46 protein-coding genes and 3 pseudogenes (1 of these 49 running past the window's edge) are annotated in these 57,671 nt (G+C 43.5%); 20 read left to right on the top strand and 29 right to left on the bottom strand.

Annotated elements, in window-relative coordinates; translation table 11 throughout:
• Positions 1–1,565: the 5' portion of a CTP synthase gene (locus tag AZH43_RS16580; protein WP_067672115.1), read on the bottom strand. The gene continues 76 nt to the left of window position 1, outside the view; only the first 1,565 of its 1,641 coding nucleotides appear in the window; its start codon is at positions 1,563–1,565; its stop codon lies beyond the left edge, outside the window.
• Positions 1,566–1,791: 226 nt separating this feature from the next.
• Here AZH43_RS16580 and AZH43_RS16575 point away from each other — a divergent pair, with 226 nt between their 5' ends.
• On the top strand, positions 1,792–2,226 hold the full coding sequence (locus AZH43_RS16575; RefSeq protein WP_067672112.1) for an internalin: 435 nt from the start codon (positions 1,792–1,794) through the stop codon (positions 2,224–2,226).
• Between the two features lie 116 nt (positions 2,227–2,342).
• On the opposite strand, the gene AZH43_RS16570 is transcribed toward AZH43_RS16575, so the two are convergent.
• A complete protein-coding gene (locus tag AZH43_RS16570) occupies positions 2,343–3,233 on the bottom strand; it encodes a LysR family transcriptional regulator (RefSeq protein WP_067672109.1) in 891 nt (296 codons plus the stop codon).
• A gap of 116 nt (positions 3,234–3,349) precedes the next feature.
• Between AZH43_RS16570 and dkgB the strand changes: the two genes are divergently transcribed.
• Together dkgB and AZH43_RS16560 are read left to right on the top strand one after the other, a co-directional pair.
• Entirely contained in the window at positions 3,350–4,153 is an 804-nt protein-coding gene (gene dkgB / locus AZH43_RS16565; protein ID WP_067672106.1) for a 2,5-didehydrogluconate reductase DkgB, read from the top strand.
• A 7-nt stretch (positions 4,154–4,160) separates the two neighbouring features.
• Entirely contained in the window at positions 4,161–5,330 is a 1,170-nt protein-coding gene (locus AZH43_RS16560) for an MFS transporter (RefSeq protein WP_067672103.1), read from the top strand.
• 91 nt (positions 5,331–5,421) lie between these two features.
• Here the strand turns inward: AZH43_RS16560 and AZH43_RS16555 are convergent, their stop codons facing one another.
• The 3 genes from AZH43_RS16555 to AZH43_RS16545 form a co-directional block, all read right to left on the bottom strand.
• Entirely contained in the window at positions 5,422–6,519 is a 1,098-nt protein-coding gene (locus tag AZH43_RS16555) for a YheT family hydrolase (protein WP_067672100.1), read from the bottom strand.
• 100 nt (positions 6,520–6,619) lie between these two features.
• On the bottom strand, positions 6,620–7,027 hold the full coding sequence (locus tag AZH43_RS16550; protein ID WP_067672097.1) for a nuclear transport factor 2 family protein: 408 nt from the start codon (positions 7,025–7,027) through the stop codon (positions 6,620–6,622).
• A gap of 132 nt (positions 7,028–7,159) precedes the next feature.
• On the bottom strand, positions 7,160–9,184 hold the full coding sequence (locus tag AZH43_RS16545) for an NADPH-dependent 2,4-dienoyl-CoA reductase (protein ID WP_067672094.1): 2,025 nt from the start codon (positions 9,182–9,184) through the stop codon (positions 7,160–7,162).
• 169 nt (positions 9,185–9,353) lie between these two features.
• Here AZH43_RS16545 and AZH43_RS16540 point away from each other — a divergent pair, with 169 nt between their 5' ends.
• Positions 9,354–9,899, top strand: a complete 546-nt coding sequence (locus AZH43_RS16540; RefSeq protein ID WP_067672091.1) for a PadR family transcriptional regulator — start codon at positions 9,354–9,356, stop codon at positions 9,897–9,899.
• A gap of 38 nt (positions 9,900–9,937) precedes the next feature.
• The gene (locus AZH43_RS16535) at positions 9,938–10,855 is read left to right on the top strand and encodes an alpha/beta fold hydrolase (protein ID WP_067672088.1); all 918 of its coding nucleotides are present in this window, start codon (positions 9,938–9,940) and stop codon (positions 10,853–10,855) included.
• 32 nt (positions 10,856–10,887) lie between these two features.
• On the opposite strand, the gene AZH43_RS16530 is transcribed toward AZH43_RS16535, so the two are convergent.
• Complete coding sequence (locus AZH43_RS16530; protein ID WP_067672084.1) at positions 10,888–11,802, bottom strand: LysR family transcriptional regulator; 915 nt, start codon at positions 11,800–11,802, stop codon at positions 10,888–10,890.
• Positions 11,803–12,028: 226 nt separating this feature from the next.
• Here AZH43_RS16530 and AZH43_RS16525 point away from each other — a divergent pair, with 226 nt between their 5' ends.
• Complete coding sequence (locus tag AZH43_RS16525; protein WP_067672219.1) at positions 12,029–12,946, top strand: LysR substrate-binding domain-containing protein; 918 nt, start codon at positions 12,029–12,031, stop codon at positions 12,944–12,946.
• Between the two features lie 278 nt (positions 12,947–13,224).
• Here the strand turns inward: AZH43_RS16525 and map are convergent, their stop codons facing one another.
• Positions 13,225–14,019: a type I methionyl aminopeptidase gene (map, locus tag AZH43_RS16520; protein ID WP_067672081.1), complete on the bottom strand. Its 795-nt coding sequence runs from the start codon at positions 14,017–14,019 to the stop codon at positions 13,225–13,227.
• Between the two features lie 352 nt (positions 14,020–14,371).
• Here map and brnQ point away from each other — a divergent pair, with 352 nt between their 5' ends.
• Entirely contained in the window at positions 14,372–15,658 is a 1,287-nt protein-coding gene (brnQ, locus tag AZH43_RS16515) for a branched-chain amino acid transport system II carrier protein (RefSeq protein ID WP_067672078.1), read from the top strand.
• A 576-nt stretch (positions 15,659–16,234) separates the two neighbouring features.
• Positions 16,235–16,477 carry a hypothetical protein gene (locus tag AZH43_RS16510; RefSeq protein ID WP_067672075.1) on the top strand — a complete coding sequence of 81 codons (243 nt, stop codon included), beginning with the start codon at positions 16,235–16,237 and terminating at the stop codon, positions 16,475–16,477.
• Positions 16,478–16,843: 366 nt separating this feature from the next.
• Here the strand turns inward: AZH43_RS16510 and AZH43_RS16505 are convergent, their stop codons facing one another.
• Positions 16,844–17,308, bottom strand: a complete 465-nt coding sequence (locus tag AZH43_RS16505) for a hypothetical protein (RefSeq protein WP_067672072.1) — start codon at positions 17,306–17,308, stop codon at positions 16,844–16,846.
• A 145-nt stretch (positions 17,309–17,453) separates the two neighbouring features.
• Between AZH43_RS16505 and AZH43_RS16500 the strand changes: the two genes are divergently transcribed.
• Together AZH43_RS16500 and AZH43_RS16495 are read left to right on the top strand one after the other, a co-directional pair.
• On the top strand, positions 17,454–18,314 hold the full coding sequence (locus tag AZH43_RS16500) for an alpha/beta hydrolase family protein (protein ID WP_067672069.1): 861 nt from the start codon (positions 17,454–17,456) through the stop codon (positions 18,312–18,314).
• A 360-nt stretch (positions 18,315–18,674) separates the two neighbouring features.
• Positions 18,675–19,160 (top strand): Lrp/AsnC family transcriptional regulator, encoded by a 486-nt coding sequence (locus AZH43_RS16495; RefSeq protein ID WP_067672066.1) that lies wholly within the window; start codon positions 18,675–18,677, stop codon positions 19,158–19,160.
• 135 nt (positions 19,161–19,295) lie between these two features.
• Here AZH43_RS16495 and AZH43_RS16490 read toward each other — a convergent pair whose 3' ends face one another.
• The 8 genes from AZH43_RS16490 to AZH43_RS16455 form a co-directional block, all read right to left on the bottom strand.
• Entirely contained in the window at positions 19,296–21,434 is a 2,139-nt protein-coding gene (locus AZH43_RS16490; protein ID WP_067672216.1) for a TonB-dependent siderophore receptor, read from the bottom strand.
• 568 nt (positions 21,435–22,002) lie between these two features.
• Positions 22,003–22,830 (bottom strand): tetratricopeptide repeat protein, encoded by an 828-nt coding sequence (locus tag AZH43_RS16485; protein ID WP_067672063.1) that lies wholly within the window; start codon positions 22,828–22,830, stop codon positions 22,003–22,005.
• Between the two features lie 160 nt (positions 22,831–22,990).
• Positions 22,991–24,214 carry a sodium/glutamate symporter gene (gene gltS, locus AZH43_RS16480; protein WP_067672060.1) on the bottom strand — a complete coding sequence of 408 codons (1,224 nt, stop codon included), beginning with the start codon at positions 24,212–24,214 and terminating at the stop codon, positions 22,991–22,993.
• Between the two features lie 185 nt (positions 24,215–24,399).
• Entirely contained in the window at positions 24,400–24,615 is a 216-nt protein-coding gene (locus AZH43_RS16475) for a hypothetical protein (RefSeq protein ID WP_005009254.1), read from the bottom strand.
• Between the two features lie 166 nt (positions 24,616–24,781).
• On the bottom strand, positions 24,782–25,774 hold the full coding sequence (locus AZH43_RS16470) for a restriction endonuclease (protein ID WP_067672057.1): 993 nt from the start codon (positions 25,772–25,774) through the stop codon (positions 24,782–24,784).
• A 73-nt stretch (positions 25,775–25,847) separates the two neighbouring features.
• Positions 25,848–28,487, bottom strand: a complete 2,640-nt coding sequence (locus AZH43_RS16465) for a bifunctional aconitate hydratase 2/2-methylisocitrate dehydratase (protein ID WP_067672054.1) — start codon at positions 28,485–28,487, stop codon at positions 25,848–25,850.
• Positions 28,488–28,779: 292 nt separating this feature from the next.
• Positions 28,780–29,049, bottom strand: coding sequence for a hypothetical protein (locus AZH43_RS16460; protein ID WP_067672051.1), 270 nt, complete (start codon positions 29,047–29,049; stop codon positions 28,780–28,782).
• A gap of 145 nt (positions 29,050–29,194) precedes the next feature.
• Positions 29,195–29,554 carry a hypothetical protein gene (locus tag AZH43_RS16455; RefSeq protein WP_067672048.1) on the bottom strand — a complete coding sequence of 120 codons (360 nt, stop codon included), beginning with the start codon at positions 29,552–29,554 and terminating at the stop codon, positions 29,195–29,197.
• Positions 29,555–29,804: 250 nt separating this feature from the next.
• Here AZH43_RS16455 and xseA point away from each other — a divergent pair, with 250 nt between their 5' ends.
• Together xseA and xseB are read left to right on the top strand one after the other, a co-directional pair.
• On the top strand, positions 29,805–31,085 hold the full coding sequence (gene xseA, locus AZH43_RS16450) for an exodeoxyribonuclease VII large subunit (protein WP_067672044.1): 1,281 nt from the start codon (positions 29,805–29,807) through the stop codon (positions 31,083–31,085).
• A complete protein-coding gene (gene xseB / locus AZH43_RS16445) occupies positions 31,082–31,282 on the top strand; it encodes an exodeoxyribonuclease VII small subunit (RefSeq protein WP_067672040.1) in 201 nt (66 codons plus the stop codon). The genes xseA and xseB overlap by 4 nt, the downstream gene beginning before the upstream one ends.
• A gap of 74 nt (positions 31,283–31,356) precedes the next feature.
• On the opposite strand, the pseudogene AZH43_RS16440 reads toward xseB, so the two are convergent.
• Together AZH43_RS16440 and AZH43_RS16435 are read right to left on the bottom strand one after the other, a co-directional pair.
• Positions 31,357–35,881 (bottom strand): annotated as a pseudogene (locus AZH43_RS16440) (translocation/assembly module TamB domain-containing protein).
• 22 nt (positions 35,882–35,903) lie between these two features.
• Positions 35,904–38,648, bottom strand: a complete 2,745-nt coding sequence (locus AZH43_RS16435) for an autotransporter assembly complex protein TamA (RefSeq protein WP_067672037.1) — start codon at positions 38,646–38,648, stop codon at positions 35,904–35,906.
• Positions 38,649–38,827: 179 nt separating this feature from the next.
• On the opposite strand from AZH43_RS16435, the gene AZH43_RS16430 reads away from it, so the two are divergent.
• Positions 38,828–40,147: an MFS transporter gene (locus tag AZH43_RS16430; RefSeq protein ID WP_067672033.1), complete on the top strand. Its 1,320-nt coding sequence runs from the start codon at positions 38,828–38,830 to the stop codon at positions 40,145–40,147.
• 4 nt (positions 40,148–40,151) lie between these two features.
• The gene (coq7, locus tag AZH43_RS16425) at positions 40,152–40,787 is read left to right on the top strand and encodes a 2-polyprenyl-3-methyl-6-methoxy-1,4-benzoquinone monooxygenase (protein ID WP_067672030.1); all 636 of its coding nucleotides are present in this window, start codon (positions 40,152–40,154) and stop codon (positions 40,785–40,787) included.
• Between the two features lie 55 nt (positions 40,788–40,842).
• Here coq7 and AZH43_RS16420 read toward each other — a convergent pair whose 3' ends face one another.
• The 9 genes from AZH43_RS16420 to AZH43_RS16380 all read right to left on the bottom strand — a co-directional run bounded on the left by AZH43_RS16420 (position 40,843) and on the right by AZH43_RS16380 (position 50,130).
• Positions 40,843–41,682 carry an SDR family NAD(P)-dependent oxidoreductase gene (locus tag AZH43_RS16420; protein WP_067672027.1) on the bottom strand — a complete coding sequence of 280 codons (840 nt, stop codon included), beginning with the start codon at positions 41,680–41,682 and terminating at the stop codon, positions 40,843–40,845.
• Between the two features lie 262 nt (positions 41,683–41,944).
• Entirely contained in the window at positions 41,945–42,511 is a 567-nt protein-coding gene (locus AZH43_RS16415; RefSeq protein ID WP_227509839.1) for a DedA family protein, read from the bottom strand.
• Positions 42,512–42,795: 284 nt separating this feature from the next.
• Positions 42,796–43,230, bottom strand: a complete 435-nt coding sequence (locus AZH43_RS16410) for a 2-amino-4-hydroxy-6-hydroxymethyldihydropteridine diphosphokinase (protein WP_067672024.1) — start codon at positions 43,228–43,230, stop codon at positions 42,796–42,798.
• Positions 43,184–43,567, bottom strand: a complete 384-nt coding sequence (gene folB, locus AZH43_RS16405; protein ID WP_067672020.1) for a dihydroneopterin aldolase — start codon at positions 43,565–43,567, stop codon at positions 43,184–43,186. Before folB ends, AZH43_RS16410 begins: the two co-directional genes overlap by 47 nt.
• A 138-nt stretch (positions 43,568–43,705) precedes the next feature.
• On the bottom strand, positions 43,706–45,004 hold the full coding sequence (locus AZH43_RS16400; RefSeq protein ID WP_067672017.1) for an ABC1 kinase family protein: 1,299 nt from the start codon (positions 45,002–45,004) through the stop codon (positions 43,706–43,708).
• Positions 45,005–45,062: 58 nt separating this feature from the next.
• Complete coding sequence (locus AZH43_RS16395; protein WP_193786456.1) at positions 45,063–45,875, bottom strand: HesA/MoeB/ThiF family protein; 813 nt, start codon at positions 45,873–45,875, stop codon at positions 45,063–45,065.
• 225 nt (positions 45,876–46,100) lie between these two features.
• Positions 46,101–47,771: an AMP-binding protein gene (locus tag AZH43_RS16390; RefSeq protein ID WP_067672011.1), complete on the bottom strand. Its 1,671-nt coding sequence runs from the start codon at positions 47,769–47,771 to the stop codon at positions 46,101–46,103.
• A gap of 243 nt (positions 47,772–48,014) precedes the next feature.
• Complete coding sequence (locus AZH43_RS16385; RefSeq protein WP_067672008.1) at positions 48,015–49,151, bottom strand: acyl-CoA dehydrogenase family protein; 1,137 nt, start codon at positions 49,149–49,151, stop codon at positions 48,015–48,017.
• A 208-nt stretch (positions 49,152–49,359) separates the two neighbouring features.
• A complete protein-coding gene (locus AZH43_RS16380) occupies positions 49,360–50,130 on the bottom strand; it encodes an SDR family NAD(P)-dependent oxidoreductase (RefSeq protein WP_067672005.1) in 771 nt (256 codons plus the stop codon).
• A gap of 149 nt (positions 50,131–50,279) precedes the next feature.
• Between AZH43_RS16380 and AZH43_RS16375 the strand changes: the two genes are divergently transcribed.
• From AZH43_RS16375 to AZH43_RS16360, 4 genes and pseudogenes are all read left to right on the top strand, one after another.
• On the top strand, positions 50,280–51,308 hold the full coding sequence (locus tag AZH43_RS16375; protein ID WP_067672002.1) for an AraC family transcriptional regulator: 1,029 nt from the start codon (positions 50,280–50,282) through the stop codon (positions 51,306–51,308).
• A 234-nt stretch (positions 51,309–51,542) separates the two neighbouring features.
• Complete coding sequence (locus AZH43_RS16370; RefSeq protein ID WP_067671999.1) at positions 51,543–51,896, top strand: hypothetical protein; 354 nt, start codon at positions 51,543–51,545, stop codon at positions 51,894–51,896.
• Between the two features lie 321 nt (positions 51,897–52,217).
• Positions 52,218–53,177 (top strand): aliphatic sulfonate ABC transporter substrate-binding protein, encoded by a 960-nt coding sequence (locus AZH43_RS16365; protein ID WP_067671995.1) that lies wholly within the window; start codon positions 52,218–52,220, stop codon positions 53,175–53,177.
• Between the two features lie 150 nt (positions 53,178–53,327).
• Positions 53,328–54,023: pseudogene (locus AZH43_RS16360) on the top strand (ABC transporter permease); the annotation flags it as partial.
• 126 nt (positions 54,024–54,149) lie between these two features.
• Here AZH43_RS16360 and prmC read toward each other — a convergent pair.
• Positions 54,150–54,968: a peptide chain release factor N(5)-glutamine methyltransferase gene (prmC, locus tag AZH43_RS16355; RefSeq protein WP_067671989.1), complete on the bottom strand. Its 819-nt coding sequence runs from the start codon at positions 54,966–54,968 to the stop codon at positions 54,150–54,152.
• Positions 54,969–56,057 carry a peptide chain release factor 1 gene (gene prfA, locus AZH43_RS16350; RefSeq protein WP_067671985.1) on the bottom strand — a complete coding sequence of 363 codons (1,089 nt, stop codon included), beginning with the start codon at positions 56,055–56,057 and terminating at the stop codon, positions 54,969–54,971.
• Between the two features lie 554 nt (positions 56,058–56,611).
• Between prfA and AZH43_RS16345 the strand changes: the two genes are divergently transcribed.
• Positions 56,612–57,034 (top strand): glycine zipper domain-containing protein, encoded by a 423-nt coding sequence (locus tag AZH43_RS16345; protein WP_067671976.1) that lies wholly within the window; start codon positions 56,612–56,614, stop codon positions 57,032–57,034.
• A 261-nt stretch (positions 57,035–57,295) separates the two neighbouring features.
• Positions 57,296–57,671, top strand: a pseudogene (locus tag AZH43_RS16340) (hypothetical protein); the annotation flags it as partial.

Here is a 57,671-nt window from a genome sequence, read left to right as displayed (position 1 = left end):
CTTGTAAATTCCGGATGGAATTGTACAGCAATAAACCAAGGATGTTGAGGAATTTCAACTGTTTCTACTAAACGCTGAACTGGTGAATAACCAGAGATCTTCATGCCGTTTTCTTCAAGCACAGGGATATAGCGGTTATTCATTTCATAGCGGTGGCGGTGACGTTCGATAATTTCTTCATTACCATACACATCACAAGTTTTCGTTCCCGCAACCAATTCAGATTTTTGAGCGCCAAGGCGCATCGTGCCGCCCAGATCAGAATCTGCATTACGCTGCTGCACTTCACCGCGTTCATCCAGCCATTCGGTAATCAAGCCAATCAATGGCGACTTAGTCGAACGGTTAAATTCAGTCGAAGTTGCATCGGCAATACCCGCGACATTGCGCGCATATTCAATTACAGCCAGCTGCATGCCCAGACAAATACCTAGGAAAGGCACACCGTTTTCACGCGCAAAACGAATCGCTTTCATTTTGCCTTCGGTACCGCGCTCACCAAAACCGCCTGGAACCAAGATCGCATCTGCGTCTTTCAACACTTCTGCTTCATTTTGGCTTTCGAGCTCTTCAGCATTCACGTAATCGATTTGCACTTTAACCCGGTTTTGAATACCGGCGTGCAGCAACGCTTCGTTTACAGATTTATAGGCATCTGGAAGTTCTACGTATTTACCGACCATCGCAACACGTACAGTGTATTCAGGGTTCAGCAAAGCATCGACCACGTTATCCCAATCTGTCAGATCAGCTTCAGGAAGGCTGTCGTAACCAAAACGTTCACAGATTAAATCATCGACGTTTTGTTCATAGAACGTACGCGGAATTTGATAGATTGAACGGGCATCTTTACACACGACAACGGCACGCGCTTCTACGTTAGTAAATAACGCAATTTTACGGGTTGTGTCTGCATCAACATCATGCTCAGTACGGCAGATTAAAATATCCGGCTGAATACCAATAGAAAGCAATTCTTTTACAGAATGCTGCGTTGGTTTGGTTTTCAGCTCTGCAGCAGATTTAATATATGGAAGCAGCGTCAAGTGCATAAGCATTGTGCGCTTATGACCCAGCTCAACCATCAATTGACGCACAGATTCCATGAATGGGAGAGATTCGATGTCACCTACAGTACCGCCAATTTCAACAATCGCAACGTCATAGCCTTCACCTGCGCGAAGTACACGTTCTTTGATGTTGTCAGTAATATGCGGAATAACTTGAACAGTTCCGCCTAAATAGTCACCGCGGCGCTCTTTGTTTAAAACGTCTTGGTATACACGGCCAGAAGTGAAGTTATTTAACTTGGTCATTTTCGCACGACGCAAGAAACGTTCGTAATAACCCAAGTCTAAGTCAGTTTCGGCACCGTCCTCTGTGACAAAAACTTCACCGTGCTGGAATGGGCTCATTGTCCCTGGATCGACATTAATGTATGGATCCATTTTTACCATGGTTACTTTTAAACCACGGGCTTCTAAAAGTGCAGCAACTGAAGCAGCTGAAATACCTTTACCTAGTGATGAAACTACACCACCAGTAACGAAAATAAAATGGGTCATTGGGTTTCTCGTACAATCGAGCCTAAATAGGCCTGCAATGTTGCGCAATTTTACTTTACCTTGCACTAATAAAGCAAAGTCATTCCGCATCAATTCATAGAACAATAAGCAATTGGTTATTCTATCAGCAATTCCGATATAAAATTAGCTAAAATTTCGATGATTTTCATAATCTATTTTATGGTTATAATATAGATATCCGTTTAACGCTTAATTTTGTGCAACTATGAATAAAAAACTTTTAATTTGCGGTGCAATCGCGACTGCATTACTGATTACTGCCTGTGTGAAAAAAGAAGAGCCGAAGCAAGAAGAGCAAGAACAAGTTGATACTTCTGCTTCTGAAGCACAGCCAGCTGAACCGGCAAAATTTGAAAGTTTAGATTCTGCTGACACCCAGCCAATTGAACCGATTCCTGCGCATGAAGAAGTGATTCGTGAAGAAACTCCGAATACAACGACTGAAATCCGCCGTGAAGTGCGCAATGAAGAACCGGCGGCTCCTAAAGCAGAAACGCCTAAGCCAGCGCCTAAAGCAGAAGCGCCTAAGGCTGAAGACAAGCCAGCTCAGGCTGCACCAAAGCAGCACAGCGGCGCTCAAACTGAAGATGATGCAGTTGCTGCCGCTATTGCCGCTGCAACTCCTGCGCTTGATAACTAATTTTATTACCGATCAAGCATTTAAAAAGCCCGGTCATGCGACTGGGCTTTTTTTTACTTTATTTTTTACTCTAGATATTTTAAATATTGGCAATGATCGTCTTTTTAATGCAGCGGCTATAAATAAGGTTTTAGTTTTTCTGCTAAAAATTCAATAAATAAACGCACCCGCTTTGGCAAATGTTCCTGCAGGTAATATACAGCATGAATTTTTTGATAATGCAGCGTAATCTGATCTTCCAGCAAAGCACTTAAACGCCCTGCCTGTATATCTTCCTGCACCAAAAAGCGTGAAAGGCAAGTAATACCCACACCTTCCAAAGCCAGCTGCCTGACAGTTTCTCCATTGGATGCCTTGATTTTTGGCCGTGCCGTAAAAGGTTTTTGATTCATATGAATCGGCCATGTATTCAAGTGATGCGTTTGACTAAAGCCAATTAAGTTATGTTCCAGTAAATCTTCCGTCTGTGCAGGCCGCCCATTCTGCGCTAAATAATCAGGGCTTGCGACAATATACAAACGGCTTCTGCACAGCAGTTTGGCATGCAGTGTTGAATCAGTTAATTCTCCAAAACGGATCGCCACATCAGTCTGATGCTCCAATAAATCAATAACTTGATCATGATTATTCAGCTCAATCTCAACATTTGGATATTTGCGCATAAATTCATGCATTAAAGGCACAATCACATGCAGCACAAATGGCGTAGCTGAATCGACACGGATTAAGCCTGAAATGTCTTCATCCGCTTTAAGCAAAGAATCCTCTGCTTCGGCTAAATCATTTAAGATACTGCGCGCTTTACCTAAAAACAGCTGACCTTCCTGCGTCAGCTTCAATTTTCGTGTGGTCCTTTCCAGCAATGTAACATTCAGTTTTGCCTCTAACCGCTGTAAAGCCCGGCTGATTCCTGACGCTGTCTGTTCCAGCCGTTCGGCAGCCATAACAATAGAACCGCAATCGACAATAGTGACAAATGCCTGTAATTCTTCGATAGTAGATTTCACTATTCCCAGTATCCTTGATTTTTAGTCAATAATATTTTGCAAATTACTGCATTTTTTATCAATGATTTAATCTGCAAAATATAGCCATCTGTTCAATAATCGCTGAGCATCAAAAAATGATCGTTCCAAAATTTGGTATAGGCACTTTCCGCTTGACGGGTCAAACTGTCATCGATTCTGTCAAAAATGCGCTGGACGCAGGTTACCGCGCTGTAGATACGGCGCAAATTTATGGCAATGAAGCTGAAGTTGGGCAAGCCATTGCCGAAAGCGCAGTCCCTCGTTCGGAGCTGTTTTTAACCACAAAAATTTGGGTAGACCATTATGCTGCGGATAAATTAATTCCCAGCCTCAAAGAAAGCCTGAACAAACTGCGCACTGAGGCTGTAGATCTCACGTTAATTCACTGGCCGGCTCCTAAAATGGCTGTCGATATTCCAGTATTAATGCAAACGCTGCTGGAAGCTAAAAAACAAGGCTTAACCCAGCATATCGGTATTTCAAACTTCAATATTGCGCTGACACAGCAAGCTATTGACAGTATTGGCGCTGAGCATATTGCCGCTAACCAAATTGAACTTAGCCCTTATCTGCAAAATGAAAAACTGGCTTCATATTTAAAGGCTCAGAATATTGATATTACATCTTATATGACCCTAGCCTACGGTAAAGTGCTGAATGACCCTCTATTGAATGAAATTGCGGGACATCATCAAGCATCTGCTGCGCAAATTGCTTTGGCATGGGCGCTGCAAAAAGGCTACTCTGTCATTCCGTCATCTACTCAGCACGAACATCTGCAAGCCAACTTGAAAGCGCAAGATATTCAGCTGAATGCTGACGAGATGCAGGCCATTGCCGCTCTTGAACGCAATGGGCGTGAAGTGAACCCTGAAAATTTAGCGCCTGAATGGGATTGAGGCATCAATGAAAATCAACCTTCCCCTGCTCGCACTGGCTGTCGGCGCATTTGCCATTGGCACGACCGAATTTTCTCCTATGGGCTTCTTGCCCGAAATTGCGAACGATTTACAGGTTTCTATTGCGCAAGCCGGCCTGCTGATCAGCGCATATGCAGTAGGCGTCATGATTGGCGCCCCCTTAATGACACTATGGTTTTCTAGATATTCCAAAAGAAAAGCGCTGATTTTGCTGATGGCGATTTTCACTCTTGGCAATCTGCTTTCGGCGCTTGCGCCCAGCTATTTGGGACTCATTGGGTCCAGAATCATCACCAGCTTAAATCACGGGGCATTTTTTGGCTTAGGCTCAGTTGTTGCAGCCAGTGTTGTCCCTAAAGACAAACAAGCGTCTGCAGTTGCCATGATGTTTATGGGGCTGACGATTGCCAATATTGGCGGTGTTCCTTTAGCTACCTATGTTGGACAGCATGTCGGCTGGCGTACTTCATTTATCGCCATTTCCGTCTTAGGCATTGTGACCATGCTGGCACTTTGGAAAGCCTTGCCTCAAGGAGAGCCTTCAGCCAAGCCGAATGTAAAAGCTGAATTAAAAGTACTTACCCGCCTTCCTGTTGTTTTGGCTTTGCTGACCACAGTAATGAGTGCTGGCGCAATGTTCACGCTCTATACCTATATTGCCCCAAGCTTAAAAACATTCATGCAGGCTGGCCCTGAGTTAATCACATTCATGCTGGTCTTGATTGGAGTCGGTTTTTCTATAGGCAATCATTTAGGCGGCAAACTTGCAGATTATTCTCTAGAAAAGACACTGATCGGCTTTCTTACGCTGCTGATGATCATGATGCTGTTATTTCCACTATTAGCTCAAACTGCTGCAGGTGCCGCCATTGCACTGGTCATTTGGGGTGCAGCCGCTTTTGCTGTCGTTCCGCCGCTTCAAATGCGCGTAATGTCTTTAGCTCATGAGGCCCCAGGATTAGCATCATCGGTGAATATCGGCGCTTTTAATTTGGGTAATGCCGTTGGTGCGGCTGCAGGTGCCGCTGTACTGAATCTAGGTTGGAGCTATCAGGCGGTATCTTATTCAGGCGCTGCCTTAAGCGCTTTAGCCTTGGCGCTGGTCTTTTTACAGATGAAAGCCTTAGCGCCTCAGCAAGAAGAACAGCACTGCTAAAATGCAGTATATCCAAAGCAGATTTAACATCAAAAAACCCGGCAGTTTCTTTTAATGGCGGGCTTTTTGATCACAAATGATATGGAATACCTTAAGAACCGGATGCTTCCAGCAAAAAGAAATCTGCCGCCAAGCGAGACGACCAAGAGTGCGTTTCCTGCGTGCCTTCATAAAATCCGCAATGGCTGCCTTTTTTTGTGGTCACAACTGCCACACTGCGCATTTGTTGAATAATTTCTTTATACGGCTCAAAATTATGAATACTGCAAACAGGATCATCTTCAGAATTTAAGACCAATAATGGAATCTCGATTTGATCAAAAACGTAAATAGGATTCGTGGCCTGCGTATAACTGCCATAATCTGAATAGCCCGCCATTTCAAAATAGACCTGCTCAAAATCAAACAGTGTTTTAGACGCCAGCACCTGAGATAAGGATGCTGTGTTTTGCCACGTTGCCTGATAAGGCTCAATAAATTTCTGGAAAAGTTTCTTGGTCATCATTTTACTGTAAAAAGGATGTACATTTTTAAAGCCCAGCTCCGTGTTATAGCCAGGGCATAAAGCAAATGCCGCTTTAAATGGCGTATTGCCGCCTTGCTCCCCCAGATAGCGCACCAGCAGGCCCGTACCTGCAGAAGACCCCATACCGTAAAGCGGCGATGCCGGATATCTATCTTGAATATAAGCCAGCTGTTCCCGCAAATCATCTGTCGAACCAAATAAATTAATTTTGGGTACAGGCATAGGCAAGCCGGCATGGCCGCGGCGCAAGCACAGGGCAATACGCCAGCCCGTGTATTGATGCAGATCCCTCACCAGCTCCCGCATACTGTCAGGTGTTCCGGTAATTGTATGCATAATGACAATGGTCGGCGCATCGGGCGCGGCATCCAGCCCAAACCATGCAATACCGGTAATGCCGCCATCCTGCATGGTTAACTGATCGATTCGGTCATAACGCAGATGGACACTGCGTTTTTTAATCAAATCAAAATAAAGCAGATGCGCATGGGTATTGGACAGCCACGGCGTCGGGCGGTATTTCTGCTGAAGCTGAGGAAGCCTTTCAAAAATTCGTTTAAATTCACCTTGCGGATTAAAATAAAGCTTGGGCTGTTCTGCGCCAATTGCCCAGTCGAGCACAGATGAGGCTCGTTTGCTCACTTTATTTAATAAACTATTCATGAAACTGCCCTTTTAGCTAAATGACCAGCTTTGCACAGGCTAAACGGGTCATAATAATGAATTAAATCTGCGGATTATCAGCATTTCTGCATAGAGCGGATTACTTAGGCAGGAATGCCGCCATGCGCTGCCCCATCTGTGCAGCCAATGCTTCCAGACCGCTTTTCGGACGAATCATCACTTCAAAGTCAATGATTTGTCCCTGCGCATTAAATTGAATCATATCGATGCCTTTAAGCTTTTTTTCACCGACATTTGCAGAAAATTCCAATACTGCACTCTGCCCATCTTCAGTATAAAACTCGCGGTGGTAAGTGAAGTTCTCAAAAATCTGAATCACGTTCGTCAAAATAAAAGTCACAACCTGTTTCCCCGGATAAGGGTTATACGCCACAGGGGAACGGAAAACCACTTCATCTGCCAGCAATTCATCTAAAATACTCATATCACGGCTTTCCAGCATCTGATGCCATTTTTGAATAGATGATTTTGTTGTTTGCATTGTCATTTTATTTTTTCCTATCTCACAATTATCAAAATTCGCCCTTTTAGAAAGGGTTTTTAGAACAGAGCGCTTCATTCAGCGCTCCTCCCATCCAAAGCATGGCTCCTCCCTTTTTTAAGGGAGGAATTCATTGATTTAGATGACCGCAGCCAATTCCGCGCCTTGACGGATTGCGCGCTTCGCATCCAGCTCACCGGCTTCTTTCGCACCGCCAATGAGATGTACATTTTTACCGTCTGCTTTGAGCTGCTCATACATAGCAGTAAAAGACTCCTGACCTGCGCAGATAATGACGTTATCAACCTCAATTACTTTTGACTGATCATTCACGGTAATATGCAAACCTTGATCATCAATTTTGTCGTAGCTGGCGCCTGCAATCATTTTTACATCACGATGCTTTAGTCCAGTCCTGTGAATCCAGCCCGTGGTCTTGCCTAAGCTTGCGCCTACCGATTTTGCCTTACGCTGCAATAAATAAATTTCACGCTCTGACTGTTTTACAACAGGCGCTTTTAAACCGCCAACATGGGCATAAGAGGTATCAATTCCCCATTCATCATAGAATTTTTCCGGATTTAAACTGCCGCTTTCACCTTCATGGCTAAGATATTCCGCAGTATCGAAACCAATACCGCCCGCGCCAATAATCGCAACACGCTTGCCAACGGGCTTGCGCTCTTTCAGCACTTCCAAATAAGTCAGCACTTTAGGATGATCTATACCCTCTATCTGCAGCTGACGCGGCGTCACACCTGTCGCTACAACAATGTCATCAAAATCTGACTGCGACAATTCTTCATGCGTCACTGTGTGATTCAGCACCAGTTTAATGCGCGGCTGCAATTCAATTTTACGCTTGAAATAGCGCAACGTTTCATAGAACTCTTCTTTGCCTGGAATCGTTTTGGCAATATTGAACTGACCGCCAATTTGGTTGGCTGCATCATAAACAGTGACATTGTGCCCGCGGTCTGCCGCATAGGTCGCAAAGCTCAAGCCTGCTGGGCCAGCGCCAATCACAGCAATATTTTTCTCCCGCGCAGATTCTTTAAATAACAGCTCTGTTTCATGGCAAGCGCGCGGATTGACTAAACAGGTTGCAATTTTCATTGAGAAAATATGGTCTAAGCAGGCCTGATTGCAGCCGATGCAGGTATTGATCTCATCACTGCGGCCCTGTTCTGCTTTTTCTACAAAGAACGCATCCGCCAATAATGGACGCGCCATAGACACCATATCGGCATGGCCAGAAGCTAAAACATGTTCCGCCATTTCAGGCGTATTGATCCGGTTTGAAGTAATCAGCGGCACATTCACCAAGCCTTTGAGCTTCTGCGTTACCCATGTAAAAGCAGCCCGCGGCACTTTGGTCGCAATGGTTGGAATACGGGCTTCATGCCAGCCAATCCCTGTATTGATGATGGTTGCGCCGGCTTTTTCAATTTCTTGCGCCAGCTGTACTACCTCTTCAAATGTCGATCCGCCATCGACCAAATCCAGCATCGATAAACGGTAGATGATGATGAAGTTATCACCTGCTTCTGCACGGGTACGCTTCACAATTTCAATCGGAAAACGGATACGGTTTTCATAGCTGCCGCCCCATTCATCATCACGGTGATTGGTGCGGGCAGCAATAAATTCATTAATTAAATAGCCTTCTGAACCCATGATTTCCACACCGTCATAGCCTGCATATTGTGCTAGTTTGGCGCAGTTCACAAAGTCAGCGATCGTCTGTTCAACCTCTGCAGAGCTTAAAGCATGCGGTTTAACCGGGTTAATTGGCGCCTGAATTGCGGATGGCGCAACATTGTCCGGCTGATAAGAGTAACGGCCCGTGTGCAAAATCTGCAGTGCGATTTTCCCGCCCGCATCATGCACTGCCTGTGTAACTACTTTATGCTTATCTGCTTCTGCACGCGTATCCAGCTTATTGCCGCCAGCAAAGGTTAAGCCTGCATCATTCGGAGAAATACCGCCTGTCACAATTAAGCCCACACCGCCTTGAGCACGCTCTGCATAAAATGCAGCCATGCGCTCATAGCCCCCTGGCGCTTCCTCTAAGCCCACATGCATTGACCCCATCAATACACGATTTTTTAAAGTGGTAAAGCCCAAGTCCAATGGCGCAAGTAAATTTGGATAGTTCGACATATTTTCTCCTTAGCGTGCTTATTTGCTGGCTGTTTTCATGCTGACGGTGCAATTAATTTTTTGGCGCAATCATTAATGCAACTTGTTGCATACTTTTATATTCGAGATTTGATTTTTATGCAACATGTTGCATAATAAAACTTGTTAAAAAATATAAGCAGTTTTATTTATGTCTCTAGCGCATGTCTTATTGACCAGCCTGATCGAAAAACCCAGTACAGGTATAGAGCTGGCGCGGCGCTTTGACCGTTCTATGGGCTTTTTCTGGAATGCTACTCATCAGCAGATTTACAGAGAACTCAGCGCAATGCATCAAAAAGGCTGGATTTCACCGATAGAAGAAGTCGATGCGCAAAGCAGAAAAAAAACCTATCAGGTTGAATTATCTGGCCGTACAGAATTAACCAGCTGGATGGTGAAGCAAAGCCCGCCTGCTCAGCTGCGTGAGGAATTGATGGTTCGCCTGCGTGCCGAAGCTCAAATTGGCGGAAATACTGTTCTGCCTGAGCTGAAGCGCCATTTACAGCTTCATCAAGATAATTTAAAACTTTATCAGGCGATTTTTGCCAAAGACTTTGCACAGGCCGATACCCAAGACCGTACACTGTTTATTCATAAGCACATCCTGCAGTTGGGGATTGACTTAGAAATCGGCTGGATTCAGTGGCTGGAAAAACTCATTCCTGCATTAAAAGCCTTTGATGAACAGCATTAGTTAATCTGTTAAAACCACATAAAAAATAAGGAATGTTCATGGCTTATTACGGCATGCAAGACAAAGAGCAGCTTTTTGTCCGTGAGTATGGAACAGGCCAGCCAGTACTGGTTTTATCAGGACTAGGCATGCAAAGCTGGCAATGGTATCCATTTTTATACCGTTTCCGTAAAAGCCATAAATTTATTATTCCTGACTGGCGCGGTTTTGGCGGATCAGCGCAATGCAAAATCCCTGACATCGATGCCATTTCCAGCCATTGGCGCGATATTCAGAGCTTAGTCAATCAGCTGCCTCATGAAAAATACAGTGTCATTGCCTATTCCATGGGCGCGACCACGGCCATGCACGGTATGCAATATGGCAATTTTTCAGATCAGATTCACAGTTATCTGCATATCGACCAAACCCCAAAAATCCGCTCCAGCTCAGACTGGCCTTATGGGCTATTCGGCACACAAAATACGGCGTTCAACAATATTCTTGAAAGCATTGCCGCAGTTCTTGAACGCAATACAGATACGGCGTCAATTCAGCAATTGAGCAATGAAGACCGTGAACAGCTGCTGTGCAGCTGGCTCGCCTTTATAAACCTGCAAGCCAGCAGCAAAACAGCACCATTTTTAATCAAGCAGGCTTTAAAGCGACCCAAGCTGCAACCCTTCGTTTTACCTATGCAGCGTTTAGATTATTTAGCGTGGTATATCAACAACTACTTGCATCATCAGCAGGATTACCGTGAAGCCATTTTCAAGCTGAATGCGCCGGCAACTTTTTTCATTGGCGAGCAGTCCAAGCTTTATCCTGCCATAGGGCAAAAAATGATTGCCAATCGCTTAAACAATGCAACCGCTGTCATTTTTAAAAAATCCGGCCACACACCGCTGCTCAGTGAGCCGTTAAAATTCAGCAAAGAAATCGGCAGGTTCTTACAATGCGGCAGCACAGCTGACTGAAACTGCAGCATCACCTTACTGCGCAATCTAAATCAGAAAACACGGCGGTCGTATTCAATCGCTTCCAAATCATAAACTTGGTAAACACAGTCAAATAGAGGCCGTGTAAATTGCCCTTCATCATCATTGCGCACAATTAAATAAATTGGACTGACCGCAGCGCTGTCCGCCAAAGCCAAGTAGTTTACATGCCTGAACTGCATCATTTTGACCGATTCAGGCACAATGCAAATACCTTCACCTGCAGCCACCATGCCCAGCGACTGCTGCATTCCATCCAGCACCGTAAAGCGCTTCGGCTCTATGCCGAATTCTAAAAACAAAGATTTAATTTGCGCCGCATAGCCCAGTCCAGATTGTGACGGATAGGTAAATATCTGCTCATCTTTCAGCTGCATCAATGAAATTGGCTGCGCGCTGTTCGCCAAGGCATGGCTGGTATGAACAGCAGCCATCAGCCTTTCTTCCCGCAGCATCACCCGTTTTACCGCCTGATCTGATATTCGAATTCGGCCAAAACAGGCATCTACACGCCCTTCCTTTAAAGCTTGAATCTGATCTATTCCATTTAGCTCGACCAGCTTTATATTAAGGTGCTGATGCTGCTGACGGAACAGATACACAATTCTAGGCAGCAAGCCGCACATTAAAGAACTGCTGTAGCCGATATGGATTGTGCGTTCAGTCATACCTGCACGCTGTGTAATCAGCTTGATTTCTTCTGCATTGGACAGCAGTTTCAGCGCATGCTGATAAAAAAAACGGCCAATGGGGGTAGTCCGAAGCGGGCGGCTGCCGCGTTCAAACAGCGCTGCCCCCAGCTCTTGTTCTAAATTCTGAATTTGACGGCTTAGAGGCGGCTGGGCCATAAATAATTTTTCTGCAGCCTTGGTAAAGCTTTGTTCTTCTACGACTGCAACAAAATAGCGTAAATGTCTTAATTCCATGATACGTCCTCATGGTTTATGGCTTGCACTGAGCCGCTTAAGTCACTGCAATAACTGCAAAACGAATTTAAGCGCCGGATTGTGAGCCCATGCTACGGATATTCCACACAATTCCAAGGCGACTTTAGTCGTGAAAAAAGCTTATGAATTGAATAACAAATATGATTTGACAATTTGCAACGATAGTTTTTAATTCCCTTATATTGTTTCAAAAATGGAATATGAAATGCTCAGTGATTTGGATGATTTTTATTGTTTCGCGCAAGTGGTCGAACACGGCGGATTCAGCGCGGCCGAACGCGCAACGGACATCCCGAAGTCCAAGCTGAGCAGGCGCGTTTTCAATTTAGAAGAACGCTTAGGTGTCCGCTTAATTCAGCGCAGCTCACGCCACTTTGCTGTGACTGACATTGGCATGAACATTTACCGCCACGCTCAAGTCATGATGAACGCCGCACAAGCTGCGCATGATTTGGTTGATCATTTAAGTACAAAACCGCGCGGCGTGATTAAAATCAGCCTGCCGGTTTCTATTGCACAAAATGAAATTGCCAAAATTCTGCCTAAATTTCTCAAAATGTACCCTGAAATTAAAGTGCAGATGATGGTGACCAACCGACGAGTCGACATCATTAATGAAGGTTTCGATCTCGCTTTACGGGTGCGCGACAATTTAGATGATGATCCAAACTTAGTGATCCGCCAGTTTGAGACCATTGAGCAGCATCTTTTTGCCAGTCAAGCTTATCTCAATCAATATGGCGATTTAAAACAGCCTGAAGATTTAGCGCAGCATCATATTCTAAGCATGGCGGATGAGCATTTGGATCAACATATTGTCGTACATGATGATCAGCAGCATCAGAAAAAAATTCGGGTCAATCCGGTCATTATGGGTTCAGATTTATCTATGCTGGCGCAATTGGCCTGCCAAGACTGCGGTATTGCCCTATTGCCCGACTCTATCGTACAGGAACATTTAAATTCAGGCGCTTTAGTCCGCGTATTGTCTAAATGGAAAGCACCTCACGGTATTTTCCATGCGGTCTACCCATCGCGCCGCGGCTTGCTGCCAGCCGTCCGCGTATTCATTGATTATCTGGTAGAAAATTTAAGCCGCACCAAAAACCAACCTAAAATTTAGGCAAAAAAAAGCCTATCCAAGTGTTGGATAGGCTGAAACTCTAAATACAGAAACTACAGCAGAATCTGTTGAAGCAATAATAGAGCGAATTCGGATTTACAATAAATAGAAAATAATTCTAACTGAAAGGCTGCATTTTACTGAAAGCATGATTAATAAAGAACCTGACAAAAATGACTTATTGCTAAATCATCTTTGTATATTTATAAAGCAGCATTCTTAGACTAAAGTCTTAAATATATTCACTATTCTGTCATGCGCCTTTAAAAATCGCAGGTTTAAATTGCAGGATAACTGCCTGTGCCTTCCGGCCAAGGTGACAGCAACTCAAAACCGTCATCCGTAACCACAACCATATGTTCCCATTGCGCTGACAATGAACGGTCAGCCGTAACAACAGTCCAGCCGTCTTTCAGCTCTTTGGTGCGCGCTTTGCCTGCATTAATCATCGGTTCAATGGTAAAGACCATCCCCTTTTTCAGCTTAACGCCTTGACCGGGCTGCCCATAATGCAGAACACTCGGCTGTTCATGATAAATTTTGCCGATACCGTGGCCGCAATATTCACGGACAATGGTATAGCCTTCACGCTGCGCTACCGTTTGAATGGCGTATCCGACATCCCCTAATGTTGCCCCAGGTTTTACTGCATGAATGCCTGCAACCATTGCTTCATAGGTCGTCTCCACCAAACGCTTTGCTTCTGGCTGAATTGTGCCGACATAGTACATTCGGCTGGTATCGCCAAAATAACCGTCTTTAATAATCGCCACATCAATATTGATGATGTCTCCGTCATTCAGCACTGTACTCGCCGATGGAATACCGTGGCACACCACTTCATTCGGCGAAATGCAGGTAGTTTTGGTGTAGCCGTAATAGCCCACATTGGCAGGAATAACCTTTAAGGTATTCACAATGAAATCATTACAGAGGTCGTCCAAATATTCTGTCGTCACCCCTGGCTTGACATGCTTCCCAATCATTTCCAAAACTTGTGCAGCCAAACGACCCGAAATACGCAGGTTTTCGATATCTTGCTCAGTTTTAATCGTGATACTGGAAGCTTTCATTGCAACATCCTCAAATAAGATTTTCAGATTATAGCCCTTTTAATTTTTTTTTGTTTTTTTATACGCCAAAGCACGATTATTACGCATGATTTTCTTGCAAGTATATGATTGATTTACAAACAGATGGTGACGATTTAAAAAATCAATAAAAAAATTAAAAACTCTAAATTTTATAAAATGATTTATATTTTTTAACGATAATCAATTATATAAATTAAACAAAATTTTATCTTTAGATATATTGAATTTTAATATTATAAAAAAAATGAATAACATTGATAAAATAAAACCCAAAAAAACATGAAATTGCACTAAAATTGCTGGCTTCAATTGATACATCTCCCTTTTACTTATGACAAATCTCCGTACAAGAGATATTGTTGCCTTAGGTTTCATGACCTTTGCCCTCTTTATTGGCGCAGGCAATATTATCTTTCCGCCGATCGTTGCTCAGCAAGCCGGCGAACATGTATGGCTGGCTGCTTTCGGTTTCTTAATCACAGCAGTTGGCTTGCCTGTTATTACTATTATTGCATTGTCGCGCGTAGAAGGCTCCATTCAACTATTAAGTTCACCGTTAGGAAAAGCTGCCAGTATTTTACTGACAGTGGTGTGCTATTTAGCCGTTGGCCCTTTATTTGCTACACCGCGTACTGCAACCGTTTCTTATGAAATTGGATTCTCGACCTATTTTGGCGACTCATCCAGCAGCCTGCTGATCTACAGCATTGTGTATTTTTCTTTTGTCACGCTGGTTTCGCTGTATCCAAATAAAATTTTAGATACTGTCGGCTACTTCTTATCGCCATTAAAAATTCTAGGCTTAGCCATTTTAGGCCTGTCTGCATTTTTAATTCCGGCTGGCGACATTCACCCTGCAATCAATAATTATGCGGGCAGCCCTGTATCTGAAGGCATTGTGAATGGCTATCTGACCATGGATACCTTAGGCGCATTGGTTTTCGGTATTGTGATTGTAAAAGCCATTACTTCACGCGGCGTAACAGACAAAAAACTGGTGACTAAATATGCGGTGATTGCCAGCATTATTTCCGGTATCGGTTTAACACTGGTTTACCTCAGCTTATTCAAGCTTGGTATGGGCAGTCATGAAATTGCTCCAAATGCAGCGAACGGCGCAGTGATCCTGCATGCTTACGTTCAGCACGCTTTTGGCAATATGGGCGCTTATTTCCTATCCGCGATGATTTTCATTGCCTGCATGGTTACGGCTATTGGCCTCACTTGCGCCTGCGCAGAGTATTTTTCAAACTTGACTAAAATCCCTTATAAAGTATTTGTCTTTATTTTGGTCGGTTTTTCTTTATTAATCTCCAATCTCGGATTAACCAAACTTATTGCGGTTTCTGTGCCGGTTTTAAGCGCCATCTATCCGCCAGCTATTGTGGTAATTTTACTGAGCTTCTGCAGTAAATTTTGGAACACACCTTCAAATGTCATTACACCGGTTACCGCTATTGCGCTTGTTTTCGGTATTTTTGACGGCTTGAAAGTTGCTGGCTTTGAATTGCCGGCCCTGCTGCAAAATCTGCCATTGAACGAACAAAACCTTGCATGGTTTATTCCTTCCATCATTATTTTAATCATTGCGACAGTGATCGACAAAGTTAGAAAATAAACTTCTACACTAGTTCGAACGACAAAATCTGATTTTTACCCAAATGAAGATTTTATAAAATGACCGATAATTGGCATGTTTTACCCAAATATGCTTTTATTTGTCTCACTGTCCCAATTAAGCGCATTTCCAGATGTCTTCAAAAACAGCATGATTGTTTAATCGAGCAAAAAAAACAAATAGTTACAACTTATATTGATTTACTACATCTATTTAAAATAATTAAAATTCAACTACTTTAGTCTAATCAATGCTTACATTTTATCCATTTTTCCTGCATAAATAGCTTATATAATTTTCTGTTCTGCGTATCTATGTGCTTGGTATATATATTGCTTTCTATTATATAGCTGAATGATTGCATGTTTTTTATTTGAACCGTATATTTCAATTTCTACATATGCAATATTTCAGATATTGATAGAGGTATTATCTATATTGAATGATCTACCATAGATATATGACAAAATCGTGACATTTGCTATTGAAATGCTTTGAAATAAGCAGTACAAAGTAAATGTATATCTTACTAAAACAATCAAGTTTTAGTAAAAAACAACAAAAGGAGGGGTGGAGATGTTATCAGTACATTTCAATAAAGAATTATTCATTAACGCTCTGAAAGCCAATAAAAATATGGTGACCTTTTTAAGCACCACTATTGCGCTGATGCTGACGTTATTGATTCAAGGCTTAATGCAAGGAAACTTAAGACTTGAATACTTTGGCTATGCGGTCATTGTCTCATTCGCCTTTTATTTATGGGCGGTGGTCGACCAAAAATACCGCAAACATAAATGCTCTGATTATTTAGAATAATGCGAAGATGGATGATTCGTCATCCATCTAAAAAAAAGCCACTCCCCTTCAAGCTTCCTGCTTTGTCCAATACCCTCTCTTTATGCATGCCGCTCTTCTCTAATCATAAACATCAACAATCTTCTCTAAAGTTAAAACCTCGTAACTTTTTCTATTCTCTATTCGTGCGCTTTCTTCATAAAACAACAAAACCAGCTTATTGAGATAAAACGATTTTAAGATTACTCATTTTTACAAAGCTGCTTGTCGAATATTTTGCATTAAAGCCATCATCAGAAAAACAGCACCAAGTTACAACGCATTTCACATTTAAATGATCTAAAACATACTTAATGGCCTAAACAACGCGATTTACACAAGAACAAGCTAAGATAAAAGCTTAAGGCCGCTGCCCAGCAGCAGCGCACCGGTAGCGCCCAGCTCGCCGGCGATCAATGCAAACATCGCCAAACTCATTAACCCGCTGGGCAATGTCATCTTTGCACCCAGCTGATGCGGTTTCTTAAACTGATTTGAGGTGTCTTTGAGGAAACCGTGCAATATATAGCTTAAAATTGAAAAGCTGAAAAAAACCAAATTGATCAGTACGCAAATTAAATTTACCTTGGCTGAAAAAACAGAAAAATATGCCAGTACAGCTAAAATTAAGGAAGCTGGCGCATAAAGCAAACTGCTCCGGTGAGCGATATCGACATAATAATGCGCCCTCGCTTGCGGTGTACTGCGGATTTGCCAGTATTTCCATACACCGGTCAACATGCCTGTCCATAAAAACACACCGCTAAATACAATTGCCCAGCGTACAGCTGCATCCAAATGCTCAACATCCATTTCCTATTTCCTTGTTTCTAAACTTTGGGATTATTCATAGCGGTAAAACTTGCCTCAGTGTTGACTTTTAAGTCACGGTTTAATCAAGTTTCTTTATGGAACTCGTGTAAAGTAAACTCAACAGATATAGCCATGAAGTTAAAATATGTCTCAATTTGAAGCATTTAATATCACCTGTAAAGATGGCTACAGCCTAAGTGCACGGTTGTACCCGGCTCAAACAGAACAAAAACACAGCTATCCCATTTTAATCTGCCCTGCAACAGGCATCACCAAACAGTTTTACGGCAGCTTTGCCAGCTGGCTGTGTGAACAAGGATATGATGTTTTAGTCTTTGATTTCCGTGGCATTGGTGACTCTCTGCACGGGCAATTAAGCAAATCTACCGCCAGTATTGTGCAATGGGGCCAATTGGACATCCCGGCAGCAGTTGATACACTGCTGCAAAAAACCAATGCAGAGAAAGTCATTCTTCTTGGGCATAGCGCTGGCGGACAGTTGCTGGGTATTGTGCCGAATTATGAAAAAGTTGCTAAAGTGGTGGCTGTTTCCGGCTCTACAGGCCATGTTAAGGGTTTAAAAGGCAGAACCAAATTGCTTGCACCGCTCATGTTCAAAGCTATTTTCCCAATTGCACGCTATACCTTAGGTTATGGGCCAACCAATGCCATTGGCATGGGTGAAAACCTGCCAAAAGATGTTGCACGTGAATGGGCTCAATTTTGCAGCAAACCGGGTTATGTCATGAACGCAATTGGCAAAACGGTACATGATGACTTTCATCAAAACATTCAGGCGCCCATAACCGCCTTATGGTCATCTGATGATGAAATTGCTACACGCGCCAATGTGAAGGATTTACTCCGGCTGTACCCAAATGCAACGACAGAAATGATTGAGCTGAAGCCGTCCCAATATGGACACAAAGGTATTGGCCATATGCTGATGTTTAAAAAATCTCATCAAAACTTATGGCCTGTCATTGAACAGCAGCTGAGTGCATAAAACGACTCTGCAAATGATTAAATGATCCCTGCTATATCAAATTCAACAGTGACATTGAACACTGATGAATTTGCCCTTTTCCGCCTTGCTCGTAATCCGGTTAGGCGGTTTTTTTCATGGATTTTTTATTTTCCGCGCACCATTCAAAATAAAATACACCCAGCAGCTTTACAGTACCCCTGCGCAATCTACTGAGTGTACCGTAACTCCAGCAAGCGACCTAACTCACTCAGAGCATTGAGTTTATATTAGCGGCAAACGCCAATATGTATTTACTGATTATTTGAATAATACACACCTTTACAGAATAGATATGCTATAAATAGCCATAATTCAGAAGATTCATTTGCAGACTGTTTTATGAGCGAAAATAAATACAGCTTAGATAAAATTGACCGCCGCATTCTTTCAGAGCTGCGGCTTGATGGACGTTTAACCGTTACTCAATTGGCTGAAAAAGTCGGCCTGTCTTCATCACCATGCTGGACGCGGCTTAAGCGACTAGAGTCTCTAAATATCATTGAAGGCTATACCGCCAATATTAATGCCAAAGCCATTGGCATCAATGAATTGTTCTTTATTGAAATTACTTTAGAACGGCATGATGATGAAATTCTAGATCAATTCAGTGAAGCGCTCGCAAACATGCCTGAAGTCATTGAGGCGCATTTGGTAACAGGCGACTATGATTATTTGGTCAAAGTCGCCGTCAAAAATTCAGAACATTACGAACGCTTTTTACGTAAAAATCTATACAAAATGAAAGGCGTGCGCCATACTCGATCCATTTTTGCCTTGCGCCCGCTGAAACTGGCCAACAATGCAGACTTAATGATGATTGAATAATCATTCAGCAAGTTCAAATGAAATTTACTCTAATTTTAATCAGACGGAACGTCCGGTATACCAATGACCGGACGTTGCTGTTTTGCACACTGCATAATTCATCTATTTGTAAACAGTCAAGTATATCTTTGCGCCTTAGAACTGATATTTGACGGAGAATGTCGCTTTTCTTGGCTCTGCATAATTCATGCGGTTAGCCCCAATACCGTCATAATATTCTTCATCCAGTAAATTGTCTAAATTCAGTTGCAGTTTAATATTTGCATCAACCTGATACGCTGCCATTGCATTGACCAGAATCACGGCATCTTGCTGAATCGGGTTTACACCGTCAATGTTTTTGATCTTGCTGCGGTAATTTAGACCTGCACCTAAGCTCCAGCTATTAAGTGCATACTTTGTAAATAGATTCGCTGACGTCCTTGCATTATCTAAATTAACTTTCTTGTTGGCCTGATCTCTAGCCTCAAAATTTGCAATACCCAAATTCACTGACCATTGATCCGTGATTTGACCATCTGCTTCAAATTCCACACCCTTACTCACCACACCATTAACAGCCCGGTATGCCTGCTCTGTCGTTCCCTGTACAAAGCTGCCATCTATTTTTTCAGCAGCATTATCCTGTTCTATACGGAATATTGCTGCAGTCGTATTTAAACGGCCATCTAAAAACTCACTTTTAACACCAGTTTCATAATTTTTACCGATAATCGGGTCAAGATAATTTCCATCTGCGGTTTTTTTATCCTGCGGCTTAAAAATTTCCGTATAACTTGCATACCAAGAATGATCCGGTAAAAAATCATAAATTAAACCAACATATGGCGTGAACTGATCATTAAATTCGCGATTGGTTTTACCGCCTTCCACTATATATTTCCAGTTCGAAAAACGCGCCCCAGCAACCAGTTTTACGTCATCCATAAGCTGAAACTTGCCTGATGCATAAAAACCAGACTGTTCTGTGGTATTGGTGCTGCCCACTGTCGGATTTGAAATACCGCCAACCAAATGCGTCTGCAAACGATTAAAGTCTAAAATATAATTATCTATTTTTGGCTTGCCGCTATAACTGTACAGCAGTTCATTTTTATTCCATGAACCGCCCATCACAACTTCTTGCGCCATGCCGCCAATTTGAAATGGAATATTGACATAGACATCAATATTATTTTCTTCTGTGGCAGTATCACTGGAGTATGTATCTGCCTGAATAGCGCTTAGGCCAGTTTCTTTAACAACCTTCCCCCCGTAATACAGCAATGCTGTTTCTTTATCATCCTTACGGTAAGAATAGGCGACATTCAATGCTGCATCATTCCACAACTGCTGCTTTAAAGAGGCAAATAGCGCTGTTGTATTTATATTCCAGTATGTCCAATCTGAACTGACTGTTAAGTCTCTGTCGAAATGAGTTTGCGTGCCATCAGCATAGAAAGCCGGCAGTCCGCCCCAGCGAATACCGCTGCGGTCTAATTCCTGATATGCTGCTGCCAGCGACAAACTGGTTTTATCTGTCAAATCATAATCTAAAGCAGCATAAGCAACATTGCGTGTTTTTTCATAGCCATTCATAAATGAATCTTCATCTGAATGCTTGACATAAATGCGCCCGCGCAATGAACCATCAGCATTTAAACCCGATGAAATATCAGCTGAACTGGCGTAGCTATTCCATGATCCTGCCGAGGCTTCAATCTTCCCCGTCAGCTCTTTAGAATCTGCATGTTTGCGTATCAAGTTTAAACCCATAGCGGGATTGCCAGCACCCGTCATTAAACCATTTGCGCCTTTTACCACTTCTACTCGATCAAATATGCTGATGTCCAAATCACCTTCAGCAATATTGGTCGTAGTCGGAATACCGTCAATTAAATAATAATCCACCGAAAAACCGCGTGCATAGTTAGTCTGCCTTTCATCTGTACGGGATACTGTCACCCCGGTAATATTCTTCATTAAAGATTGAAAGGACTGGATATTGCGGTCTTCCAGATATTCTTCAGTATATACCTTCACATTTTGCGGGGTATCACGCAAAATCAAATTCAGTTTTGTGGCTGTTTTGGCCTGCTTATAGCTATAACCGCCAGCCTGCTCGCTACTTGAGGCATCGTCTACTTCTACTAAAATGGTCTCCAGCTGCTGAGTCGTTTCTTTCATTGGAGACGCAGCAAATGCTGTTTGAGTAAGCCCTGACAGCAACGCAATTTGCACAGCCAAAGTTAAAGCTTTTTGTGTAAAAGTGGTAGGGAAGTTTTCAAAATGCATATTCATCATATATTCAGCCTTAAAATTTCGAGAGCTGAATGTAAAGTTGAAGTAGAATCGGTACTCTCACCACCTTGTTTAAAGTGCAGCAGAAATTATGTCATCAAGTCTTAAGTTACTTAATCAGACGACTTGACATAATTGCCTATCATAAAGCTTTACATCCTGTATCATTAGGTAGGTAAAATAATGCAAATAATTATCATTTGCAAACAATAATAAATCCAATCTGCATTATTTCTTCATTATCTGCTTTCAAAGCATTTTTTAATTGCAAATTTTCTTATTCATTTAATGCAATCTATGTTCTAATACACTTAGTATGAGATGAGCCTCTTACAGTATGTGCCTTAGATGTGCATACGACTAGCCCCTAACCATGGGGCTTTTTATTGTCTGCCGGTTAATCGGCAAGCTAATTCCTATATGAAGTGTTACGCCAATTGCTTAGCCTAAAACTCCACGCTGAAACAGCTATAATGCTGTGTGATATCTATTTAGCAGATGCTAAAAATTCTGCCGCTTCATCTTCATCACTTACTTGCTTGTACCATTTAACCGCCATGGCCTAATCTTTTTTTACGCCTAAACCCTGTGCATACATACGGCCAAGGAACAATTTGTTATAATATTCATCTTGCTGAGCTGATGCGCTGCACCACTTAAATGCGCTCGTAAAATCCCGCTTTAAAGGATGTGTACCATAAAAATAGAATCGGCAAATATTAAATTGAGCCAAAGATTCGCCTTTTTGAGCTGCCGCCAAATAATATTTAAGTGCTTTGGTATTGTCTTGAGCCGTGCCATCGCCTTCTTCATACATCACGCCTAGATTCAGCATTGCATCCCGATCGCCTGTATCTGCAGCTTTTTCATAGCAATAAAATGATTTTTTTAAATCTTTAACAGTGTTGCTTTCACTTTGACCCGTATTGTATGCCTGCGCTAAATCAATCATTGCTGGGACATAGCCTAATTCTGCAGCCTGCAGGCGCAATTGATTACCTTTAGCTATATTCTGCTGTACGCCGCTGCCCTTTGCATAAGCTTGAGATAAAAGATAAATACCGTTTACAGATTTTTGCGCACTGGCTTTTTGATACCATTCCACCGCTTTAAACTTATCTTTTATTGTACCAATCCCCCAATAATAGGATTCACCTACACTGACTTGTGCAGGTTCATAGCCTTTTTCAGCAGACTCAAGCATCCAAGCAAAACCGGTATTTTTATCCTTAGCAGTGCCTTTGCCGTGGTAAATCAATTGTCCCAGTTCATATTGCGCCTGAGCATTACCCTTTTGAGCGCTTGCAATCAATTCTTTAGAATATTCCGCAGCATAAAGATTTGCGGAAAATGCACTAATACTCAGCATCAGTAAAAAGTTTTTAATCATTGTGATTTATCATTATGTTGAAATTTTGGGCATTATAGTCATTTCACGATTTACTTAAAATGGTGGCTACTGCCGTTTTTAGTCACTTGAATTGCAAAATATTTTTACGAATAAAAAAAGCGCCCTAAGGCGCTTCTCTTGATCTACTGATCAATTAACATTAACTCAGTATGCCAATTGAAAATTGGATAACAAAGGCATTCACAATATCCACAAAAAATGCACCGGTCAGCGGAATAATCAAAAAGGCTTTATGGGATGCCCCATAAGTATTGGTTACAGCTTGAATATTAGCGATTGCTGTCGGTGTTGCCCCTAAATTAACACCGCATTGGCCCGCGCACAGCACTGCGGCATCGTAATTTTTACCCATGATGCGGAAGGTCACAAAGTACAAATAGAGCGCCAAGAATATGGTCTGAACAATCAGGATAATCACCAAAGGCCCTGCCAAATCCGCCAGCAGCCATAATTGCAATGACATTAATGCCATCGCTAAAAACAGCGCCAAGGATGCATTGCCAAAGACATCAATACAGCGTTCAAAAACCTGAACCTTTAAGCCGTGTTCTAAAATATTACGCAGAATCACACCGCACATCAGCGCCCATACAAATGTCGGCAATTCAAACCATTGACCTTTAGCCACAGCAGTCATGAAATAAGCAAAACTGATACAGATGGCGAACATTCCCATCGTTTTTACAGCATCATCGGCCGTAATTAAACGGGTCTTTTCCGGGAACTCAAACGGTGCCGTTTGAGATGCCGGCGGCGCTTCATTCCTGCCCGTTTCAGGAGATATTTCTTCAGCCAGTTTATAGCGGCGAATGAGAAACTTAGCAACTGGCCCGCCCATCATACCGCCAATGACCAAGCCAAAAGTTGCGCTGGCCATCCCCAAAGCAATAGCGCCTTGTACGCCATGCTCCTGCTCAAAAATGATTCCCCATGCCCCTGCCGTGCCGTGCCCGCCTGTTAAAGTGACAGAACCTGTAATTAGACCAATAAGCGGATCTAAACCGAGTGCTTTAGCAAGGCTAATACCGACAACATTTTGCAGCAGTACAAAAATGACCACACAAACCAAGAATACCAGCAGAGATTTACCGCCTTCTTTAAGCTTAACCAAACTCGCGCTCAAACCAACAGAAGTAAAAAACATCAGCATGAATATTTGCTGAATTGTGGTGTCAAAGTTGACGGTAATATTTGAACTTTTAAACAATATATATGTGATGGCAGCCGCAACGAGGCCGCCTGCAACTGGTTCGGGAATGTTGTATTTTTTTAAAATGCTGACTTTATTAACAAATACATAACCAACCAATAGCACTGCAACTGCGGCAACTATGGTCATGAATGCATCGAATTGATAATTCATACGATATCCAATGATGCTTATTTACTTAATTTTAAACAGAATAATCAACAATGAATAGATAGAAATATATGAATATGTAATTTATAGACTTTATTTGTACAAATAGTATTTTTTCTAAAATACATATATTAAAGATTAAAAATCAGACCAAGTAAATCTTGGTCTAACTTAGGGAAGAATTAAGTTTATTCGATATCATACACCCAATTTCTTGCTTGCTTATCTGTTGTGGTCTCACAGACATAGTAATCATGATCCCAAGCATCTGGATGGAAGATTTCTTTTTTGAAATAAGTCACATTCTTAGACTTTTCGACACAGACAAAACTGTCGCCTTGGTCTTTGACTTGAGTTCCGTTGAGGAAACCACCAATGCAGAGGAAGCGGGATTGTTTAGCCATTGATACATCAACTTTCTAAATCACTTTTTAATGTGGAGATTAAACGATTTATTTCGTTCAGTGTAAAGTAAAGCGAATTGCTATAAATATTAAGTTTGAAAATGTGAATCTTTTTTCCAAACGCCAGAATTGAAATCCAATTCAAAATATGTATATTGTCTAAAAACTATAACCAACTTAATTTTGGAACCTCTATAATTCCTAAACTTTCTTTTGTTGATATTTTTAATTTATCTAAATTTGTATATATCCAATCTACAAACTCATCACCTTCCATGATGCTAATTTGATGCTTCTCAGCATAATTCTTAGTATCATCTGAAATATTACCTGTAGTTATTACCCATTTATATGCATCTATAGCTTCTTCTTTTTCGTACGTAATTAATTGATCAATCGCTTTCTTACCAGTTATTCCATCATGATGTTTTACCTGAACTAAAAGATCTTTCAAAAAAGGATTATTTTCAGATACTGCCTGAATGTCAACATCAGACTTCCCTATTCCATTTTGCTTAGCAAGAATATCTACTTGAGAATAGCCTTGAATTTCCAATAGCTCTTGGACTAACTCTTCTAAACCACGACCACCTGCTTTTAAACGTGTATTTCCTTTTCTCAAAGATTTCAATAATTCATTTTTAAACGCAATAATAGAGTTCTCAATTTTTTCTTGAAAAACATCAGTTATATTAAAATCCCCATAGATATTTATATTTTTTAATAGCTCATCTATTTCAGGTGCAAACTTACTTAAGTCAGCAATTGTTGTTCTTAGCTTTAATCTACTTTCTAAGTTTTGTTTCAATCTAGATCTTGGAATTTTAATCACTTTTCCGTCTTTCTTGAAATACTCAACCATAATTTGATTTGCACCATGACCACTTCTAAAGTCACACTCATAAAACTTCCCTCCCAAAACTTTTGCAATAATTACAGATTTTCTTACGGGAACTAAAACAATATCTTCTTCTTTCAAGCTAAAAAAATTGATCACTTGATTTTTCATACGACCAATAGAGCCATTTTTATCAATAATTTCTTTTATTAAACTTTTTGTATTTTCATGCTCGGAAAAATTGATATGTTTCCACCCATATCCAATTTTGCTTTCAGTTATTAAGGCTTCGGGACTTCTCACCATTAGATATTTTTTCATTTTTATACTCAAAAAATAAGGGCTGATTACTCAGCCCTTATCTTATACCGCTTATTGCTTAATTAACAAAGAATTAAGTCAACTGAGCAGCAGCAATTTTCTTCGTATCAACATCTTTAGCAGCGTCAGTATAGTCGCCCATTTTGTCGAAGCTTAAGTATTGATAGATGTCAGCAGACATGCTGTCAATTTGAGCTGCATACTGTTGGTATTCTTCTGGAGAAGGTAATTTACCCAATACAGCAGCAACAGATGCAAGTTCAGCAGAAGCTAAGTAAACGTTAGCGCCTTGACCTAGACGGTTCGGGAAGTTACGAGTAGAAGTCGATACACAAGTTGTGTTCGGCGCTACACGCGCTTGGTTACCCATACACAATGAACAGCCCGGCATTTCAGTACGCGCGCCAGCTTTACCATAGATGTTGTAGAAACCTTCTTCCATCAATTGACGCTCATCCATACGAGTTGGAGGAGCAATCCAAAGACGAGTAGACAATACGCCACCAGGAACTTTCTCTAACAACTTACCAGTTGCGCGGAAGTGACCGATGTTAGTCATACAAGAACCAACGAATACTTCGTCAATTTTCACGCCTTGAACGTCAGAAAGCAATTTAGCGTCATCTGGGTCATTCGGGCAGCAAAGAACAGGTTCTTTAATGTCAGCAAGATCGATTTCATACACTTTCGTGTATTCAGCGTCAGCATCAGCTTGAAGAAGTGATGGATTAGCCAACCATTTTTCCATGTTCTCAACACGGCGCGCCATAGTACGGGCATCGCCATAACCTTCAGAAATCATCCACTTCAACATCGTGATGTTTGATTTCAGGTATTCAGCAACTTTCTCTTCTGAAAGCGTGATAGAACAGCCAGCAGCAGAACGTTCAGCAGAAGCATCAGATAATTCGAACGCTTGCTCAACAGTCAGGTCAGTTTCCATTTCACGAAGGTCGATCTCAAGGATACGGCCAGAGAAAATGTTTTTCTTACCTTTCTTCTCTACAGTTAAGTCACCCGCTTGAATCGCATAGTAAGGAATTGCATGTACAAGGTCACGTAGCGTGATACCAGGCTGCATTTTACCTTTGAACTTAACAAGTACAGATTCAGGCATATCCAGCGGCATAACGCCAGTCGCTGCAGCGAACGCTACAAGACCAGAACCCGCAGGGAATGAAATACCGATTGGGAAACGAGTATGTGAGTCACCGCCTGTACCAACAGTATCCGGCATTAACATACGGTTTAACCAAGAGTGAATAATACCGTCACCTGGGCGTAAAGACACACCGCCACGGTTCATGATGAAATCAGGAAGCGTGTGCTGCATTTGAACGTCAACTGGCTTTGGATAAGCGGCTGTATGGCAGAATGACTGCATAACAAGGTCAGCAGAGAAGCCTAGGCAAGCCAAGTCTTTCAATTCGTCACGAGTCATTGGACCTGTTGTATCCTGCGAACCAACAGTTGTCATTTTAGGTTCACAGTAAGTACCAGGAAGTACACCTTGACCTTCAGGAAGACCACAAGCGCGGCCAACCATTTTCTGTGCTTGAGTAAAGCCTTTGCCAGTAGCAGCAGGCTGAACAGGAACACGGAACAATGTAGAAACTGGAAGACCTAAAGCTTCACGTGCTTTAGTCGTCAAACCACGGCCAACGATTAGGTTGATACGGCCACCTGCACGGACTTCGTCAAGAAGCACTGGAGTTTTAAGTTCAGATTCAGCGATTTGAGCGCCGTCTTTGAACGCAGTTACTTTAGCAGCAGCGTGATCAATCTTAAGCGTAATTTCGTCGCCCATGTTCATGTTTTGAACATCGATCTCTACAGGTAACGCACCAGCATCTTCCATTGTATTGAAGAAAATTGGAGCAATTTTAGAACCTAAGCAGTAGCCGCCGTCTTTTTTGTTCGGGATGTGCGGAATGTCATCGCCAAAGAACCAAAGAACTGAGTTAGTTGCAGACTTACGAGAAGAACCAGTACCAACAACGTCACCTACGTAAGCGACTTGGTTGCCTTTCGCGATAAGCGCTTTAATTTGGTTTAATGGACCAACTTCACCTGGTTTTTCAGGATTGATGCCATCACGTTCGTTTTTCAGCATTGCATTTGCATGCAATGGGATATCTGGACGGCTCCAAGCGTCTTGTGCAGGTGACAAGTCGTCTGTGTTTGTTTCGCCAGTTACTTTGAAAACAGTCAGTTTGATTTCTTCAGGAACGTCTTTGCGGCTAGTGAACCATTCAGCATCAGCCCAAGACTGCATAACAGCTTGTGCATTTGCATTGCCAGCTTTTGCTTTATCAGCAACGTCATGGAACGCATCAAATACAAGAAGAGTTTTCTTCAGCGCTTCAGCAGCTAATTCAGCAAGCTCTGCATCATCAAGAAGAGCAACTAAAGGAGCAACGTTATAACCACCAAGCATAGTACCCAGTAAGTAAACCGCACGTTCTTTAGTAACTAGTGGAGAAGTCGCTTCGCCTTTAGCCAAAGCAGCTAAAAATGCAGCTTTAACATAAGCAGCTTGGTCAACACCCGCTGGTACACGGTTTTCAAGCAAGTCAACTAAGAATGCTTCTTCGCCAGCTGGTGGATTTTTTAATAATTCAACTAATGCTGCTGTTTGAACATCATCAAGTGGCTTCGGCGGGACTCCGAGTGCGGCACGTTCTTCAACGTGTTGGCGGTAAGCTTCTAGCACGGTTTATTCCTCTTTTTTAAAAAATTACCTGCGAATTCCAGCCATTCTCAGGCTTCGCAAATAATATGGACTGCTTAATTTTACTAAAATTCCAGTTAAAAGTTAATGCAACTAGAGTGTTTCTTCATGATGTCCATTATTTAGCAACTAAATGATGGCGTTTTGATTAATCAATAATCAAATCTTAAGCTTACCGTACATTTTTTAGCAGAAATTTAACTTTTAACTGAATTCTCGCCATAAAAAAGGCAACTTCATGTTGCCTTGTTTGTATCAAAAAATATATTCCACCTTAGTGGACAGTTGTCGCTGTTAAATATTGGCTTAATTCTGCCCGATTGCCGCTGAATTTCATTTGGCACTGGTCTTCAAATAAGCCCTGATACTGATTACTGGCAAATGAAATTTCAATAATGTAGCGGGAGTCTGCGCCATCAAGCTGACGTTTCAAAAATACCCGATCCCCAATACTTAATACATAATTTCCGCCGCCAATAATCGCAACGCCCTGTTCATCTTCCAAGAGTAAATCTGCATGATGCATATAGCCAACAACATCCATTTGCTTGCCCCTCTTTTATTTTGTTCTAAATTTATTATTCATTAAAAAGATAAGCTTTTCTACATTTTAGATTTAGAGATTTGTCACAAGTTGTATTTCGTATGCTGCTTAGGCTATTTAGACTTAGACAGAAAAAAACCGTTCATTAGAACGGTTTATAATCCGGCATTTCATCGTGCGGCGCCGCAATGCATTTTTCTGTAAATTCACTGCGGATTTTTTCACGGGAAGCTTCTACATCGCCTTTAATTGACGCTTCCGGCAATGCATAAACTTCATCAATAATGCTGATAATAAAGTTCTTTGTGGTTTCATCTTCAATTTTGCCCGCATGTTCTACAGCCTGCGCTTTAGGAATCGCATTTTGACGGTCCAGCATAATGGTGCGTGCAGCATTGCCCACACTGCGGCAATAGCCCTGCCATTGCTCTTCTGGCGTCAACGGGTTTTTCTCTGCACAACCAGTCAGTGCAATCAAAACAGATAAAGCAAGTAACTTTTTCATGAAAATCTCCTACATGGCTGCACTATAAAAGATCATTGCCTATTTGTCATTTTATTCATGGAAATAGTTCGTCACCTAAGCGCCTTAAATGCAATATTCAAGCTTCGACCCTGCTTAATTACTTCGCTTGATTTCCAATTGTGCGGCTAAATAACGACTGAAGATAAAGCCTACAAATTTCCAGCTTTCCATTCAGTTAAAAGCGTCTATAATTTTAGTATTATTTTCATGAATTTTACTTCATATCTCCATGTCTGATTTACAGCTTTCGCTGAGTGAATACCTGTCTGCCGTTCAAGAAGTCATTAAGCTGGCTTTTGATGATGCGGTATGGGTTAAGGCTGAAATCCGCAATTTAAATATTAAAGGCGGCCATTATTATATTGAGCTGGCAGAAAAAGAATCCAGCAGCGACAAAGTCATTGCCAGCTGCAAAGCAACGATTTGGAAGTTTTCTAGCGCCAAAATTGTTGGAAAATTTGAACGTGAAAGCGGAATTGAGTTCGGCCGTGACTTAAATGTACTGATTAAAATCAAGGCGCGCTTTGACCCGCAATATGGGTTCTCTGTCAATATCGAAGAAATTGACTCAAGCTATACGCTGGGTGATATCGCAAAACGCTATCAGCAAATTGTTCAGCAGCTGGACGCTGAAAACCTGCTTCATAAGAATAAGCTTTTGCCGCCTCCTTTTGATATTCAGCAGGTCTTGGTGATTGCGCCTGAACAGGCTGCTGGTTTAGGTGATTTTAAGAAAGATGCCGATGACCTCCAGCAGGCCGCCGTATGCAGCTTTGTTTATCACAACGCCACTTTTCAAGGCAATACGGCAGCGCAAAGTATTATGGCCACCTTGGGGCAAGGCCTGCGTCAATGGGCAGCGGACTATGCGTCCCCGCCCGATTTAATCGTGATCATCCGCGGCGGCGGCGCAGTCAATGATTTGGCCTACTTAAACGATTTTGATTTAGCAGCACTGCTTTGCAAACGCACAGTACCCATTTGGGTGGGTATCGGCCATGAGAAAGACCGTACAATTTTAGATGAAATTGCCAACCGCTCTTTTGATACGCCCAGCAAGGTCATTGCAGGCATACGGCATCATATTGCTTTGCGGGTGCAAGAAGTTTTGGAATTCAGGCAAAACATTCAATTGCTGTCCAAGCACCAAATTGCAGCGTATCAAAACCAAAATGATCAGCTGCTGAAAATGATTGAAACTATATCTAAAAACCAAATTGCCAATACCCATGCGCAGCTGCTGCACATAAAAGACCAAACGCACCACTATGCGCAGCAGAACCTTAAACTTTCACAGCATCAAATTGAAGCCCTTATGCGCGAAACACTGCTGCAAAATCCGCAACATGTTTTAGCCAAAGGCTATGCCATTGTACGCCAGCAAGGCCATACCGTCAGCGCCGCACAGCAGCTGAGCCCTGAATCCCCATCCATCCAAATTGAATTGCAGGACGGCATTGTAGATGCCGATATCCGCTTAATTCAGCCCAATAAAGGAAGCAGCTCATGAGCAAAGTTAAAGACACTTTAAGCTTTAAAGAAGGCTATGAACTTTTAAAGAAAAATGCAGCGCTTTTAGAAGAACAGCAAGAGCCTGATATTGATAATTTAATGAAAATAGTCGAGGAATCCATGCAAGCTTATAAAGCCTGCAAATCTCGGGTGGATGCTGTGCAAGCTGCACTGAATGAGACATTTAAAGACTAAGCCTTATTTTTTAAATGCTTTTATAAAGCAAAAAAAAGCAATCCGAAGATTGCTTTTAATTCAAGCACGATGCATTAAAAACGCCAATTATAGAATAAGTCAATTGCACGCTCTAAAGACTGGCTCGCCTCTAAATACAGCCGCTGATTCATCTGATAGCGCAAAGTCAGTTTATTGACCGGTGTAAACACACCCACGCCATAACGAATAAATAAGTCTGGGGTAATATAGCCCGTCACAGAAACCTGCGTATCATCACCCGTTCCTTGTGCATCAAGCGCCAAACCGCTTAGACCAAAAGTACGGCCAATCTGGTTGGTTAAAGCGCGTGTGCCGCCCAAGCCCATGCTGATCCCTGCAGCAGCAATAGTATTATTCACATCAGACTTGAAGCCTTCTGATTGGCTCAAGCCGCTGCTGCCCTCATTAATGCGGCCTGTGATTAAGGCATTCAGCGCTTCCTGCTCAGACAAGCCAGCATCGTTATACACTTGAATATTCGGACTGGATACAGTGCCAGTAACACGAAAACCTACTGTACTGCCCTGAACGGATTTATTGGCATCAATATCTAACGTCGGATTTGCCAATGGCCCATTGAAACGCGCAATCGCTCGATTCAAATCCAAGCTTTGGCCATAAGCCTCAATTTTAACGCGCTGCGGCACACCAATCGCGCCATTGGCGCGCATGGCTGTTTCCAAACCGCGTTGAGACAGGTTTAAACGGCCAATTAACGGAATGCGGCTATCAAAACCTTGGAAGATGACTTGTCTGCCTAAGCTAACGGCAACATCTGCACGTATATCCCAAGGGCGTGCCGACCTTAAAACTTCCAGCTGGTTATCACCTTCATGCACAATGCGTACATCAGAGGAGACGTTCACCACTGGCTGGGAGGCTTCAGGCATTGAAATCAATGCACGCGGCACATCTACAGAACCAGATAGTGACAATCTTTTCTTAAATGGCTGCACATCCAAACTTAAATCCGGCGTAACTAATGCGGTAATCAGCGGCGCCTGACGGATCAGCAAATTTTGACCTTTTAACTGCAGCTGTATCCGAGGTTCGTCTTTCCAATCCACATTGCCTGTTAATTTACCCACACCTTGACCGCTGTTAAACGCGCCGTTAATGGTTGCGTGATTTTGACGCACAGCAGAATAAAGCTGAATATTGGTCAGATTCACGGGCAACGAAATCATGCTGATGGAACCGTCTTTAATTCGAACATCGCCTTCCATTAATGGGCTGGTCAGAGTTCCGCTGATTTTCCCAGCATAAGACAACGTCCCGCCCATGGAACGAACATCTTGAATAAATGGCTTCAAGACTTTTAACTGCACTTGGTTAAATGCAACCTCTCCACGCATCGGCTTGCTGTCTTTATAAGGATCGATAATGACATTGGCATAGCCCGTACCAATATCCGGCGCTTTCGTATCCAGTCGAATCTGCAGGCCTTCAGCGACACTTTTTGCAATCAAGCTAACTTCATCATATTTCATGGTCGAGCCAAGATACTGAGGATCTTCTGCCGCCAACCCTACAACACCGTCACGCGTCAGTAAACGCGCATCAATTTTAGGACGTGCGCCTTTGGCCCAAGACGCTTTGGCATAGCCATTGACCTTGCCGGTAATGGCTAAACCTTCAGGCATAAATGCAGCAAAGTCATTCAGGTCTAAATTTCGGGTAATGAACGAAACATTGCCGCGGTTTGGATTGACCCGTATCGGCTGATCAAAACAAAGCTCACTTTGCTGGCTCATCCAGCAATGCGCACCAATAAATAAGTCAGACTGCGCTGAAGTATAAATAATTGATGCATTTTGACGCTGCACCAACCGTGTACGCAAAGAGTCAAAATCACCTTTTTGAATTTGCCCCAACCAATTGTTTTGAGCATTAAATCCGCCTGCAAATTGGACTTTAAATTTTGACAGTTTATTTTCTGCATTAATTTTTAAGACATGGGCATTACGCGTGCCTGCCAAAGAAATTTCACCCTGCTGAATTTCACGCGTGCCGCTGCGCAAGCCTTCCATTCGTGCAACCATTAAAGCTGGCGAAGTTTGCGAGGTCGGCAATTCACCTTGAACACGCATTTTTTTTATGCTGAACAGATTATTGAAACCAAAATTATCAACCGCTAAATTGGCAGAAGCTTGCAAGCGTGGCTGAACTTGCATGTTTAAATAGCCATAAGCACGGCCGCGCAAGCCGCTATAAAGCTCATACAGCGCAGGCGCATTAATTTTTAAACGTAAATTTTGCGCATTGCCTGTTGCCTGAATTTGGTTGCTGGCATAAGCAAGGAATAGGTCATTGGCTTCAAACTGCTGCGGCATAAAACCTTTTTGGTTTGAATTAATCACCAATGCCAAATTGCCTTTGCCGCGTACAGGCTTGTTGTTGATCATGCCTGCCAAATTTAAGCGCTGGATTTGAATGCGTTTTAACGCGTCAGACCATAAGCCTTGAGTTTTCAATGTCCCAGACAGTTCTCCTCGGACATTTGAAGCAAAGTAATGCGGTTTGAACCTTACCAGTGWTGCATTVAYATCCCAGCCGATKCCWTTTTTCAAATTCACTAAACCGCTGGCAAGAATTTTACCCCGCCACACCGTCATGCTGTAATTCAGCCACATTAATCAGCTCAGGGGTGCCTGAAATCCGAAGCTTTAAAAGACCTTTACTGGCTTCAATTTGGCTTGCGACTAAATTGCCGTCGTAATTGACTGCAAAACTTTTAAAACCGCCCCCAGCTTTTACATCATGGAAAAGCAAAGCCGCTGTACTGGTGCCGGTTAAACGTACCGTTTCATTTTGCGCAGCTAAGCGGCCTGTTAAATCAATTGCGCTCAGATGAATAATCTGCTGATTTGGCTTAGCATAGCCATTGGCTCTGATTAAACCATTCACGCGGTCTACAGGCGCGGCTGCAGCAACTGTCTGCGGGTTGAAGTCTTTGGCATTCAGCAGCGCATTCCATTTCAGCTGACGCTTGTCAGTCGGCAATTGAACCACAGCCTGTCCAGTCAATTGACCTTTATCTGCGATATAACTGAAACTCGGCACGTTCAAATTATTATTTTTTAAATTCAGCTGCGCCTGATACATGCCCGCCGGCAGCATGCCTTTTTCATGGCGCGCAACTTTAGTGGCCACATGAATATTCTGCTGATCAGCAACTAATGCAAGTTCAGCATTGCCCGATTCACTGCTGAGCCATCCGACATACGGCACTGCACGGTCAATATTTTTCCAAGATACATCCAGCAGCATCGGCTGCGCTTTTTTGTTCTTTTCCGGATCTTGATCGAGCTTGATATTCCATGTTTCATAACGGTCAAAGTCAACCAGCGCCGTTAAATGCATGCCTTTTTCCAATGTGCCTTTAGATGCAATTTCAGCATCCACGCTTGGAGGCAAGAAATCCTGTACCACTTGCGGAATTAGCTTATCTTTAGGATCCAGCTTGTCCAAACGGCCTTGCATATCCCAAGTGACGTGATCTTTCCAGCTCACCATGCCTGATAAGTTCACGGCGCCTTTCATCAGCTGACCATTCAGATTATCAATATTCAGCTGATGGACTAAATCGGTATGCATCAAGGCATTGTACTGGCCCGTAGGGATATTCACGCCCGTCAAATCTGTAATGACATTTAAATCTAAACGCTCAACATTGCCATTAAATTTACCTACACCTTTTTTGATAAACAGTTTCTGCTCAGTCAATAACGGCAAATGATAGTTTTTAAACTTTAATTCGCCCTGCATGGGAACATGCGGGCGCATAGGGTGAACCACCGCCCAGCCGGTCAGCATATCAGGAGTATAAGTCGCCACACCAGCCTGTATGGTATCTAGGGTGCCTTGGGCATTTACAGCAATATCTTTAACATTCAAACTGTGATTTAAAGAGGGTAAATTCACAATACCTGTAGCGCTTAAAGGATATTTTCCTTCAAATTTCATCTTGCCTGCGGCATTGCGCACGCTTAAGTAGCCCATATTCATGCGCGAGTTTTCAAATTTCAGCTCTGTACCTGACCATAGCCCTTCATTGAGCTGAATATCTTCAAAATTAACACTGGCTGCATGGGTTTTAATCACCATGTGGTCTACATCAGCGCTGTCTACACGCAAAACAAATGGCAGCCGGATTTCACTGAATTTAAACGGCTCATCGCTGGGCGGAGTTTTGGTAATAATTTGCAGATTACGCACATCCGCACGGTTCAAATGAATTTCTTTATTAATAATCGCGCGCCAGCCTAAAGTTACATCTGCACGGTCAATTTTGACATCTACGGGTTTTAAGCTGACCAAGACATTGCGCAGTATAATGCCGCGCCATAAATTCCCGCCTTCATATTCATAATGAATGATCTGCTGCCGTTCCAATACACGGTCAAGCAAAAATTTACTGCCCTTATCTGTAGAGAACATTACAGCCAATGCGGCAATCAGCAGCAGCACCATAAACAGCAGTGACAACAGAACGCTGCGCAAAATGCGGCGTTTTTTTGGCAATACGTCAGGTGTATTTTCCGGTTCTGGATTTTGCTGCTGTTCTTGTTCAGCCATAACGCTTAAATCACCCTAAAAATTATAATTGTGAGCCAATAAAGAAATGTACGCGAATCGGATGATTGTCATCTGAAAGCCCTGTGGCAACATCTATGCGGATTGGACCAATCGGCGAAGCCCAGCGGATTCCCAAGCCTGCACCGTACGCGGTTTCAGTATTGAAATCTTTGTCATAGGCATTACCGAAATCAGTGAAAACTGCTGCGCGCCATCCCTCTTTAAATTGATAATTATATTCTAATGAGCCAATGGCCAAAGCCTGACCGCCGACTTTAAATCCGCCTTCTTCAGCAGCAAGGCTCTTATAGTCAAAACCGCGGATACTTTGGTCACCGCCCGTAAAGAAGCGCAGATTATAAGGCACTTTGGTAAAGTCTTCTGTCAAAATATACCCGAGATCGCTGCGCCCAACAAACTGGTGATTATCATTTTCACCCAATGAATAAATAAAGCGCCAGCCCGCGTTCAAAATAGCCATATCCGCGTCGGACAATAAGCTTTCTGCGCCCAATTCTATTTTATAAGTCTGTTTAAAGCCTTTGCTTGGATTGACCCGTTTATCACTGGTGGTGCGTGAGGCTTCATACCCCACCAGCAACGACTGCTGCTGGTTGTTTTTATTCACCATGAATGCATCTGGAATATCGCTCGGATCAATGCTTCCATCCTGAGTAATACGGTCTAATCGGTAGCGCACGCCAAAAGTATGCTGCCAGCTGCCGCGCGGATTCTTAATCACACGGTCTGCGCCGGCAACTGCAGATTCAATCATTAAATTGACATTTTGACCGACATCATCCCGCTCTTCACGCTCATAACCGCCCACCAAGCTGATATAGTCATTCAGCGGATGGTTATAGGGAATGTTATAGCGCCCTTCCAAAGACTGGCGGATCTGAGAAAGCTCCAGGTTGGCATCAAAAGAATGACCGCGCTTATTCACAATTGCACGGCGGTACTGGCCGCGCAAGCGCGCTCCCGTATCTGTACCAAAACCGGCACCGACTTCTGCGCTGTTCAGCTTATCGGCATTCAGCGTTACAATCACCGGCACTTCTTTCGTTTCACGCGCCTGTGCTTTTAAGACGTCCTGCTCCTGCTCTTTGGCATCCTGCGTATTTTGCAGCGTGCGTAAATTTTCATTCTGTTCCTGATCTTTCACGCCTGCAAACTGGTCTTCGTCAACCACATTCTGTGAAACTTCTTTATCTGAGGCAACAGCCTTCTTATCCTGCACGCGTGCAGAACTTTCTTCCAGCTGGTTTTGGTCGACCAGTGCCTGAATATCAGGCGGCAATTCTAAGGACTTTTCTATTGGATCCGGCCGGACCGCATCTACCAAGGTGTAATTAAAATAGCGCGAGTTGGTAAGGTTATTGGCTAAACCATTGACCCGCCAGAACGTGTAATCTGCACCTTCCTTCCAAGTGACTAGTTTCTCAAGAATATCCAGATCAAGCGGAAATTCAGCAGCTGGATCACTCATGCGGAATTCCACATTCCCCAGCTTATAGCGCTCGCCGGTTTCATAGCGTAAATTGATGTCTGCGGTATTTTGCGGCTGTGCAACTTTGACATCATGCAGACGCCAATAAGCGTCAAAATAACCATTATTCGAGGCCGCTTCGGTAATCCGGTTTTTGGTTGCTTCATATGCACCATGATTAAGAATGTCGCCGACATCCTGATCAGGCAAAACACTGATGACCTGAAACTGCGCTTGATTTGCGCCTGCACCGCTGAACTCAACATTATGCTCTTTAACCAGCACAGGTTCATTGGGTGTGACAGAGACTTTAACCTTATTATCACTGACCTTTTCAAACTTGAACGCGGCATTGTAAAAACCGACTGCTTGCGCCGCCTGATTGGACAAGGTTCTTAATTGCGGCAATGCAGAGGGAAAATCACTATAGGACTCAACGGTAAAGCTAGACAACTTGCCTTTGATATTGGCTTTTAAATTTTCCAAAGCCGCGGCATATGCTTTGTTCGATGCTTCACTGTTATTTTCTGATGCTGTAAATACAACATCGGCAGTAATACGCGGCACTTTTGCCGTATTCAGCTCACGCGGCGGGCGCACTTTATACAGCAAGCGCTTAAAGAAATTCGGTTCTTTATCATCTGCAGCCACCTCATCTGGAAAACTGGTATCCAAAGTCTGAGCGTCTTCGTTGGTGGCCGCTACAATTTCACTGTCTGCGCGGATGCTGCTCATCAGCTGATCCACATTGACTGGCGCTTGATTAATTTGCGCCAATTCCTGCTGGGTAATATCCGCAACTGTATTTTCTGTATTTTGTGATGCGCGGTAATTTTGCGCTTCTTGTTTTGCGCCTTCGGCCACCTGCAAAATTTCATTGGCCATGTTCTGGTCGATAGGCTCTACAGGCAAATCCTGCAAATCTTCAAATTCAATTGGCTTAAAGGCTTCAATAGACTCTGAGGCAAGCTCCTGCTGCTGAAGCATCTGCATCGTGTCCGGCTCAGCTTCGGCCTCATGAGATGTTTCAATTTTTTGAATGGCTTCAGGCGAAGCTAAACTTTGCTTTACAGCTTCACTCTTTAGCAGCTCAATCATTTCTGCTTGAGTCGCATCGGCAACAGGCGTATTTTTTTCGTCAGTTTGGGCCATGCTTTGCTGTGCAATAAGCGTTAAAAAGATGCTCATCCACAAGCGTTTATTGCTATGATGCCTGTATATGAGGTGACTCATACTGAGGTGAAGCATTGTCTTTTTAAAATTTATTTTTGCAGGCATAGCAAACTCTAAAGAAATTCTTTATGTAATGGACTATTTAACCAACGAATTATGAGCTAAAGAACTTAAATCTATTGGTTTTTCACCATTCCTAGGCTAAAAGTATCTTACATGATTTTTTTCGATGTTTTACCAAACAATCACATTTCTTAATAAAACTTAATTGCAGTACTCATCATATGAAGAACAGTGAACATCTTCTAAGTACCCGCCGTTTTCTGCCTATGTTTCTCACCCAATTCTTTGGGGCATTGAATGACAACGTATATAAGCAGGCTCTGCTGCTGGTTATCACCTACGGATGGATTCAGCAGCAAAGCGCAAGCATCAGCACCTTAAATAATTTAGCAGCGCTGCTGTTTATTTTACCCTACTTTATTTTCTCTGCGACCGCAGGACAGCTTGCAGATAAGTACGAACGCTCACAGCTTGTACGAATGCTTAAAATTGCAGAAATTCTCATCATGCTGATTGGTACTGCGGGCTTTTTAATGGGCAATTTATGGCTGCTGCTGCTGGCGCTGTTCATGATGGGTACGCATTCAACGTTCTTCGGGCCAATTAAATACGCAATTCTGCCTGAAATTCTAAAGCCCGATGAGCTGATGTCCGGCAATGCCCTGTTTCAGTCCGGCACATCTATGGCGATTTTAATCGGCATGATCTTTGGCGGCGCGGTCATTTCCTCGTCTGACGGCAATTTGCTCTGGATCAGCGTGACCGTACTCACCATAGCGGCTTTAGGCTATTTATCCAGCAGATTTATTTTAAAACAGCAAGTCACATCGGCCGATTTAAAAATTGACTGGAACTTTTTCTGCACCAGCACTCAAACCTTAAAATATGCCAAAAGCCTGCCGCTGATCTTCACTATTTTATTGGGCAATTCTTGGTACTGGTTTTACGGCGCAACATACCTCACCCAAATCCCGCAATTGACGCAGCAAAATCTGCATGCTTCTGAAAATGTGGTCAGCCTGCTGCTGACTTTCTTTTCTGTCGGCATCGGTGCAGGTTCTTTACTTTGCCGTAAAATTGGCGGGACCGAAGTCAATATCAAAATGGTGCCGTTTGGCGCAATAGGACTGACACTTTTTGCTTTTTATTTGGCGGCCAGTTTGGCTTTTGTACCGGAACAAAGCGGCAAGCTGCTCGGACTCTATGAAATCTTTCATGGCGGCTGGAGCTACTACCATGTCATGTTCGCAGTCACTTTGCTTGGAATCAGCGGCGGTTTCTATATTGTGCCGCTCTACGCCATGATGCAGGCTTTTTCTCCCCGCTCACACCGTGCGCGGATCGTGGCTGCCAACAATATTTTGAATGCCGTTTTCATGGTATCTTCTGCTATATTCTCAATCATCATCTTAAGTGTCCTGAAGATTGATATCAAAATACTTTTCAGCATCACGGCAATTCTGAGCGCAATCTTCAGCTTTTGGCTGCTGCGCCGTTTAAAGCCGATGCTGAACAATGCGCAAGTCTTATCGGAGGATTAATTCCATGCGTCAATATACAGGTCTCGACAAACTGATTCACTCTTTTGACCAAGCATTGCGCAGCTTAGTACCAGGTTCGACCTCAGCGCAGCGTGAAAATCCGGGAAATCAGTCTGAAGCGCAGCTGGCAGTCAGCGAAGCGCGTCATGTAGCGGGTTTAATGCGGGTAAATCACAGCGGTGAAGTCTGTGCGCAGGCGCTGTACCACGGACAAGCCTTAACGGCAAAACTGCCGAATGTGCGTAAAGAAATGGAACAGGCGGCCATTGAGGAACAGGACCATTTGGCATGGTGCGAAGACCGTTTAAAAGAGCTGGACAGTGTGCCAAGCCTGCTGAACCCCGTCTGGTACAGCCTGTCTTTTGGCATGGGCGCTATTGCCGGTATTGCCGGTGATAAATACAGCCTAGGCTTTGTGGCGGAAACTGAACGCCAAGTGAGCATGCATTTGCAGCACCACATCAGCCAGCTGCCAGAACAGGATGAACGCTCACGTAAAATTCTCATGCAAATGAATGAAGACGAGCTGCATCACCGCGACACTGCATTAAATGCGGGCGGCATTGATTTACCGCTTCCTGTGCGCATTACCATGACAGCCATTTCTAAATTGATGACCAAAACCAGTTACTACGTTTAATCCATCACCATCTTAAAAAGCCCGCTGAATGCGGGCTTTTTTGCAAAAAACAGGCTTATTTCTTTTTCGATTTTTTCTTCGTGAATAAATTTATGGCCTTTGCGTAATGCGATGGTGTAATACGCTGTACCAAATCCAGAAGTTTGGCATGATTGCCAATCAGCACACGCGCCTTATTGTCTTTTACAGCATCCAAAATCACTTTTGCAGCTTGTTCTGGCGGTGTTTTCAGCACTTTATTAAAGGACCGGCTGGCTTTTTCAGGGTTCATGCCCAAAGAACGGATACTGTCGCTCATCCGTGCAGCGTTGGCAATGTTCGTCCGAATGCCGCCTGGATGCACTGAAGTTGCGCTGACACCTGAATTTTCCATATCCAGCTCTTGCCGTAAAGCTTCGGTAAAGCCCCGCACTGCAAATTTTGTTGCGTTATAGGCGCTTTGCGTCGGCTGCGCTGTCAGCCCAAACAAGCTGGAGGTATTGATAATATGGCCTTCTCCGCTCTGCTTTAAATACGGCAAAAAGGCTTTAGTGCCATAGACCACGCCCCAAAAATTAATATTGAAAATCCATTCCAGCTCTTCATAGCTCATGCCTTCTACCGTGCTTGCCAAAGCCACGCCAGCATTGTTAAAAATCAGATTGACCTGACCAAATTCATTGAAGCTGCTTTCTGCCCATGCATACACTGCATCACGGTTGGCGACATCCAGCTTTGTCAAAGTGACTTTTACAGGATAGTCTTTCAGCAGATGCAGTGTTTCCACCAAGCCTTGCTCATTCATATCACTTAATGCTAAATGCGCGCCTTGCTGCGCCAGCAATAGCGCCAATTGCCGGCCAATGCCTGAACCGGCACCCGTAATGGCAGCGACTTTTTGATTAAAATTTTTCATTGATCTGTTCTCTGCTGATTTGCTAAGCCATGTGCTGTGCGAAATATAGGAATAACTGTTTTAAAAATAATGCAGACTAGATTACAAAAGAAAAAAATATGAATGAAATGATATTTAATAATGATTCACTATGCATAAAATTCATATTTAGAAGCTTTAATGCGATAAACCGCCGTTAAAAGAACGCCGCCAGCTCACAGTAAAGCTCAACTGATGACAAGTTATTTACTTTCCTATTTTTAAATTTCAGTCGAGCTGTTCTTCATTTTTTCTTGTTTTTAACTGCGACATATACCAGCCGGCACACAACAATACAGGCAACAACCACAATCACTGTATAAATTTCTTCATCATACGGCAGCATGGCGCGCCAAAAAACATGCAGTCCATGCGTTATTTTAATGCCTGCCGCCACAACTACCCAAGCCCAAATAAAACAAGCCGCAACGTTAATCAGCATATATTTCCAAACAGGATAAGCCTTCACACCTACCGCGATCGGAAGCACCGTTCTAAATCCCCATGCAAAACGCATGAGCAAGATTGTAAGCACGGGAAAACGGTCAATAAAGCGGCTTGCTTTTATAAATTTTTCGGCAAATTCAGGTTTGTTTTGCAGCAGCTTTTGACCATAACGCCGGCCAAGCTGATAATAGAACTGGTCCCCTATAAAGCTGCCCAGCATCGCTGCGGCGATCAAAGTCCAAAAGTTCATCAAATGCTGATGCACTGCATATGCACCGAGCATCAGTACAGTTTCACCTTCAAAAAATGACCCAGCAAAAATCGCTAAATAGCCAAAATGCTGGATAAGATCACTCCAATTCATAGCATGCTTTACGGCTTCATATTGAAACTTGATCATAGCATTTACTGGTGTATTCGGAAGATTTCAAACAGCGATAAAGAATAAATGCTTTGGGGTATGGGCTAAAGCAGCGCTTAAAAATCAATAAAGAAAGGTGTAAATGTACGCTTAAAAGAAACAAGTCAACTCGTGTAAGTCATCCAACTTGCAGCCAAGTCAAAAAGAAAAAACGCCCAATGCAGTCCATTAAGCGTTTTCGGTCAAACTCAATACAGCATCATTGAATGGCTGGATAAATTAAAAAATCATGCGCAAGTGACGACAGGAAAATCATGCTGTTCATGCTGAAATGCGTGATCTGGCCAAATATCCTGCATCGGGATTTTCACATCCAAGGCCAAGGGCATTTTTTTAGCATTAAATTGCATGTGGGCTAAATCACTGCCCCATGCAATTAAATCAACATCTAAAGAAATATTATGCGATGGGCGCATACGGCCAGAATCCGCTTCCATCTGTTTCAAATATGCAGTCATTTCTGAAACACTCATACGGCTTTGCACAAGGCAGGCAGCATTCCAGTAATTTGCACCAATGCCGTCACGGCACGGAATAAGATAGATTTTGGAGAACTTTAATTCACCTAGGAGAGAGATTTTCGCAATTGCACTTTGAAAGTGCTGCTTGGGCTGATTATTGCTCGCCAGTGCTAAGGCGTAAATCGTTTCGGTGACGTTCAAGACGAATTCCTACAGAATTTGCTTGCGGGATAATGGCAGGCTTGCGGATGCTAATCATAATAGATTCTACCGCGGGAAAGGTAGTAAAAAGTGCATTCAGCACCAGTTTTGCCGCATGTTCGATCAATTTCGGCTGCGCTTCCTGAATTGTTTTGGCTGAAATTTCACAAATTTCAGCATAATTCAGTGTATCTTCTAGTTCATCCGAATTGGATGCCTGTTCCAGACTGGTCTGGATGGTCAAGTCCAGCATTAAAGGCTGAATAATTTGCCGCTCCCAGTTGAAGCAGCCTACGACCGTGTCAACCTTCAAGCCCTCAATGATTATTGCGTCCATGTGCTTGCCCAGAAATAAATGTTTATTGATAGTCTCCCTGAATCCCGCTTTAAAAGAGGGCGTTGTCATCCTATATATTTAAAAATGACAAAAAGCTTCCCTTAGCGAAGGGAAGCTGGGAGCAATTGTTATACGGAATTAGTGCTTTAACAGCAGATTCGGGTCCACGCTTTGAACCATTTGCAAACGCTGATCTGCATAAATATCTGTATACGGCGCAAGAATACGCATGAACCGGTCAAAATACAGCATTTGCTTAAACAGCAAAGCAAAATCACGCGGGAAACGGATACCGTGACGTTCTCCGACCCCAACCATATCCATCATGATGTCGTTTAAGTCTGCAGGGTTTGATGTTAAAAGTTCTTGCGGATCGGCCAACAGTACACCGCTAAATAAGCGTTCTAAATCATCTGCCAATACTTTGGTGTCTATCTGCTTATCCGTCATGCCCATTTTGAGCATATTTTCGGCCATCAACACATAATCAGTTTTTTGCAGCGCATCCATAAAGGCAATGCATGCTGTCCAGACTTCCGGCTTTAACTGGCCGACAATACCAAAGTCGATAAAACCCACACGGCCGTCTTCCAGCAGCATCAGATTGCCTGCATGCAAATCTGCATGAAAGCTTTCACACATCATCAAACTGCCAAACCATGTATTCATTGCCGTCACTAGAACTTGCGATGGATCTTTTGAAACTTTCTTCACCACCTCAAAGTCTGTTAACGGCACGCCATATAAGCGCTCCATAGTAAGCACACGGCGGGTAGAATACTGATGATAGACCTTTGGCGCTGTGGCAGCCTTGTTTTGAGTGACATTCAAATAATTGACAAAATCGTCAATATTCTGCGCTTCTTCAATAAAATCGACTTCACGCACCATGCGGGTCTTAATTTCATCCACAATATCGGCCAGCGAAGCGAATTTCACTTTCGGCACCGCTTTTTCTAAAATTTTAGCCGCCCAATGCAGCACATTCAAATCGGTATACAGAATGGTTTCAACACCGGGTTTCTGGACTTTAAGCACCACGCTTTCGCCAGTTACTAATTTGGCGGCATGTACTTGCGCAATTGATGCGGAAGCCAGCGGGGTTTCGTCAATTGATGCAAAAATTTGCGACAAATCACGGCCAGCAAACTCAGATGCCAGCACTTGCTGCACGTAACTGAACGGCAATGAAGGCGTTTGATCTAAACAGCCCTGAAATTCATCGACATATTCGCGCGGAAACAGTGATGGTGTGCTGGCGATAAATTGCCCCAGCTTAATGTAAGTCGAGCCCAGCGACTCAAAAGTTTCGCGCATGAGTTTTGCATTGCTGGGTTTTTCTGTTGCATATTTAATGCCGGCTTTCGCCGCAACGACCGCCGTTTCACCCATGCGGGCAACCGAGCGGAATCCATCAAGCCAAATATTGTTTTTCATAATGTCTGTGGAAAAATAAATTGTAGTGAGTGTAGCAAAATTTCAAGATTTTGCAGGACTATCTTGCCTGACAAACCGGACAGTTTTCATCATGATTAAAGCTTAAAACCCGCTGTTTCATGCTCAGCCCATCCCACAGCAGCAGTTTCTGCCTTAATGGAAAGGCATTCAGCCCTAAAAATAATAATGCATGATGCGCTTGAAGGCTCGCCATGACGTTAGGCGTGGTCGCCAGCACCCCAGAGTCTGCGCAGCGCAGGCTTTCATTGGCCTGCTGCTCCTCTGGAAATAAACATTCATAGCAGGCTGAATCACCTTCGACCATAAACAGCTGGCCTTGGAAGCCAATGGCAGAAGCGCTGATTAAAGGCACATTGAACTGCTTGCAGACCGCATTGACCAAATAGCGTGTACTGAAATTATCACAGCCGTCCAATACCGCATCTTGAGGTGCAATAAGCGCTTCTGCATTGGAAATGTCCAGTTTGGCTACAATGCTGTTAATTTGGACATGCGGATTAATCTGCCGCAAGCGTTTGGCTAAAATTTCTGCTTTATAAAATCCCAAATCATTTTCAGTGAATGCCATTTGCCGCTGCAGATTGCTGATTTCAACCGTATCCGCATCGACGACAGTAATTTGTCCAACGCCTGCGCGCGCCAAAAGCTCTGCGGATGCACAGCCAATACCGCCACAGCCGACAATCAGCACGTTTGAGAATTTAAGTTTCTCCTGAGCATCTATGTCCCAGCCATCCAACAAAATCTGACGGCTGTAAAGATGCATTTCAGATTCGCTGAGTTCCAAATCCAAATCCGGTGACTGATTCACTATGTAATTATCCCTATGCAGTAAGCGTTGTATCGACATTCACCCTATTATCAGCATTGCATCAACCGTATTGTCAATTCTTTGATGAATTTCTGTAAAATCAGCCGCTTTGTTGTTCAATAAGGCATCGAGAAGCGGTTTGCACCATATTACCCAATTCAAATTATTACAACAGCATCATCTTACTGCACGATGTCTACGCACTAAACCTATTACTAAAAAAGGCTGTCATAGGACAGCCTTTTTCAATTCATCTTCAAAAAATCAACCCGCTGCGTGCAAATTTTCCAGCTTGGCGATTTCCTGCTGTTTCAGCAAATTGCGCTGAATTTTACCGCTGGATGTTTTTGGCAAACTGTCTACAAATTCTATTTCCTTAGGATAAGCATGCTTAGATAATCGTGAGCGGACATAATCCTGCAGTTTCTGCATCAGTTCTGCTGTTGCAGGATATTGCGCTTTCAGTACAACAAAAGCTTTCACAATTTCTGTGCGCTCAGGGTCTGGTTTGCCCACAACGGCAGACTCCAAGACCTCTTCACATTCCAGCAAGGTGCTTTCTACATCAAATGGGCCTACACGATAGCCTGACGTTGTAATGACATCGTCAGCACGCCCAATAAAATCTATGCCGCCTTGTTCATTCAAACGTACCGTATCGCCAGTTAAATAATAATTTCCTGCAAAGGCTTTCCGGTTATTGCCGCCATAGCCATTGAACCAGAATAGCGGTGATTGTGAGCAATCAATGGCCAATGTACCCATGCCTCCCGGTTCTACTTCTTGCAATTCTTTATTTAAAACTGCAAAACGGTGTCCCGGTATCGCATAGCCTGCAGAACCGACTTTTTTGTGATGATCCAAAGCATGATGATTGGCGATGACCATACCCAATTCAGTCTGACCGTATTGATCATAAATATTCACATTTAAGTCGTGATTAAACCAATTGATCACCTCTGGCGTTAATGGCTCGCCTGCGCTGCTGACCACCCTTAAATGCTCTTTAATGGAGGGATCGAATTTTTCTTTAAAGCCAAAGAACATCCGAAATGCTGTAGGCGAACCTGTCAAATTACTGACCCGATACTTTTTAATAATCTGCAAGGCATGATCTACGCTGAACGCGCGCTCATCCATAATTATGCTGTGGCCCAAACTCAGCGGCCCAGTAATGCCGTAATACAGGCCATAAGCCCAGCCCGGATCGGCTAAATTCCAAAATGAATCTTCATCACGCAAATCCACCGCATGGGTCATATAGCCTTTAAATGCCAAGACCGCCTTTAACGGCACAGGCACTGATTTCGCTAGACCTGTCGTTCCCGATGTGAACATCATTAAAAAGTAATCATCAAAACTCAGCACAGCAGGCTCACATACTGTGCTCTGCTGCGCCAGCACTGCCCAGAAATCTGCTTCTGCTGACTGCTGCTTCTGAGAAGCCTGATTTTGTGTATTCAGCTCGGGCTGTACAGTTAAAATATGCGGCACTTTGACGCTGTTTAATTTTGGACGCTGTTCAGCATTGGTTACAATCAGTCGGGTATGGGCCGTTTCAACCCGATGCTCAATGGCCTTGGATTCAAAGGCTGTAAAGAGCGGCTGATACACAGCACCTATGCGCCATGCAGCCAGCACGGTAATTAAAAGTTCAGGTGTACGCGGCAAAAGCCCGGCAATGCAGTCACCCTGCTTGATGTTTAAACTTTTAAAATAGTTCGCCAGTTTTCCCGAAGCCTCATCCAGCTGTTCAAATGTCCAAGCTGATGATTCCCCCTGCTTGCCTTCCCAAATTAAAGCTGTCTTTTGCTGGCCAACATAGCGTTGGCAGCACTCCACATAGGCATTGATTCGCTGTGCAGAACCTGCCAGCTGCTGATTAATTAATGACTCAAAATTAAAATCTTGATACGCCTGAGCTAATGTTTTCATTTGACAACCTCTTATCCTAAAGGCGGAATGGCGCGGCATCTGCGCTCGGCACATTCATCGTGGTTTTATTTTTGCTGCGGCTGCCTGTAAAAACAGCCGCTGTACATCCAGTACTAAGGTTTACACTGCTTATACAGTGCACTTTTCAACATAAGATTAGAAAAACATGTTCTGATGCCGCGTGCAATTTCCATAACCGTCAATTGCATTGCAGGCTTTGAGCATCGACTAAAGTCTGATCAATCAGCCTTTAGCCACTTCACGGGCAATCACCAGACGCTGAATGTCGGATGCGCCTTCATAAATTTGGCTGACGCGCACATCACGGTAAATACGCTCGACTGGAAAATCAGACACATAGCCATAACCGCCATGAATTTGAATCGCGTCAGAACAGACCTTTTCAGCAATTTCTGATGCAAAAAGCTTTGCCATTGAGGCCTCTTTTAAACAAGGCAGCCCAGCATCCTTGAGTGTCGCCGCATGAAAAATCAGCTGCCGCGCCGCCTCAATTTGCGTGGCCATATCGGCTAAACGGAATGCCACCGCCTGATGCTGTACAATTTCCACCCCAAAAGCTTTACGTTCATTGGCATATTCCACCGCGGCATCTAAGGCTGCACGCGCCATACCGATACATTGCGCTGCAATGCCAATCCGTCCAGATTCTAAATTAGACAGGGCAATTTTGTAGCCATCCCCCTCTTTGCCGAGTAAATGGTCAGCTGGAATTCGGCAATCTTCAAAAATAATGGTCGCCGTATCAGAACAATGCTGCCCCATTTTATCTTCAACACGTGAAACGATATAGCCTGACGCGCTGGTTGGAACTAAAAAGCAGGAAATGCCTTTTTTACCTGCGGATTTATCGGTCACTGCAAAGACCAGTGCAATATCCGCATATTTTCCAGATGTAATGAATTGCTTGGTGCCGTTAATGACCCATTCATCGCCGTCACGTACAGCCTGACATTCCAAAGCGCTGGCATCCGAGCCCGCCTGCGGTTCTGTCAAGCAGAAACATCCCAGCATTTCACCCGTTGCCAATTGGGTTAAGTACTGCTGCTTTTGCTGTTCAGTGCCGTAACGCTGGGTAATGCCGCAAGGCAAGGAGTTTTGCACGCTGACAATGGTCGAGATTGCGCCATCACCGGCTGCAATTTCTTCCAAAGCCACCACCAATGAAACATAGTCCATGCCTGCGCCGCCCCATTCTTCTGAAATGGTCATGCCTAAAGCACCCAAAGCACCCAGCTCTTTCAGCTCTTGTGACGGAAAACGCGCCGTTTTATCCCGCTCCGCTGCGGTCGGCTTCAGCTTAGACTGCGAATAATCCCGCAGCATATCCTGAACCATTTTCTGCGCTTCATTTAAAATCATACCGATATCCTTTAAACTTTAATTATTTTCAATATTTGATACGCGCAGGTGGCATGAATGCCACCCGCTGGACTGAGATACAAGGATGTATCTTCAGGCCCGCAAAGGATTTTTGTTCATTTTGATCCTTCAAAAGGAAGGAAAGAGTTTCAGCCTGAATAAGCAAAGCTATCAGCTAATCAAGAATCATTTTTTCTAAACGATTAGATTATTTCGGCTGCATCCGAATCGCACCATCCAAACGGATCACTTCACCGTTCAAGTAGCCATTTTCAAAAATATGACCCACCAAATGCGCAAACTCTTCAGGTTTTGCCAAACGCGGCGGAAACGGCACCATTTGCCCCAAAGCATCCTGCACATTCTGCGGCAGGCCTTTCAGCATAGGCGTTTCCATAATGCCCGGCGCAATAGCCATGACACGAATCGCTTCACGCGCCAACTCACGCGCCAATGGCAGGGTCATGCTGACAATTGCGCCTTTGGAAGCCGCATAGGCAGATTGACCGATTTGGCCGTCATAGGCTGCGACCGATGCCGTATTCACAATGACACCGCGTTCTTCTTCACCGGCTTTCAGTTCATACTTCGCCATCAAGCGCGCTGCATAGCGGGTCATATTAAAAGTACCTGTTACATTAATTGCCAATACTTTCTGAAACATGGCCAAATCATGCAAACCGTCGCGGCCCAGCACTTTTGCTGAAGGCGCAATACCGGCACAATTGACCAAGCCATTCAGTTGACCGTATTTATTTTCGATATGCTGAAAAAAAGCTTCTGCAGCCGCTTCATTGGTCACATCCAAAAGCTGAAATTCTGCATGTTCACCCAAACGGCGCTGCAGTTCTTCTCCCAGCCCGCTGTTCATATCCGCCATAATCACTTTGGCGCCCTGTCCAATCAAATAGGTCGCCGTAGCTGCGCCCAACCCGGAAGCGCCGCCAGTCACTGCAAATACTTTTCCTTGAATTTTCATTTTATTTTTTCCTTAAAGCTGAGACTTAGAATTCGACTTAAGATACAGAGTAAACACAGAATAAATTGAGTACAATTTCCAAATACTGCATCCTGCGTGATGTATTTGAACAATATGAAAATAACAGCAACCATGCATGGAATATTAGATTGGACAGGGATTCTTTTAAAGATTCGTTTAAAGGCACGATTTCAATCAGCTTAGTCAAAGAAGCGCTGCATCATGCAAAGCTGCAAGGCTACGATATTCACGCTTTGCTGATACAGGCAGGCATTGCGCCTGAACTGCTGCCGTCATCTAAAGCCCGTGTTTCGGTACTGCAGTATGCGCAATTATGGATTGTGCTGGCCGATGCAATGAATGATGAATTCTTTGGCATGGACAGCCATGCCATGCGCAGAGGCAGCTATACTTTTTTGTCCAGATCGGTGCTGCAGGCCTCAAGCTTAGGCAAAGCGCTGACCCAAGTGCTGCAGTTTTTCAATCTGGTGCTGGATGATTTCAGCAGCAAATACTTTGTTCAGGAAAATTACGCTTATATCCTGATTCAGGATACAGGCGCGCCAAAGCGGATGTTCAGCTATGCCACTTACTTAATGCTGATTCACGGTATGATGTGCTGGCTTTGCGGACAGCGCGTGGTTTTAAACCGCATACAGCTGAAATGCGCAGCGCCTGAGGACGATAATGACTACAAGGTGCGTTTCTGTGATGACATTCAATATCAGGCCGATGAAAATTACATCCAGTTTGATGCCAGCTATTTAGCTGTCCCTCTTAAGCAGGATCAAAAATCATGGCATCATTTTATTCAGCACACGCCTTATAATTTATTGGTACGTTTCAAAAACCCGAATGCGCTGAGCCATCAAATCCGCAAGCATTTTTTACAGACACCGACTGCCGAGTGGGCTGAACTGACAGAGCTGGCCCAGCATTTCAATATGTCTGAAGCGACCATGCAGCGCAGGCTAAAACAGGAAAGAGTGAATTTCCAGCAGCTTAAGAATGAGATACGGCGTGATCTCGCCATCAGCCTATTAGAACAAACAGCTCTCACCCTGCAAGATATCAGCGAGCAGCTGAATTTTCATGATGCCAGCGCTTTTCACCGCGCTTTTAAAAAATGGACAGGTGTCAGCCCCGGCGCGTATCGGCAGAACAGCGCGGATAAATGAGGATAAGTCCAATATTTTTCAAGTCTAAAATGATAACCCACTCTCACATTCTTCAAATCTCCCTTAGATTTCATTGCCTTATAGAAAACAATAAAACCGACTGGACGTTCATCGTTAATGCATTGCTTTGACTGCCTAAAATAGGTTATTTTTCACTCAATTTAAAGCGATTTGCTTTTCTAATTTTGGCTGTATCTTCTCCACTCCCGTTTAATCACCTTGAAGGGCTTTAACATGCTTAAGATGATTGATGTACTCGAGCAAAGCTTAGTACAAAACTTTTCCGACTCTTTATTTTCCGATGCTGATCACAGTGAAGCGCAATTCCATCAAAAGCTGCGCGAAATGTCTGAAATTGACTTAGCAAATATTGTTTCTGTTTTTTTCTTAAATGATCAGGCTGCAGATATTGCGCAAGCACTGGATATATCAGCTCAATCTTTACAAGATATTCAAGCTGGCGCAGAGCTGAAGGCTGAAAATCTGCTTGCCGCTACTGCAAAAATTGTAGCGTACTGCCTTGCCATTGAAACAGATGCCCTCAACCGTGTAGAAATTGCAGACTGCCTGCAAGATTACCCAATGTAATTCTTTTCTATATTTGCATCTCAAAATAATAAAGCGGCCAATTGGCCGCTTTATTATTTCCAGCATCAGAACACGTCACATCTTTTATCTATTTTTGTCAAAATTACGCTATATCTCTTAAATGCATGCTTTTTTATTTATTTCATATAAGTTGATTTATTTACTGCGAAAAATATTAAAGCAATAAATAACAATTAGTTAAATTTTAGTATTGAGCATTTTCCCTTTTTGTATTTCATTATCATTTTTTCTCTTTTGCTGCTTTCCGCCAGTCCACGTATTAATTGCGCATTATTTCTTTATATGCATTAGGGGCTCAAAATGAAATCATTGACCAAAATTTCCGCATTGCTATTTTCTACGCTTGCAGCGGGCATGGCCCTAGCCGCTATTCCAGCGGAAGTTAAACTGGATTATGCCTACTATGCGCCAACCAGCTTGGTCGTGAAGGATCAAAAATTACTGGAAAAAGCGCTGCCGAAAAGTCAAATTAAATGGGTCTTCAGCCAAGGCTCCAACCGTTCTTTAGAATACTTGAACAGCGGCAGTGTCGATTTCGCTTCGACTGCAGGCTTAGCTGCCGTACTCAGCAAAGCCAATGGCAGCCCGATTAAAACTGTTTATATTCAAAGCCAGCCGGAGTGGACAGCCTTGCTGGTCAGCAAGAACTCAACCATTAAAAGCCTCAAAGACCTGAAAGGCAAAAAAATTGCGGCGACAAAAGGCACTGATCCATTTTTATTTACCCTGCAGGCCTTAGAAACGGCTGGACTCAGCAAACGCGATGTTCAACTGGTGCATTTACAGCATCCGGATGGCAAAACAGCTCTAGAACGCGGCCAAGTGGACGCTTGGGCAGGCTTAGACCCATTAATGGCTTCTTCACAATTGCAGTCAGGTGCTAAGCAGCTTTACCGGAATGTGAATTTCAACAGCTACAGCGTGCTCAGTGTCAAAGACCAATTCGCGGCTCAAAATCCAGAAGCCATCATTGCTGTGATTCAAGCATATGAACAGGCTCGAAAATGGGCCAAAGCCAATCCAGATAAACTGGCGGCTTTATTGGCCAAAGAAGCTAAACTGCCACTGAACGTTGCAAAACTCCAGCTCAGCCGCACCAACTTTGAACAAAACATTCCGACAAGCAAGCATATTGCCGCATTGCAAAAAGCTGGCGCTATTCTGACAGAAGAGGATTTAGTCCGTCCCGGCACCAACGTCAATCAAGTCATTAACCAGCTGTTTGACGCAAAATTTGCGCAAAAAACGGTTAAACAATAAGGCTGCAGCTGTATTATGACTCATCCCGCAGCAACTCAAAAAATTCAGGCTGATCCAGCGCGGCAAAGCAAGGCGCAAGCCTCTGTTTTGTCTAAATTCAAAAGCCTCGCCAAAGGTTTAAGCATTCCAATTGTATTGATTTTACTGAGTGAATATTTGGTCCGCACAGGCTATATAGAACCTTATCTGCTTCCTGCGCCCAGCAGCCTTTGGCAAACGTTGAATGAACTGGCCGCTGGAGATTTATGGCGGCATATTTGGACCAGTACTTGGCGCGTATTTGCCGGCTTTTTCATTGGCAGTTTGCTCGGCTTGTTCTTTGCAGTTTTCGTTGGCTTAAATAAACAAGCAGAAGAGTTTTTAGAACCCAGTTTTTCAGCCATTAAGTCCATTCCCAGCTTGGCTTGGATTCCTTTACTGCTGCTTTGGCTGGGTATTGATGAAGCTTCAAAAATCACCCTGATTGCCATAGGCGCATTTTTCCCTGTATATACCAATACAGTTGCTGCAATTAAAGATGTCGACCGCAAGCTGATTGAAGTAGCCAAAGTCTACCGCTTAAAATATTGGCAGCAAGTCCGCCACATTATACTGCCAGCGGCTTCTCCTGGCATATTGACAGGTTTACGCAACGGTTTAAGCCTGTCGTGGATGTTCATGATTGCAGCCGAATTAATTGCAGCCACGCAAGGTATTGGCTATTTGCTCAGTGATGGACGTGAGACCTCACGCCCAGATATTGTGATTTTAGCGATTATCCTTTTGGCTGTATTAGGCAAGCTGACGGACAATTTAATGAAGTATCTAGAAAATTGGCTGCTTCGCTGGCGTGATGTCATTAAATAGCGAATTCAGGATTAAGCCTTAACTGAACGTCCAACCAGCATTCACAATGCACGAATGATGCTGATATTTATAACCTCATAAAAAAAGCGCATTGAATGCGCTTTTTTTTCTCAACTTTAATCGCTTTTAATGAAGCCATTGCCCCAAAGTCACCCGATCATTGCCGCCGTAATCTTTCACGGTGCGCACGTGTTTATAGCCGGCCTGAATAAAAATATGCTGTACTGCATCACCTTGATCATAGCCATGCTCCAGCACCACCCAGCCATTAACCGCTAAATGCTTCTTACCTTGCAGAATAATCTGTTCAAGATCCGCCAAGCCATGCCGGTCCGCGACTAAGGCGCGCTCAGGTTCTGTCGCTAAATTCTGCATATGAGCATCTTCTGCATCAATATAAGGCGGATTAGAAACGATCACATCAAAAAAAGCGCGGCCTAGGGGCTTAAACCAAGAGCCGCAAACAAACTTCACATGATTCAAATCATGCTTTTCCGCATTAAACTGCGCTACATCTAAAGTCGGTTCATAAATATCTGTGGCCGTCACAGACCATTCAGGACGTTCACTGGCGATAGAAAGCGCAATCGCCCCTGTGCCCGTGCCTAAGTCAACCACCCGTGCATCATCAGGTACATCCAGATGCAAAACTGTTTCTACCAATACTTCTGTATCCGGACGCGGAACCAAAGTGTCTTTTGTCACCTTTAAGTCTAAAGTCCAAAAAGGCTGTGAACCTGTGACATACGCCAAAGGTTCACCTGCCGCAATACGCGCCAATCCGTCACGGTACTGCTGTTCCTGCTCCGCTGTCAGTTCTTGAGCCTTTTTCATGCATAAATCAAAAGAATCAATTTTAGTGATATGTTCCAGCAGCCATGCATTTTCCTGACGCTCATAGCTTTCAGGTTCACCGCGTAAGGCCAAAGCCTGTGCAATATTCATTTAGCCACCATTCTGCTGAGCAAGAAGCGCAAGCTGATCCGCTTGATATTCACGATGCAGGCTGTCCAGCAATTCAGTCAAATCACCTTCCATAACTGCATCCAGCTTATACAAAGTCAGGTTGATGCGGTGGTCGGTCATACGGCCTTGCGGATAATTATAAGTCCGGATACGTTCTGAGCGATCTCCTGAACCCACTAAATCACGGCGCATCTCAGAAGTTGCGGCATCCGCGGCTGCACGCTTGGCATTTTCAAGACGTGATACCAGCAGCGCCATCGCTTTAGCCTTGTTCTTATGCTGTGAGCGCTCATCCTGGCATTCCACCACTGTACCTGTAGGAATATGCGTAATACGCACCGCAGAATCAGTTTTGTTAATATGCTGCCCGCCCGCGCCTGACGCACGGTAAGTATCAATCCGCAAATCTGATGGGTTAATGTCTACCGTGGTATCCACATCCACTTCCGGAAGAATAGCAACAGTACAGGCAGAAGTGTGCACACGGCCTTGTGATTCTGTGGCAGGCACACGCTGTACACGGTGCGCGCCGCTTTCAAACTTTAAGCGCCCATACACGCCTTCGCCATTAATCAGGCAAATAACCTCTTTATAGCCGCCATGCTCGCCGTCATTTTCAGACAGAATCTCTAAACGCCAGCCTTGTGTTTCTGCATATTTGCTGTACATGCGGAATAAATCACCGGAGAAAATTGCCGCTTCATCACCGCCGGTTCCAGCACGGATCTCCAAATATGCAGAATTGGCATCATTTGGATCCTTAGGAATCATTAAAATATTTAAATCAGCTTCTAAAGATTCAATTAAAGCTTTATTTTCTTTAATCTCATCTTGAGCCATTTCCTTGAAATCAGGATCTGACAGCATTGCCTCAGCCGTTTCAATATCTTCTTCAGCCTGCTTGTATTTACTCCACACTTCAGTGATTTCACTTAAGTCACTGTGTTCCCGCGACAGCTGACGGAAACGTTTATTGTCTGAAATCACTTCAGCATCTGCGAGCAAAGCATTCAGTTCTTCGTGACGGTCTAACAGTTGATCTAACCGTAAGCGCAGCGATTCTTTCATTATCTAAAATATCTCAATACAGCCTGTTCAAAGGCGTTGCCCGAACAGATCATTCTAAAAATTGTGCTTAGTTTAACGATTCTATGTTTTAAATGACATCTTTATTGCTGATGACTTTATGACAGCAGCCTGTATTTAAAATAAGTTTACAGTGATGCGTTTGAACGAAAATACATTAATTCCGCTGCACAGATTTGAGCATTCTGTAGTCATCCCACAGAAATCCTGCACAAAATAATTCCTCAAACTAGAGTTAAAGCCAATTTTCAGCGTAAAATTGATGCGAAATTTAAATTTTTCGCAGATTCTTGTTCAATTCACATCTTCGTTTGCATCGACAATAAGATGTCAATTTCTGCTAGATCCATTCGCATTTACGTGCAATTGATTACTTTTAAATCAAGTTCCCTGTATTTGTTACAAAGCTAAACAATGCAGAAACTAAAGCACAGCAATTTACAGAAGACTCTCCATATTTTCAGAGAATCGTTTTGTTACATTTACCCCATCGCAGAAATTACAGCAGTCCAAGATATTTGGACATGGAGTTAACCATGAAACTGAATGCTATTTTATTAAGTACTGCTTTAGCAGCGACTTCAATGTTTACCGTAAGCGCTCATGCAGACAGCACAACTCGCGTAGCTGCAGCAAGTGCTTTAGGCAGTGTAGCAGGCACAGCAATTGGTAAAAATATGGGCGGCACAACTGGCGCAACAATTGGCGCAGCTTTAGGCGGTGCCGGCGGCGCAGCAGTTGCAAGCGACAAACGCAACCGTACAGAATCTGCTATTGGCGGCGCAATTGGCGGCGGCGCTGGCTACACAGTAGGTAAAAGCATGGGCGGCACAAACGGCGGTTATGTCGGTTCTGCCCTTGGTGCCGCTGGCGGCGCAGCTTTAGGCAACAAAATCTCTAAAGACAAAGCCAGCACCAGCTACAACAAAAAACACTACAAAAAGAAACGCCGTCACTAAGTTTATGGCGTAAAAAAGCACCTTCGGGTGCTTTTTTAATATCAGGATTCTCTATCCCTATAGCAACACAGCACTTCGCAGCTGAGCAATTCTAACTATAAAAATTTAGTGAAAATTATAATTATGTAGAAATCTTGCAGATGGTTTACACAGCCATTACCAAAGACTTCCTTTTCGTAATAATGCTCTTCACGATCTTTTCTACATTTTTGCTTACATTAATATCAAGACGAAATGGATAGGCTCTAAGGAGTTCAAAAAATGAAAATCAATAAATATATTTTAGGCGCTGTTCTTACAGCTTCTGCATTGACCATGACAGCCGCAAATGCTGGCAATACCACAAATACAGCGATAACTTCTGCATTAGGCGGAGTTGTAGGCGCAGCTGTCGGCAAGCAAATGGGCGGCTCTACTGGCGCTATGATCGGGTCTGCTATTGGCGGCGGTGCCGGTGCAGCCGTTTCAGCTGACCGCCGTGACCGTAATGGCGCAATCATTGGCGCAGCTTTAGGCGGCGCTGGCGGCTATAGCGTAGGTAAAAGCATGGGCGGCACAAACGGCGGGTTATATCGGCGCAGCAGCGGGGTTCTGCCGGGGGGGGGGGGRTTGGGAAAAAAAACAGGGAGACCCGCCC

Origin of the sequence: Acinetobacter pragensis (genome assembly GCF_001605895.1) — a bacterium.
Taxonomy (GTDB): Bacteria; Pseudomonadota; Gammaproteobacteria; order Pseudomonadales; family Moraxellaceae; genus Acinetobacter; species Acinetobacter pragensis.
Note: the sequence above shows the minus strand (reverse complement) of the source record. Positions and strands in the feature narration are given on the sequence as shown.

Bases quoted from the DNA above. Each gene is read 5' to 3' on its own strand.
- AZH43_RS16575 (WP_067672112.1), top strand. From the start codon at position 1,792: ATGAATAAAAAACTTTTAATTTGCGGTGCAATCGCGACTGCATTACTG.
- dkgB (WP_067672106.1), top strand. From the start codon at position 3,350: ATGATCGTTCCAAAATTTGGTATAGGCACTTTCCGCTTGACGGGTCAA.
- AZH43_RS16560 (WP_067672103.1), top strand. From the start codon at position 4,161: ATGAAAATCAACCTTCCCCTGCTCGCACTGGCTGTCGGCGCATTTGCC.
- AZH43_RS16555 (WP_067672100.1), bottom strand. From the start codon at position 6,519: ATGAATAGTTTATTAAATAAAGTGAGCAAACGAGCCTCATCTGTGCTC.
- AZH43_RS16550 (WP_067672097.1), bottom strand. From the start codon at position 7,027: ATGACAATGCAAACAACAAAATCATCTATTCAAAAATGGCATCAGATG.
- AZH43_RS16545 (WP_067672094.1), bottom strand. From the start codon at position 9,184: ATGTCGAACTATCCAAATTTACTTGCGCCATTGGACTTGGGCTTTACC.
- AZH43_RS16540 (WP_067672091.1), top strand. From the start codon at position 9,354: ATGTCTCTAGCGCATGTCTTATTGACCAGCCTGATCGAAAAACCCAGT.
- AZH43_RS16535 (WP_067672088.1), top strand. From the start codon at position 9,938: ATGGCTTATTACGGCATGCAAGACAAAGAGCAGCTTTTTGTCCGTGAG.
- AZH43_RS16530 (WP_067672084.1), bottom strand. From the start codon at position 11,802: ATGGAATTAAGACATTTACGCTATTTTGTTGCAGTCGTAGAAGAACAA.
- AZH43_RS16525 (WP_067672219.1), top strand. From the start codon at position 12,029: ATGCTCAGTGATTTGGATGATTTTTATTGTTTCGCGCAAGTGGTCGAA.
- map (WP_067672081.1), bottom strand. From the start codon at position 14,019: ATGAAAGCTTCCAGTATCACGATTAAAACTGAGCAAGATATCGAAAAC.
- brnQ (WP_067672078.1), top strand. From the start codon at position 14,372: ATGACAAATCTCCGTACAAGAGATATTGTTGCCTTAGGTTTCATGACC.
- AZH43_RS16510 (WP_067672075.1), top strand. From the start codon at position 16,235: ATGTTATCAGTACATTTCAATAAAGAATTATTCATTAACGCTCTGAAA.
- AZH43_RS16505 (WP_067672072.1), bottom strand. From the start codon at position 17,308: ATGGATGTTGAGCATTTGGATGCAGCTGTACGCTGGGCAATTGTATTT.
- AZH43_RS16500 (WP_067672069.1), top strand. From the start codon at position 17,454: ATGTCTCAATTTGAAGCATTTAATATCACCTGTAAAGATGGCTACAGC.
- AZH43_RS16495 (WP_067672066.1), top strand. From the start codon at position 18,675: ATGAGCGAAAATAAATACAGCTTAGATAAAATTGACCGCCGCATTCTT.
- AZH43_RS16490 (WP_067672216.1), bottom strand. From the start codon at position 21,434: ATGCATTTTGAAAACTTCCCTACCACTTTTACACAAAAAGCTTTAACT.
- AZH43_RS16485 (WP_067672063.1), bottom strand. From the start codon at position 22,830: ATGATTAAAAACTTTTTACTGATGCTGAGTATTAGTGCATTTTCCGCA.
- gltS (WP_067672060.1), bottom strand. From the start codon at position 24,214: ATGAATTATCAATTCGATGCATTCATGACCATAGTTGCCGCAGTTGCA.
- AZH43_RS16475 (WP_005009254.1), bottom strand. From the start codon at position 24,615: ATGGCTAAACAATCCCGCTTCCTCTGCATTGGTGGTTTCCTCAACGGA.
- AZH43_RS16470 (WP_067672057.1), bottom strand. From the start codon at position 25,774: ATGAAAAAATATCTAATGGTGAGAAGTCCCGAAGCCTTAATAACTGAA.
- AZH43_RS16460 (WP_067672051.1), bottom strand. From the start codon at position 29,049: ATGGATGTTGTTGGCTATATGCATCATGCAGATTTACTCTTGGAAGAT.
- AZH43_RS16455 (WP_067672048.1), bottom strand. From the start codon at position 29,554: ATGAAAAAGTTACTTGCTTTATCTGTTTTGATTGCACTGACTGGTTGT.
- xseA (WP_067672044.1), top strand. From the start codon at position 29,805: ATGTCTGATTTACAGCTTTCGCTGAGTGAATACCTGTCTGCCGTTCAA.
- xseB (WP_067672040.1), top strand. From the start codon at position 31,082: ATGAGCAAAGTTAAAGACACTTTAAGCTTTAAAGAAGGCTATGAACTT.
- AZH43_RS16435 (WP_067672037.1), bottom strand. From the start codon at position 38,648: ATGCCTGCAAAAATAAATTTTAAAAAGACAATGCTTCACCTCAGTATG.
- AZH43_RS16430 (WP_067672033.1), top strand. From the start codon at position 38,828: ATGAAGAACAGTGAACATCTTCTAAGTACCCGCCGTTTTCTGCCTATG.
- coq7 (WP_067672030.1), top strand. From the start codon at position 40,152: ATGCGTCAATATACAGGTCTCGACAAACTGATTCACTCTTTTGACCAA.
- AZH43_RS16420 (WP_067672027.1), bottom strand. From the start codon at position 41,682: ATGAAAAATTTTAATCAAAAAGTCGCTGCCATTACGGGTGCCGGTTCA.
- AZH43_RS16415 (WP_227509839.1), bottom strand. From the start codon at position 42,511: ATGAATTGGAGTGATCTTATCCAGCATTTTGGCTATTTAGCGATTTTT.
- folB (WP_067672020.1), bottom strand. From the start codon at position 43,567: ATGGACGCAATAATCATTGAGGGCTTGAAGGTTGACACGGTCGTAGGC.
- AZH43_RS16400 (WP_067672017.1), bottom strand. From the start codon at position 45,004: ATGAAAAACAATATTTGGCTTGATGGATTCCGCTCGGTTGCCCGCATG.
- AZH43_RS16395 (WP_193786456.1), bottom strand. From the start codon at position 45,875: ATGTCGATACAACGCTTACTGCATAGGGATAATTACATAGTGAATCAG.
- AZH43_RS16390 (WP_067672011.1), bottom strand. From the start codon at position 47,771: ATGAAAACATTAGCTCAGGCGTATCAAGATTTTAATTTTGAGTCATTA.
- AZH43_RS16385 (WP_067672008.1), bottom strand. From the start codon at position 49,151: ATGATTTTAAATGAAGCGCAGAAAATGGTTCAGGATATGCTGCGGGAT.
- AZH43_RS16380 (WP_067672005.1), bottom strand. From the start codon at position 50,130: ATGAAAATTCAAGGAAAAGTATTTGCAGTGACTGGCGGCGCTTCCGGG.
- AZH43_RS16370 (WP_067671999.1), top strand. From the start codon at position 51,543: ATGCTTAAGATGATTGATGTACTCGAGCAAAGCTTAGTACAAAACTTT.
- AZH43_RS16365 (WP_067671995.1), top strand. From the start codon at position 52,218: ATGAAATCATTGACCAAAATTTCCGCATTGCTATTTTCTACGCTTGCA.
- prmC (WP_067671989.1), bottom strand. From the start codon at position 54,968: ATGAATATTGCACAGGCTTTGGCCTTACGCGGTGAACCTGAAAGCTAT.
- prfA (WP_067671985.1), bottom strand. From the start codon at position 56,057: ATGAAAGAATCGCTGCGCTTACGGTTAGATCAACTGTTAGACCGTCAC.
- AZH43_RS16345 (WP_067671976.1), top strand. From the start codon at position 56,612: ATGAAACTGAATGCTATTTTATTAAGTACTGCTTTAGCAGCGACTTCA.